At 53.6% G+C, this 55,184-nt stretch carries 62 protein-coding genes and 1 riboswitch (1 of these 63 running past the window's edge); of the genes, 29 read left to right on the top strand and 33 right to left on the bottom strand.

Annotated elements, in window-relative coordinates; all coding sequences use genetic code 11:
• Both Q3F21_RS13865 and sspK read right to left on the bottom strand, forming a co-directional pair.
• Positions 1–63, bottom strand: partial view of a DUF3905 domain-containing protein gene (locus Q3F21_RS13865; protein ID WP_340253698.1) — the 5' portion only. Its footprint begins 285 nt before the window's first position; the window shows 63 of its 348 coding nt (coding positions 1–63); its start codon is at positions 61–63; the stop codon falls past the left edge of the window.
• A 21-nt stretch (positions 64–84) separates the two neighbouring features.
• Positions 85–216, bottom strand: a complete 132-nt coding sequence (sspK, locus tag Q3F21_RS13860) for a small acid-soluble spore protein K (protein WP_003391014.1) — start codon at positions 214–216, stop codon at positions 85–87.
• A gap of 85 nt (positions 217–301) precedes the next feature.
• On the opposite strand from sspK, the gene Q3F21_RS13855 reads away from it, so the two are divergent.
• Genes Q3F21_RS13855 through Q3F21_RS13845 form a run of 3 tightly spaced genes read left to right on the top strand, consistent with a single transcriptional unit; the run spans position 302 to position 963 of the window.
• Positions 302–577, top strand: a complete 276-nt coding sequence (locus Q3F21_RS13855) for a DUF3886 domain-containing protein (RefSeq protein ID WP_340253694.1) — start codon at positions 302–304, stop codon at positions 575–577.
• Positions 577–723: a hypothetical protein gene (locus tag Q3F21_RS13850; protein WP_340253691.1), complete on the top strand. Its 147-nt coding sequence runs from the start codon at positions 577–579 to the stop codon at positions 721–723. The genes Q3F21_RS13855 and Q3F21_RS13850 overlap by 1 nt, the downstream gene beginning before the upstream one ends.
• Positions 724–777: 54 nt before the next feature.
• On the top strand, positions 778–963 hold the full coding sequence (locus tag Q3F21_RS13845) for a hypothetical protein (RefSeq protein WP_340253688.1): 186 nt from the start codon (positions 778–780) through the stop codon (positions 961–963).
• Between the two features lie 125 nt (positions 964–1,088).
• On the opposite strand, the gene Q3F21_RS13840 is transcribed toward Q3F21_RS13845, so the two are convergent.
• The 3 genes from Q3F21_RS13840 to Q3F21_RS13830 are packed head-to-tail and all read right to left on the bottom strand — an operon-like array spanning position 1,089 to position 4,285.
• On the bottom strand, positions 1,089–2,276 hold the full coding sequence (locus Q3F21_RS13840) for an ABC transporter permease (protein ID WP_340253685.1): 1,188 nt from the start codon (positions 2,274–2,276) through the stop codon (positions 1,089–1,091).
• Positions 2,273–2,992 (bottom strand): ABC transporter ATP-binding protein, encoded by a 720-nt coding sequence (locus Q3F21_RS13835; RefSeq protein ID WP_340253682.1) that lies wholly within the window; start codon positions 2,990–2,992, stop codon positions 2,273–2,275. Before Q3F21_RS13835 ends, Q3F21_RS13840 begins: the two co-directional genes overlap by 4 nt.
• Before the next feature lie 27 nt (positions 2,993–3,019).
• A complete protein-coding gene (locus Q3F21_RS13830) occupies positions 3,020–4,285 on the bottom strand; it encodes an efflux RND transporter periplasmic adaptor subunit (RefSeq protein WP_340253679.1) in 1,266 nt (421 codons plus the stop codon).
• A gap of 228 nt (positions 4,286–4,513) precedes the next feature.
• Here Q3F21_RS13830 and Q3F21_RS13825 point away from each other — a divergent pair, with 228 nt between their 5' ends.
• The 4 genes from Q3F21_RS13825 to Q3F21_RS13810 all read left to right on the top strand — a co-directional run bounded on the left by Q3F21_RS13825 (position 4,514) and on the right by Q3F21_RS13810 (position 8,737).
• Positions 4,514–5,875 (top strand): glucose-6-phosphate isomerase, encoded by a 1,362-nt coding sequence (locus Q3F21_RS13825; protein ID WP_340253676.1) that lies wholly within the window; start codon positions 4,514–4,516, stop codon positions 5,873–5,875.
• Positions 5,862–6,107 (top strand): excisionase family DNA-binding protein, encoded by a 246-nt coding sequence (locus Q3F21_RS13820; protein ID WP_340253673.1) that lies wholly within the window; start codon positions 5,862–5,864, stop codon positions 6,105–6,107. The genes Q3F21_RS13825 and Q3F21_RS13820 overlap by 14 nt, the downstream gene beginning before the upstream one ends.
• Positions 6,108–6,170: 63 nt before the next feature.
• A riboswitch (TPP riboswitch) is annotated at positions 6,171–6,283 on the top strand.
• 94 nt (positions 6,284–6,377) lie between these two features.
• A complete protein-coding gene (gene thiO / locus Q3F21_RS13815) occupies positions 6,378–7,496 on the top strand; it encodes a glycine oxidase ThiO (RefSeq protein ID WP_340253670.1) in 1,119 nt (372 codons plus the stop codon).
• Between the two features lie 116 nt (positions 7,497–7,612).
• On the top strand, positions 7,613–8,737 hold the full coding sequence (locus Q3F21_RS13810) for a hypothetical protein (RefSeq protein ID WP_340253667.1): 1,125 nt from the start codon (positions 7,613–7,615) through the stop codon (positions 8,735–8,737).
• A gap of 102 nt (positions 8,738–8,839) precedes the next feature.
• On the opposite strand, the gene Q3F21_RS13805 is transcribed toward Q3F21_RS13810, so the two are convergent.
• Together Q3F21_RS13805 and Q3F21_RS13800 are read right to left on the bottom strand one after the other, a co-directional pair.
• Positions 8,840–9,328 carry a hypothetical protein gene (locus tag Q3F21_RS13805; protein WP_340253664.1) on the bottom strand — a complete coding sequence of 163 codons (489 nt, stop codon included), beginning with the start codon at positions 9,326–9,328 and terminating at the stop codon, positions 8,840–8,842.
• Positions 9,329–9,348: 20 nt separating this feature from the next.
• Positions 9,349–9,744 carry a hypothetical protein gene (locus Q3F21_RS13800; RefSeq protein ID WP_340253661.1) on the bottom strand — a complete coding sequence of 132 codons (396 nt, stop codon included), beginning with the start codon at positions 9,742–9,744 and terminating at the stop codon, positions 9,349–9,351.
• Between the two features lie 203 nt (positions 9,745–9,947).
• Here Q3F21_RS13800 and Q3F21_RS13795 point away from each other — a divergent pair, with 203 nt between their 5' ends.
• The 5 genes from Q3F21_RS13795 to Q3F21_RS13775 all read left to right on the top strand — a co-directional run bounded on the left by Q3F21_RS13795 (position 9,948) and on the right by Q3F21_RS13775 (position 13,582).
• The gene (locus tag Q3F21_RS13795; protein ID WP_340253658.1) at positions 9,948–10,349 is read left to right on the top strand and encodes a YugN family protein; all 402 of its coding nucleotides are present in this window, start codon (positions 9,948–9,950) and stop codon (positions 10,347–10,349) included.
• Between the two features lie 177 nt (positions 10,350–10,526).
• Complete coding sequence (locus tag Q3F21_RS13790) at positions 10,527–10,976, top strand: NUDIX domain-containing protein (RefSeq protein WP_340253655.1); 450 nt, start codon at positions 10,527–10,529, stop codon at positions 10,974–10,976.
• 589 nt (positions 10,977–11,565) lie between these two features.
• Positions 11,566–12,366, top strand: a complete 801-nt coding sequence (locus Q3F21_RS13785; protein WP_340253652.1) for an NAD kinase — start codon at positions 11,566–11,568, stop codon at positions 12,364–12,366.
• A gap of 33 nt (positions 12,367–12,399) precedes the next feature.
• Entirely contained in the window at positions 12,400–13,116 is a 717-nt protein-coding gene (locus Q3F21_RS13780; protein WP_340253649.1) for an MOSC domain-containing protein, read from the top strand.
• Complete coding sequence (locus Q3F21_RS13775; protein ID WP_340253646.1) at positions 13,109–13,582, top strand: YbaK/EbsC family protein; 474 nt, start codon at positions 13,109–13,111, stop codon at positions 13,580–13,582. Before Q3F21_RS13780 ends, Q3F21_RS13775 begins: the two co-directional genes overlap by 8 nt.
• Positions 13,583–13,697: 115 nt before the next feature.
• Here the strand turns inward: Q3F21_RS13775 and Q3F21_RS13770 are convergent, their stop codons facing one another.
• Both Q3F21_RS13770 and Q3F21_RS13765 read right to left on the bottom strand, forming a co-directional pair.
• Positions 13,698–14,948, bottom strand: a complete 1,251-nt coding sequence (locus tag Q3F21_RS13770) for an MFS transporter (RefSeq protein ID WP_340253643.1) — start codon at positions 14,946–14,948, stop codon at positions 13,698–13,700.
• Between the two features lie 204 nt (positions 14,949–15,152).
• Positions 15,153–15,311, bottom strand: coding sequence for a hypothetical protein (locus Q3F21_RS13765; protein WP_340253640.1), 159 nt, complete (start codon positions 15,309–15,311; stop codon positions 15,153–15,155).
• 162 nt (positions 15,312–15,473) lie between these two features.
• Here Q3F21_RS13765 and Q3F21_RS13760 point away from each other — a divergent pair, with 162 nt between their 5' ends.
• Positions 15,474–15,836 (top strand): toprim domain-containing protein, encoded by a 363-nt coding sequence (locus tag Q3F21_RS13760; RefSeq protein WP_340253637.1) that lies wholly within the window; start codon positions 15,474–15,476, stop codon positions 15,834–15,836.
• A 55-nt stretch (positions 15,837–15,891) separates the two neighbouring features.
• Positions 15,892–16,098, top strand: a complete 207-nt coding sequence (locus Q3F21_RS13755; protein ID WP_340253634.1) for a hypothetical protein — start codon at positions 15,892–15,894, stop codon at positions 16,096–16,098.
• Positions 16,099–16,193: 95 nt separating this feature from the next.
• Here the strand turns inward: Q3F21_RS13755 and Q3F21_RS13750 are convergent, their stop codons facing one another.
• Positions 16,194–16,973 (bottom strand): undecaprenyl-diphosphate phosphatase, encoded by a 780-nt coding sequence (locus Q3F21_RS13750; protein WP_340253631.1) that lies wholly within the window; start codon positions 16,971–16,973, stop codon positions 16,194–16,196.
• 208 nt (positions 16,974–17,181) lie between these two features.
• Here Q3F21_RS13750 and Q3F21_RS13745 point away from each other — a divergent pair, with 208 nt between their 5' ends.
• Both Q3F21_RS13745 and Q3F21_RS13740 read left to right on the top strand, forming a co-directional pair.
• Positions 17,182–18,189, top strand: a complete 1,008-nt coding sequence (locus tag Q3F21_RS13745) for a CvfB family protein (protein ID WP_340253628.1) — start codon at positions 17,182–17,184, stop codon at positions 18,187–18,189.
• Between the two features lie 193 nt (positions 18,190–18,382).
• Entirely contained in the window at positions 18,383–19,519 is a 1,137-nt protein-coding gene (locus Q3F21_RS13740) for a monovalent cation:proton antiporter-2 (CPA2) family protein (protein WP_340253625.1), read from the top strand.
• A 91-nt stretch (positions 19,520–19,610) separates the two neighbouring features.
• Here Q3F21_RS13740 and Q3F21_RS13735 read toward each other — a convergent pair whose 3' ends face one another.
• From Q3F21_RS13735 to Q3F21_RS13725, 3 genes are read right to left on the bottom strand one after another with little or no spacing between them, the layout of a single operon-like run.
• Entirely contained in the window at positions 19,611–21,572 is a 1,962-nt protein-coding gene (locus tag Q3F21_RS13735) for a TRAP transporter fused permease subunit (RefSeq protein ID WP_340253622.1), read from the bottom strand.
• The gene (locus tag Q3F21_RS13730) at positions 21,553–22,083 is read right to left on the bottom strand and encodes a DUF1850 domain-containing protein (RefSeq protein WP_340253619.1); all 531 of its coding nucleotides are present in this window, start codon (positions 22,081–22,083) and stop codon (positions 21,553–21,555) included. The genes Q3F21_RS13735 and Q3F21_RS13730 overlap by 20 nt, the downstream gene beginning before the upstream one ends.
• A 7-nt stretch (positions 22,084–22,090) precedes the next feature.
• Positions 22,091–23,101, bottom strand: coding sequence for a TAXI family TRAP transporter solute-binding subunit (locus Q3F21_RS13725; RefSeq protein ID WP_340253616.1), 1,011 nt, complete (start codon positions 23,099–23,101; stop codon positions 22,091–22,093).
• A 195-nt stretch (positions 23,102–23,296) separates the two neighbouring features.
• Between Q3F21_RS13725 and Q3F21_RS13720 the strand changes: the two genes are divergently transcribed.
• The 3 genes from Q3F21_RS13720 to Q3F21_RS13710 all read left to right on the top strand — a co-directional run bounded on the left by Q3F21_RS13720 (position 23,297) and on the right by Q3F21_RS13710 (position 26,723).
• Entirely contained in the window at positions 23,297–24,580 is a 1,284-nt protein-coding gene (locus Q3F21_RS13720; protein ID WP_340253613.1) for an ATP-binding protein, read from the top strand.
• 4 nt (positions 24,581–24,584) lie between these two features.
• On the top strand, positions 24,585–25,505 hold the full coding sequence (locus Q3F21_RS13715; protein WP_340253610.1) for a response regulator: 921 nt from the start codon (positions 24,585–24,587) through the stop codon (positions 25,503–25,505).
• 162 nt (positions 25,506–25,667) lie between these two features.
• Positions 25,668–26,723, top strand: a complete 1,056-nt coding sequence (locus tag Q3F21_RS13710) for a tetraprenyl-beta-curcumene synthase family protein (RefSeq protein ID WP_340253607.1) — start codon at positions 25,668–25,670, stop codon at positions 26,721–26,723.
• Between the two features lie 10 nt (positions 26,724–26,733).
• Here the strand turns inward: Q3F21_RS13710 and Q3F21_RS13705 are convergent, their stop codons facing one another.
• The gene (locus Q3F21_RS13705; protein WP_340253604.1) at positions 26,734–26,907 is read right to left on the bottom strand and encodes a YlaF family protein; all 174 of its coding nucleotides are present in this window, start codon (positions 26,905–26,907) and stop codon (positions 26,734–26,736) included.
• A gap of 119 nt (positions 26,908–27,026) precedes the next feature.
• On the opposite strand from Q3F21_RS13705, the gene Q3F21_RS13700 reads away from it, so the two are divergent.
• Entirely contained in the window at positions 27,027–27,647 is a 621-nt protein-coding gene (locus Q3F21_RS13700; protein WP_340253601.1) for a PilZ domain-containing protein, read from the top strand.
• Positions 27,648–27,700: 53 nt separating this feature from the next.
• Here Q3F21_RS13700 and Q3F21_RS13695 read toward each other — a convergent pair whose 3' ends face one another.
• From Q3F21_RS13695 to Q3F21_RS13685, 3 genes are read right to left on the bottom strand one after another with little or no spacing between them, the layout of a single operon-like run.
• A complete protein-coding gene (locus Q3F21_RS13695) occupies positions 27,701–28,951 on the bottom strand; it encodes an MFS transporter (protein ID WP_340253598.1) in 1,251 nt (416 codons plus the stop codon).
• Between the two features lie 56 nt (positions 28,952–29,007).
• A complete protein-coding gene (locus Q3F21_RS13690; RefSeq protein ID WP_340253595.1) occupies positions 29,008–30,153 on the bottom strand; it encodes a winged helix-turn-helix domain-containing protein in 1,146 nt (381 codons plus the stop codon).
• Position 30,154: 1 nt separating this feature from the next.
• A complete protein-coding gene (locus Q3F21_RS13685) occupies positions 30,155–31,876 on the bottom strand; it encodes a sigma-54 interaction domain-containing protein (RefSeq protein ID WP_340253592.1) in 1,722 nt (573 codons plus the stop codon).
• A gap of 208 nt (positions 31,877–32,084) precedes the next feature.
• On the opposite strand from Q3F21_RS13685, the gene Q3F21_RS13680 reads away from it, so the two are divergent.
• Entirely contained in the window at positions 32,085–33,005 is a 921-nt protein-coding gene (locus Q3F21_RS13680; protein ID WP_340253589.1) for a proline dehydrogenase family protein, read from the top strand.
• Positions 33,006–33,076: 71 nt separating this feature from the next.
• On the opposite strand, the gene Q3F21_RS13675 is transcribed toward Q3F21_RS13680, so the two are convergent.
• Positions 33,077–33,655: a spore coat protein gene (locus Q3F21_RS13675; RefSeq protein ID WP_340253586.1), complete on the bottom strand. Its 579-nt coding sequence runs from the start codon at positions 33,653–33,655 to the stop codon at positions 33,077–33,079.
• A 108-nt stretch (positions 33,656–33,763) separates the two neighbouring features.
• On the opposite strand from Q3F21_RS13675, the gene Q3F21_RS13670 reads away from it, so the two are divergent.
• Together Q3F21_RS13670 and brnQ are read left to right on the top strand one after the other, a co-directional pair.
• On the top strand, positions 33,764–34,687 hold the full coding sequence (locus tag Q3F21_RS13670) for a DNA-3-methyladenine glycosylase 2 (RefSeq protein ID WP_340253583.1): 924 nt from the start codon (positions 33,764–33,766) through the stop codon (positions 34,685–34,687).
• A 207-nt stretch (positions 34,688–34,894) separates the two neighbouring features.
• Complete coding sequence (gene brnQ / locus Q3F21_RS13665; protein WP_340253580.1) at positions 34,895–36,253, top strand: branched-chain amino acid transport system II carrier protein; 1,359 nt, start codon at positions 34,895–34,897, stop codon at positions 36,251–36,253.
• Here the strand turns inward: brnQ and Q3F21_RS13660 are convergent.
• The 3 genes from Q3F21_RS13660 to Q3F21_RS13650 all read right to left on the bottom strand — a co-directional run bounded on the left by Q3F21_RS13660 (position 36,250) and on the right by Q3F21_RS13650 (position 38,331).
• Entirely contained in the window at positions 36,250–37,167 is a 918-nt protein-coding gene (locus tag Q3F21_RS13660; RefSeq protein ID WP_340253576.1) for a DMT family transporter, read from the bottom strand. The genes brnQ and Q3F21_RS13660 overlap by 4 nt on opposite strands.
• Before the next feature lie 181 nt (positions 37,168–37,348).
• Positions 37,349–37,879 carry a GNAT family N-acetyltransferase gene (locus tag Q3F21_RS13655; protein WP_340253573.1) on the bottom strand — a complete coding sequence of 177 codons (531 nt, stop codon included), beginning with the start codon at positions 37,877–37,879 and terminating at the stop codon, positions 37,349–37,351.
• Positions 37,876–38,331, bottom strand: a complete 456-nt coding sequence (locus Q3F21_RS13650; protein WP_340253570.1) for a DinB family protein — start codon at positions 38,329–38,331, stop codon at positions 37,876–37,878. The genes Q3F21_RS13655 and Q3F21_RS13650 overlap by 4 nt, the downstream gene beginning before the upstream one ends.
• Positions 38,332–38,503: 172 nt before the next feature.
• On the opposite strand from Q3F21_RS13650, the gene Q3F21_RS13645 reads away from it, so the two are divergent.
• Complete coding sequence (locus Q3F21_RS13645; RefSeq protein WP_340253567.1) at positions 38,504–38,926, top strand: YbgC/FadM family acyl-CoA thioesterase; 423 nt, start codon at positions 38,504–38,506, stop codon at positions 38,924–38,926.
• A gap of 20 nt (positions 38,927–38,946) precedes the next feature.
• Positions 38,947–39,816, top strand: a complete 870-nt coding sequence (locus Q3F21_RS13640; RefSeq protein ID WP_340253564.1) for an HAD-IA family hydrolase — start codon at positions 38,947–38,949, stop codon at positions 39,814–39,816.
• A gap of 30 nt (positions 39,817–39,846) precedes the next feature.
• Here Q3F21_RS13640 and Q3F21_RS13635 read toward each other — a convergent pair whose 3' ends face one another.
• The 9 genes from Q3F21_RS13635 to Q3F21_RS13595 form a co-directional block, all read right to left on the bottom strand.
• The gene (locus tag Q3F21_RS13635; protein ID WP_340253561.1) at positions 39,847–40,749 is read right to left on the bottom strand and encodes an ABC transporter ATP-binding protein; all 903 of its coding nucleotides are present in this window, start codon (positions 40,747–40,749) and stop codon (positions 39,847–39,849) included.
• Complete coding sequence (locus tag Q3F21_RS13630; protein WP_340253558.1) at positions 40,750–41,433, bottom strand: ABC transporter permease; 684 nt, start codon at positions 41,431–41,433, stop codon at positions 40,750–40,752.
• A 426-nt stretch (positions 41,434–41,859) separates the two neighbouring features.
• Positions 41,860–42,159 (bottom strand): hypothetical protein, encoded by a 300-nt coding sequence (locus Q3F21_RS13625; RefSeq protein ID WP_340253555.1) that lies wholly within the window; start codon positions 42,157–42,159, stop codon positions 41,860–41,862.
• A gap of 100 nt (positions 42,160–42,259) precedes the next feature.
• On the bottom strand, positions 42,260–42,352 hold the full coding sequence (locus tag Q3F21_RS13620) for a YjcZ family sporulation protein (RefSeq protein ID WP_340253552.1): 93 nt from the start codon (positions 42,350–42,352) through the stop codon (positions 42,260–42,262).
• Between the two features lie 211 nt (positions 42,353–42,563).
• Positions 42,564–43,019 (bottom strand): GNAT family N-acetyltransferase, encoded by a 456-nt coding sequence (locus Q3F21_RS13615; RefSeq protein WP_340253549.1) that lies wholly within the window; start codon positions 43,017–43,019, stop codon positions 42,564–42,566.
• A 226-nt stretch (positions 43,020–43,245) separates the two neighbouring features.
• Positions 43,246–44,130: a YitT family protein gene (locus Q3F21_RS13610; protein WP_340253546.1), complete on the bottom strand. Its 885-nt coding sequence runs from the start codon at positions 44,128–44,130 to the stop codon at positions 43,246–43,248.
• Between the two features lie 231 nt (positions 44,131–44,361).
• On the bottom strand, positions 44,362–44,628 hold the full coding sequence (locus tag Q3F21_RS13605; RefSeq protein ID WP_340253543.1) for a zinc ribbon domain-containing protein: 267 nt from the start codon (positions 44,626–44,628) through the stop codon (positions 44,362–44,364).
• A gap of 143 nt (positions 44,629–44,771) precedes the next feature.
• Positions 44,772–45,707 (bottom strand): helix-turn-helix transcriptional regulator, encoded by a 936-nt coding sequence (locus Q3F21_RS13600; RefSeq protein WP_340253540.1) that lies wholly within the window; start codon positions 45,705–45,707, stop codon positions 44,772–44,774.
• A gap of 96 nt (positions 45,708–45,803) precedes the next feature.
• On the bottom strand, positions 45,804–46,307 hold the full coding sequence (locus Q3F21_RS13595; protein WP_340253537.1) for a GNAT family N-acetyltransferase: 504 nt from the start codon (positions 46,305–46,307) through the stop codon (positions 45,804–45,806).
• 218 nt (positions 46,308–46,525) lie between these two features.
• On the opposite strand from Q3F21_RS13595, the gene Q3F21_RS13590 reads away from it, so the two are divergent.
• A complete protein-coding gene (locus Q3F21_RS13590) occupies positions 46,526–48,682 on the top strand; it encodes a hypothetical protein (protein ID WP_340253534.1) in 2,157 nt (718 codons plus the stop codon).
• 31 nt (positions 48,683–48,713) lie between these two features.
• On the opposite strand, the gene Q3F21_RS13585 is transcribed toward Q3F21_RS13590, so the two are convergent.
• Together Q3F21_RS13585 and Q3F21_RS13580 are read right to left on the bottom strand one after the other, a co-directional pair.
• Entirely contained in the window at positions 48,714–50,150 is a 1,437-nt protein-coding gene (locus Q3F21_RS13585) for a glycosyltransferase family 4 protein (protein WP_340253530.1), read from the bottom strand.
• A gap of 96 nt (positions 50,151–50,246) precedes the next feature.
• Positions 50,247–51,434 carry a glycosyltransferase family 61 protein gene (locus Q3F21_RS13580; protein WP_340253527.1) on the bottom strand — a complete coding sequence of 396 codons (1,188 nt, stop codon included), beginning with the start codon at positions 51,432–51,434 and terminating at the stop codon, positions 50,247–50,249.
• Between the two features lie 75 nt (positions 51,435–51,509).
• On the opposite strand from Q3F21_RS13580, the gene Q3F21_RS13575 reads away from it, so the two are divergent.
• The 3 genes from Q3F21_RS13575 to Q3F21_RS13565 all read left to right on the top strand — a co-directional run bounded on the left by Q3F21_RS13575 (position 51,510) and on the right by Q3F21_RS13565 (position 53,372).
• Complete coding sequence (locus tag Q3F21_RS13575; protein WP_340253524.1) at positions 51,510–52,028, top strand: class I SAM-dependent methyltransferase; 519 nt, start codon at positions 51,510–51,512, stop codon at positions 52,026–52,028.
• A 324-nt stretch (positions 52,029–52,352) separates the two neighbouring features.
• The gene (locus tag Q3F21_RS13570) at positions 52,353–52,775 is read left to right on the top strand and encodes a hypothetical protein (RefSeq protein ID WP_340253521.1); all 423 of its coding nucleotides are present in this window, start codon (positions 52,353–52,355) and stop codon (positions 52,773–52,775) included.
• A 42-nt stretch (positions 52,776–52,817) separates the two neighbouring features.
• Positions 52,818–53,372 carry a hypothetical protein gene (locus tag Q3F21_RS13565; RefSeq protein ID WP_340253518.1) on the top strand — a complete coding sequence of 185 codons (555 nt, stop codon included), beginning with the start codon at positions 52,818–52,820 and terminating at the stop codon, positions 53,370–53,372.
• 143 nt (positions 53,373–53,515) lie between these two features.
• On the opposite strand, the gene Q3F21_RS13560 is transcribed toward Q3F21_RS13565, so the two are convergent.
• Positions 53,516–54,679 (bottom strand): bis-aminopropyl spermidine synthase family protein, encoded by a 1,164-nt coding sequence (locus Q3F21_RS13560; protein WP_340253516.1) that lies wholly within the window; start codon positions 54,677–54,679, stop codon positions 53,516–53,518.
• Positions 54,680–55,184: the final 505 nt, after the last annotated feature.

Here is a 55,184-nt window from a genome sequence, read left to right as displayed (position 1 = left end):
TTGATGGGGAAGCGTGCCGTCGAGAGACACGTCTTTTACATCTTTGGAAGTATGTTCATCCATGCAGCTGCCCTCCTTGGGGAGTTACCGGTTTTCTTTTAGTCTTTCTTGTGGTTCACTATTGATGGAGCCATCAGAACGAACGGCCTCCGATTGGGCTTTGGGGCCGCGAATCTCGGCAGTTTTTCCGAAATCTTTGGCTTTGTTTCGTACCATTGTCTGCCCTCCTCTATTGTCACATGGGCTTAGTATGGCCCATCGGGGCAGATTCGATCATAGCATTGTGAAAGGAGCATGATTCATGGCAAAAAAACAGCGCAAACAAGAGCGGCAAACGCCGCATTTCGCCAAGGCGGAGGCCTCGGAAAAAAACGGTGTGAACTTGAAGGAAATGCTGAGCGATGACGCGCTTGGCAAATTGAAGCAGCTGGAGCGCCAAATGAAGGAAGACCTGGAAAAGGCGGAGCAGGCCGCCGCGGAACAGAAGCGGCGCGAGCAAGAGGAGCGGGAGCGAAACAAAAGCTTTGGCGAGCTTCTGGAAGAGTATGAGAAAAAAGGCGGGGGCAAGCACAGCTGATGGCGGAGGACAAAAGCAGGCGGGAAGGCAGGCCCGACACGTCGAAAAACGGCATGTTGAAGCGCCGCGAGCTCGATGTCAAGGACGAAGCCGTCAAGGAGCGAGGCAGAGCGATCCTCTCCCGGCTCGGCAAGAAGAAAACATAAACAGGGATTTTTGCGCCTCTTTTCCCATATAGCTAGTAGAAGGGGAAAGGGGGAATGACCGTGGGGACCATCCTGCTCTTTGTCAGTGTCATCTGTGTAACGGTGGGTACCTGGCGGTTGCTTCGCATCTACAAGGCGGGCAGACCCGGTGGAAAAGTGTTGTGGTGGGCGGTAGCCACCTTCGGCATTACGCTGTTCTTTGTCCTGAAGCTCGTGGCGGATACCCCTACCTTGTCATGAGATGCTTTGATGGCCGACGCAGTCTGGAATGCCGGTTAAGCGATAATACGGGGTTGGTGGAAGCAAAAAAGCAGCTGCTCAATCGTCAAGCGATTGAACAGCTGCTTTTCATGTTTTGCATCCGTTTACTCGTAGCGCAGGGCCTCGATCGGATCAAGCTTGGCCGCTTTGTTGGCGGGGTACAATCCGAAAAAGATCCCGATGGCGCTGGAAAAGCCGAACGCGATAAGGATGCTGTTCCAGGACAGCAGCGGAGGCAGCTTGGCGAAATAAGAGACGAGCGCTGCGGCTCCGAGCCCGAGCAGTACCCCGATCAGACCGCCGATCAAACAGACGATCATCGATTCGATCAAAAACTGCATCAGGATGTCCCGGCGACGGGCTCCCAGCGCCTTGCGAATGCCGATTTCCCGTGTCCGCTCTGTAACGGAGACGAGCATGATGTTCATCACGCCGACGCCGCCTACGACCAGGGAAATGCCGGCAATGACGCTGAAAATAATCGTCAGGGTACCGGTCAGCTGGTTGAACTGGTTGACCTGCTGCTGCATGCTGTGGGAGCGGTAGTGATTCTCCTTTTGATGCTTTCGGGACAAGTACTGGGTCGCCTGCTTCATCGCGGCATCCACCGACTCCTTGTCTTTTGCCTTCCCGATCAGCGTGCCTACGAAAGGCTCCTTTTGAAAGCTCTGGGCATAACGTATCGGGATATAGGCGCCATAGGTCTGGCTCACGTCAAAGCGGAACTTCTCTTCCTTGTACGTGCCGATCACAACAAGCGAGTTGTTTTCCATCCGGACTCGTTGGCCCAGCGGGTTCATCTGCCCGAATAGCTTCTTGGCCAGTTCATCCTCCAGCACGATGACAGCCCGCAGCTCCTTGTCGTCAGCTTCACTGAAGAAGCGCCCCTTGCTTATTTTTACCGTTGGCTGAATCTCCAGGTAGTGAGCGGTCGTCGAATAGACATTGACCCGCTCTTCTTTTTTTGGCCCCTTCACCAACGAGATGGATTGATTGTAAGGGACAAGCCGCTCGATGTAGGGGCTGATGCGGCTCAAGGTCTCCGCGTCTTCCACCGTCAGATCGTCATTGGAGTGCTCTTCCTTGCTCTCCCAATCGGTATAGATGTTAAAGCTGTTTTGCCCGAATTTCTCCATCTCGCTGGTGATGGCCTTTTGTCCGCCCTCGCCGAGAGTGTTGACGGCGATGACGGATGTGATTCCGATAATAATGCCCAGCATCGTCAGTCCGGAGCGCATTTTGTTGGCCCAGATGCCATCGATGGCGGTACGCAGTGCTTCCAAAAAATTCATGTTACGATCACCTCATCGGACGGGACGGCGGTCAGGCGCTCTTCCACGCGCTCGTCTTTCATAATGACACCGTCCTTGAAGGTGACGATGCGCTCTGCATGCTGGGCGATATCCAGCTCGTGCGTAACCAGAATGATTGTTACGCCCTGCGCATGCAGCTCCTGAAACATGGCCATGATCTCCGTGCCGGAGCGGCTGTCCAGATTTCCCGTAGGTTCGTCCGCCAGCAAAATGGCTGGCCGGTTTACCAGCGCCCGGGCAATGGCCACCCGCTGCTTTTGTCCGCCGGAAAGCTGTGTCGGCTTGTGGTTCATCCGCTCTCCCAGCCCGACGCGTTTCAGTGCTTCCGTCGCCCGCTTTCTTCGTTCGGAGCGGCTGATGCCCGCGTACATCATCGGCAGCTCGACGTTATGCAAGGAAGTGGAGCGGGGCAGCAGATTGAACGATTGAAAGACAAAGCCGATTTTCTGGTTTCGGACGAGAGCCAGCTGCTGGTCGTTCTGCTTGTTGACCTCGATGCCGTCCAGCACGTACGTTCCCGAATCCGGCCGGTCGAGACATCCGAGCATGTTCATGAAGGTTGATTTTCCGGAGCCGGACGGTCCCATGATGGCGACGAACTCCCCTTGCTCCACAGAGAGGTTCACCCCCCGCAAAATGGGCAGTTCCGAGTCGCCCGTCCTATATGTTTTCGTCAGGCCTTCCACGTAAAGCATGGGCCGACCTCCTTTTTTGCAAAGTAGTTACATTCCTGCCATGGGGGACGGGGTGACCGGTGTATTTTCCTGCATGGCATCCAAGGGGCTCAGAATGATTTGCTCATCGCCCTTCAAACCGGATTTGATCTGAGAGGACAGCTCGTTTTCCATACCGACCTCGACTTTCACTTTCTTGGCTGTGCCATTGTCGGCTATCCAGACAAATGTGCTGCCGTCCGCCTCCTGTTGAATCGCTTCGATCGGCACCTGCATGGCATTGTCGATTTTCTCCGTCAAAATGTTGATGTCCACATGAAAGCCGGGCTTGAGAGCCGACAAGTCGCCATCAGGCTGCAGAGTGACCTTGACGCGAGTCTTTTCGCCCTGACCGGAGCTGTTTTGCGTCGTTACGGCAATCGGGGAGATTCGAATCACTTTGGCATTCAGCTTCTGCTTCCCGAGGGAGCTCCCCTCGATGACCGCTGCTTGTCCCAGCTTAATCTTGCTTACGTCGGATTCATTGATGTCGGCCTGGATGAGCAGGTTGTTCAGGTTGGCCAGCGTAAAGATCTCCGTTCCTTTATTCACGTACTGGCCGTTGTCTGCCGCCAGGCTGATGACGGTGCCGTCTTCAGGCGCGACCAACACGCTTTGGGTCCGCTCCTTCTCCAATTGCGCCTTCTCCACCTGAAGCTTGTTGATTTGCGCTTGCTGGGAAACGAGTTCTTCTTTGCGCGGCCCCTTTTGCTTCAGCGCCAGCTGCTGCTTGGAGACGTTCAGCGTCGAGAGGGTAGAGTCGAGATGGCTTTTTGCCTTGTCCACCTCTTGCTGCGTGGTGGCGCCGGATGCGAACAGCTGCTGCAGCCGGTCGTATTCCTTTTGGGCGGCATCATACTCCCGCTGAGCTTGGGCGACCCGTTCTTTTTCCTGTGCCACTTCTTCCGGCGCATTTCCGGCTTGCGTCTTGGAAAGGTTGGCGCGCGCCAGTTCAATTTGGGCGTCCAGCTCGAGCAAGCGGCTCTCTACGTCTGAGGTGTCGATCTTCCCGACAACCTGCCCTTTCTTGACGGAATCCCCTTCTTTGAGGGAGAATTCGCGCAGCGTGCCGTTGACGTTGGCGTACAGCCTGTATTTATCCTCTACGATCACGCTGCCGGAAGTGAGAATCCGGCTCTCCAGCGCGGATGTGGCTACCGTCCCGATCTGGACGGGCATGCCCATCGCCTGACCGGGACTCAAAAGACTTACGCTAACGGTTCCGACAACCAATACGGTTGCGACGGACCCGATAATCCACCATCTCTTTTTCATGTCTTCTATTCTCCTTGCCAAATAATGTATACGTTCTTTCGAATCAGTTTTACGGGAGGGAAACAAAAAAGTAACAACTAGTCATTTTTGTTCACGGAATGTTCACATTTTCCTGGTAACAAAAGAAAGGGAGGTCACTGGAAAATGGGGCGCGCTCTATGCCGAACCCTTGCCCGGCGGGAGCGATAAGATGTAGGGAGCAGAGCAGGAATACAGGGGGAGGGAGCTATGAACCAGGCGCTTCGTTTTGACTACTCCCATGCGCGCAAGTTTCTCGGGCAGACAGACTTGGATCAGCTTGCTCCGGAAGTATTGCGCTCGCACATACAACTGCATCAGGGGACGGGTCCGGGGAGCGAGCTTCGCGGATGGCTGGATTTGCCGGTCGCGTACGACAAGAGTGAACGGGAACGCATCAGGCAGGCAGCCTCGCGAATTCAGGAGAGCTCGGATGTGCTTTTGGTCATCGGCATAGGCGGCTCATACCTCGGAGCGAAGGCGGCGCTGGAGATGCTGGGGCATCACTTCAGCAATCTTCTGCCCGCAGGCAAACGGCGGGTGCCTGAAATTTATTTTGCCGGAAACAATATCAGTCCGGTCTACCTCGCCCATCTCCTGGAGCTGCTGGAGGAAAAGGAAGTCTCCCTGAATGTCATCTCCAAATCGGGAACGACGGTGGAACCGGCTATCGCTTTTCGCTTGTTTCGCAGGTGGATGGAGAAAAAGTACGGGCGAAAAGAGGCGCGCAGCCGGATTTACGCGACGACGGACAAAGCGAATGGAGCGCTCCGACAGCTTGCCGAGAGTGAGGGCTACGAGACCTTTGTCATCCCTGACGACGTGGGGGGACGCTTCTCGGTTCTTACGCCTGTCGGTCTTCTGCCGATCGCTGTCGGCGGAACGAATATGGAAGAGCTGATGCAGGGAGCGGCGGCGGCGAGAGAGCGGTTCGCTTCGCCGGTGCTGGCCGACAATCCTTGCTATCAATATGCTGCTGTGCGGAATATCCTGTATCGAAAAGGCAAGCTGATCGAAGTGCTTGTCACCTACGAGCCCCGGTTCCGATTTTTCGCGGAATGGTGGAAGCAGCTCTTTGCCGAATCGGAGGGAAAGGACAACAAGGGGATTTTTCCTGTATCCGCCGAGTATTCGACAGATCTCCACTCCATCGGCCAATACCTGCAAAGCGGCATGCGTCACTTGTTTGAAACGGTCTTGACCGTGCAAAAAGCTGACACTGACGTGACCATCGGAGACGACCCGGCCAATCTGGACGGCTTGCAGTATCTCTCCGGAAAAGGGATGGATTTTGTCCGCAAACAGGTTTTGCAGGGGGCGATACTGGCTCATGCAGATGGGGGAGTGCCCAATCTCGTAGTGGAAATTCCGCGGCTGACAGCGTATCATTTTGGTGAGCTGATCTATTTTTTTGAAAAGGCCTGTGCGATCAGCGGCTATCTCTTGGGGGTCAACCCGTTTGACCAACCTGGTGTAGAGGCCTACAAAGCGAACATGTTTGCTTTGCTGGGGCGGCCGGGCTTTGAAAAAATGAAAGCAGAATTGGAAGCGAGGATTCGTGGAGACGACTAAAACCTACCTGGCTGTAGCCGAAACAGCCGCCTATCTGGAATTGCAGGAGACGTTCATTCTGGAAAAAATCCGCGAGGGGCGCATCCGTGCCGTTCACAATGGGGAAGAGTACTTGATCAACAAGGAACAGTTTCAGCATCATCTGGAACAAATGCGGAAGCTCAGAGAGCTCGAGGATGCCGAAAAGCACGAGACGATACCGGAGAGCTACGACGTGAAGGACGAAGATTAAGCGATCCGGCCTTGTCAGATTTACTAGCGGAGGACTATACTGAAGAGGACAACTGATAGATCGAAAAGTAACTGGGGGAGTCCATCAAGCTGGGCTGAGAGGACGGAAGCCATGACCGTCGACCCTTTGCACCTGATCCAGATCATGCTGGCGCAGGGAAGTGGTTACAGGCGGACATTGTTCGCCCGTTGATGCGTTGGATGCGTGTTGTGCCCACCTTTTCCTGCCGGAGAGGGTGGGCTTTTCCATTTGATAAGGAGAGGAAGCAGCATGACCGACTTTTTACTTGTAGGCGGAGGCATCATTGGACTTGGTCTCGCTTATGAACTGTCCCGCAGGGGAATGACCGTGACCGTGGTGGAGCAAGGGGAATGGGGAGGCCAGGCTTCATCGGCAGCAGCCGGAATGCTGGCGCCGCTGAAGGAATTTTCCCAGCCGGGGCCGATGCTTGAGCTGGGAATGAAGTCGCTCGAGCTATACCCGGACTGGGTGGAGCAGCTGGAGGCTATAACGGGCATCGATGTGCAAGCGTGCAAATCAGGACTGCTGACGGTCGCTCTCACGGAGGAGGAAGCGATCCCGTTGCAGGAAAAATACAAGCGGCAGAAGGCGTCCGGATATGCGGTGCAGTGGATGACAGGACAAGAGATGCGGAGGGTGGAGCCGCTCTTGACTGAGGAAGCGAAAGCGGGAATATACTCGCCGGAGGAAGGACACATCAACAACCGTATGCTGCTCAACGCCCTGGTGGCTGCCTGCCGGAGGCTGGGGGCTACGCTTGTGTCCGGCTCGGTGGTAACGAAAATGGCGATAGAGGGAAGCCAGGTCGTCGGTGTGGAAACGACCACGGGGCCGCTCAGAGCTGCACATACCGTGATCGCATCCGGCGCATGGGCCGGGATCATGGTCGATTGGCTCGGTTTTTCTGTGCCCGTCAGACCTGTCCGCGGGCAGGTGGCGTCTGTTTCATCCAGCGGTATCCCTTTGCGCACTGTCATCTTTGGAACGTCCGGCTACATCACGCCGAAGCTGGATGGCAAAATCGTCCTCGGCGCAACCGAGGATGACGCCGGCTTTCAACGGCATGTTACGTTAAGCGGTCTTTCGAGGGTACTGGACGGCGTCATGCCGTATGTGCCCGCGCTGCATTCGGCGGCCTTCCAGCAGGCGTGGGCAGGCTTGCGTCCGGCGACAGCGGACAGCATGCCGCTGCTTGGACCCGTACCGGGATGGCAGGGCGTTTCCATTGCCGGCGGCCACTTTCGGAACGGCATTTTGCTTTCGCCGGTCACCGCAAAAGTCATGGCCGATTATTTGGAGAGTGGACGAGAAGAACCGCTTCAACCCTTTTTGCCTTCCCGGTTTCTCGGTTCGACCATGAGCAAGTAGCACGCGGGGGAACGGCTTCATCCGAAAATAGGCTGGTCCCCTCTGGAAAATAGACACCTCCCCATAGGCTGGCGTATATGGTAATAAAGAGACACCAGAGGGGAGGAGTCAAGTAGATGGAGGAGTCAAAAAAGCAACTGTTTCATGTTGACACCGCGGCTGTCAACATGATAAAAGATATCCGCCATACGGTTCAACACGTTTGCCAGGAGCATGCCCGGCAAAAAGTACGGATCGAGGCGCTGGATGGTCAAGTATACGAAGGAGAGATCGTAGACTGGGACAACGATCACGTCTATCTGGAAGTCGAGGAAGAGATGGATGACGACGAGGCGGAGGATGCGGACTGGAATGGCTATGAGTGGGATGTGGAGGAAGTGTCCTACAGTTCCCCGTACAATCCGGCAGATCCGAACATGCGCCCGCCCCATACTGCGGTGAGCCCGTTCTCGACGGGAGGGCCCAACGCCCGCCCGTATCCGGGGGCAAGCCCTTATACAGCGGTCAGCCCATTTGCAACGGGGCCCAATATGCGTCCGTTCCCCGGTGCAGGTCCTTATACGGCAGTAAGTCCGTTCGAAACAGGGCCCCATGGTCGGCCGTATACCACAGCCGTCAGTCCGTACGCTGCCGGGCCCAACGCGCGTCCATTTCCCGGTCCAAGTCCTTATACGGCAGTAAGTCCGTTCGAAACAGGGCCCCATGGTCGGCCGTATACTACAGCCGTCAGTCCGTACGCTGCCGGGCCCAACGCCCGTCCGTATCCCGGCGTAAGTCCTTATACCGCTGTCAGCCCATATACAACGGGACCCGGAATGATGCCTTATCCCGAAGTTAGTCCATACACAGCTGTTTCTCCAGAAACCTTCACAAGACCGTTCCCATATGTACAGCCCCCTTCCTATTGCATACCGTGCGTTCCTCTGGTCAAACCCATCGATACGGAAAGACCGACACGTGTAAGTCCGGCGGAAACAGAGGAAAAACCGGCCCAGAAGGTCAGTCCCGCCGAAGAGGTCCGCCCATTCCCGCCGTATCCGCCGTACCCGTATCCGCCGTTTCCGCCATACCCTTACAGACCGATCTCGCCTGCTCCGCCACCGCCACCGCCGCCACCGCCATGCCCGCCGGACGTGAAACCTCTGGACTCATCGTGTGTGGGACCGATTCACCGCCGTCGCTGCAGGAAAAGAGTAATTCCACTCACGCTGTTTTCCCTGCTGTCTATCGTGCTGATCTAGTCGGCGTGCAGGCGCGAGCATGCGGGCGTGAGGATAATAGTGCAAAGAGCCTCGGGCAAAGCCGCCTCGAGGCTCTTTCCTCTGCTCAACACGCCATTGGCGCTACTCCTTTGCTAGACTTCGCTCCTTGTACGTCCACTTGCCTTTTTCTTGATCGAGCCTGATCTCGAACGATAAGGTTTCGCCCGTTTTTCTCGTAAAAGAGAAGGAGCCTTCTTGCAATTCCTCATCCAAGAGGATAATCGGGATTTGGTCTCCCACTTTGGCGTATTTTTGCATGATCTTATCCTGAATCTCTATAAATGACCCCGTAATTTCTTCCGGGTATTTGTTCTCCATTTTTTCGATGAGGGGCGTTCTTTCCGTAAAATCAACGTAAATCCAGGTTTTCCCCCCCTGATCAGTTACCATATTCAGACTTTCCAAATCCTTTGTTTTGGCATGAATGCCCAACGTTTTAAGCGTGGATTGGTGGTTTCCTTTTTCGATCATGTCACCATCTTCCGTTGCGCTTATTTGATTGCTGACGAATAAGGTGGTTCCCGCTAAAAGAAGGGCTAGTCCAAGCAAAGCAAACTTGTTTTTTTTCATATCGTAAAAACCTCCTGTTTTTATCTTGGATATTGATCTTCACTTACTTTTTTCTTTTCCTCGCCTAATTTGTTATAGATGTAATGAGATGATGTAATTTTGGCTTTTAACAGCCTTGTGGCAGACGCGTCATAATCAATACTTGCATAAGTTGGATCATTCGTGTAATCAGCTTTAACCATTATGCCATTTACATAAAAGTATGAATATACACGAACGTAGGATAGATCTCTTCCTCCTCCTTCAGTAAACGCCCATAAATAAGCTGATGTGTCAGTCACGTCCATTACGCGAGAGTTATGATTCGTAAAATAATAATCTTCTCCTGTACCCAAAGTTTCATTGGCGAGAACACCTGATGAAACCAAGGATAGCGATAAAGTTGCAGACATTGCTAATATTGACCATTTCTTCATGAAAATCCTCCTTAACACAATTTAAATCTTTTTCAATATTAATACAAATTTGATAAATAATCCAGTTGCAATTTGGTTATATTTACCATTTTCATTCCTGAACTGAGGCAACCAGAAAGAAAAAGCATAGAAACCGTGCCAATGACTACAACCCGGCCATTTGTCGCACACTAACGGCAATATGCTGGAAAGGCAGGGATTGGATGAAAACCATTCAAAGCAGTTTGCCGGGAACGCGAGGGACGTACGGTTTTTTTCGGGAAGCGTTGGAGCCGGCCGGGTTTACATTGGCGAACTGGGACTACAATGAAGGGTATTTGGACAAAAAGCTGGACGAAGCGGGCATGGTCTACCTGCGGATTCCCGTTCAGGTGCAGGAGGGCGAGCTGGACAGCGAGGACGCCAGGCTGGAGCTGGGGACGCCGTTTGTCCTGAAGCATGTGTACCGAGAGGGAGTTGAAGCGGACATCGGCTACTACTCTGCGGTTGCGTCTGCGGCCATGAATCAGTTTCAGGAACCGATAGACAAGGATGCCGCAGTCGAAGATCACTGGGTTCGAAAAGCGGAAATCATGATAAGGGAAATGGAGGGAAGATTTGCGTGAATCGCAGACATGCGGCGGGCCATCGATGAGAATGGCCCGTTTTCTCGTTCAGTGTGACAGTTTCACCTGGGAAATGGCGTTTTTTGTTGCTCTTGTCCGCATAGCAGGGAGGACCAAGGTAATGTAAAATGGTGTCAGACGAAAAGAGAGTCTTCAAGACAGGGAGTGTGGAGGGCCATGGCATGGTATCATTTGCTGGTTCGACGGTACTGGCGTCTCAGGAAGCCTTTGACACTGGGGGTACGCATCATCGTGACAGACGAGGACAAGGGTGTACTGCTGGTTCGCCACACCTATGTCAAAGGATGGTACTTGCCGGGAGGAGGAGTCGAGAGAGGCGAGTCGTTTGCCGACGCAGCCAGACGCGAGCTGTGGGAAGAGTGCGGGGCGGAAGCGGAATCGTTGTCGCTATGTCATTTGTATTACAGCGAAAGAGAAGGCAAAAGGGACTACATTGCTCTTTTTCACGCAGGGCAGTACCGTTTGCACGAACGCGACGGGAGCGATCCCGAGGTAGCGGAAATGCGCTTTTTTTCCTGGGATGAGCTTCCCGAGGAGCTTACGCCTGCGACAAGCCGGCGGCTGCGGGAATTTTGCCGGCGACAATTCACCACGGATCGATGGTAAAGCTGGAAAGAACATGCATCCCTTGTGTCAGCTGTGATATAGTGATAGCGAGTGTGAAGCAGCAACGAAAAAATAAAGGGGATCCTTCAAAGGGCCTTTCCTGAAAAAGGCTTTTTGTTTCTATTTGAGACTCCCGCGGCTAAAGCCGCAAGCTGACACCTTGGGTATCAGTGGGATTCTTGGGTGGTAGTCGGAAGTGCATTTCTGCTATCCGTAGTTCCCCCAAGTTCAGGGCTGTCTCATCAGCCCGTCCCACGGCAGAGCATATAGCTCCGTAGGCTGGCAGACTGTTACCATCTGCCACAGGTTTGCTCTTATAAATGTTTTAGCGTCTTGTTCTTGACGACTTCATACATTTTACGCTCAAGAAGATTCGCTTGAGCAACCCCAGATGTATGCTGTTTTCAAAAGAGCGATGATTGTTTTAACGTCTTTTGCTTGACGGCTCAAAGAGCATATCCTGATTATACCAAATCAGGTTTGCCCTGCCCATCCCATGAAGGGATGCTCGGGCAAAGCCGTCTTTCATCCCACGATGAAAACCGTGGGCTTTCAGTCGGCAATTACTGTAAAAGCGAGGTTGTGCACCATGAAAATAGCCACCGTACTGCGCAAAGACGATTACACGCGGGAGGTTTGCCGTCAGCTGCGGGAAAAATTGCTGCAGCCGGATTGTCCATTTCATATCGTTGAGGGACCCGATGAGCATCCGGATATGGTGCTGTCCATCGGGGGGGACGGAACGCTGTTGGAGGCTGTCCACCAATACGGCTTTGAACCGGCCTATGTCGGCATTCATACCGGGCATTTGGGTTTTTACGCGGATTGGCATCCGGACGAGCTGGACGCCTTCGTTCAGGTACTGACAGAGCGAACAGAGCCGGTCATCGTCGAATATCCGACCGTTCAATGCCAAATCCATACCAAACACGGTGTCACCTATGACAAATGGGCGCTGAACGAATTGGTGATCCGCAACGCTTCGCTCTCCACTTTGGTAGCCTGCGTTTACATAAACGGAGACGAGTTTGAGACGTTTCGCGGCGACGGCCTGATCGTCTCTTCTCCGTCAGGCAGCACAGCGTACAACAAAGCAGTCAACGGGGCGCTGGTGCACCCTTCCATCGAGGCGATTCAACTGTCCGAGATCGCATCGATCAACAATCAGGCGTACCGGACAGTGAACAGCTCGCTCGTCCTGCCCAATCATCACGAAGTGGAATTGATCGTCATGAATCCGGAAATCATGATTGGCCTGGACAGGGAGCAGGCGGTCTGGAGAGATGTTCGCTCCATTACCTGCCGCGTGGGAACAGAGAAAGTGAAATTTGCGAGGTACAAGAAGCTAACGTTCTGGAGTCGGGTAAGAAAGTCATTTATCACCGGATAGAGAATAAGAGCGGTTGTGGGGAGGAGTATGAGGATGGGAAGAATCGGGACAGTGACGAGCATTTTCCGTCATCCTGTAAAGGCGATGAAGGGAGAGCGGCTTCAGACCAGCCTGGTGGACAATTTCGGTCTGTACGGGGACAGGGGATACGCTTTTCTGGACGAATCCCGCAACGGCAAATACTTGAGTGCCGACATTGTTCCCGGATTGCTCGGTTACGCGGCGCGGCTGCTGGGTGAATCCGGTGAAGAGGCCTATCCCGAGGTGCGGATCCAGGCTCCGAACGGAAAGGAGTACGGCTGGGAGGAAGCGCTGTTCGCGGAGGTCGCCAATACAGCCAAACGCCCGGTCACGCCGCTGATGAGCACGCCGCAGGAAGGCGGAAAGAACTGGGAGGATCATATCCTGCTGGTGACGGATGCCTCCCTCAGAGAAATTGCCAGCCTGATCGGATGGGAAAGCATCGATCCGAGGCGGTTCCGGGCAAATCTGGTGGTCGCCTTGGACGAAGACCGCCCGTTCGCCGAGGACGAATGGATCGGCAAGCAATTGCGGATCAACGATGTCGTCCTGCAGGTAAACAAGCACTGTGAGCGCTGCAACTACGTCAACATCGATCCGGATTCGCTGCAGATGCACCCGGCTGTATTGAAAACGTGCGTCAAACGGCACGACAATCATTTCGGCGTGTATGCGTCTGTGGTTCGACCGGGACAAGTGACTGAAGGGGACGGTGTGTTTTATGTCTAATCCGCTGGAACGCGTTCAACGTTTTGTGAAACAATACGATCCGGCTATCGAGCCGCTGATTTTTGAGGAGAAGCTGAACACATCGGAGGAAGCGGCCCAGGCACTCGGGGTGGAGGTGGGCCAGATTGCCAAATCCATCCTGTTTCGCTCCGGCGGCCGCTACGGACTGTTTGTGGCGGCAGGCGATGTGCGGATTCATCCCAAACGGGTAAAACAGTGTTTGGAGGGCGGCCAGCCCAAGATGGCTTCGCCCGATGAAGTAGTGGAGGTAACCGGTTTTCAGGTGGGGGCCGTTTGTCCGTTTGCGCTGCAAAGTGAAGTGCCGGTGTTCGTGGATTCCTCCCTGGAGCGGTTTCCGGTCGTATATACGGCGGCCGGGATCGCGGAGTCGCTGCTGCCCGTCTCCTTTCAAGCGCTTGTCGAGATGACGGGAGCACGTGTGGTTGACGTACAGTCCGCTGAATAACAAGCTTTTTTATTTCCTTCGAAAAGAAGAGGGGCCCGTTCTCGTTTTGCCTGTGGCAACGAGAGCGGGACTCTTTTTTTAACGCAATGCCTCATACACCAGACCAGTCTTCGGCTTATGCCGAGAAAGACTGGTCCTTTTGCCGCCTGCCCTTCCGTTCAAGCGCCAACCCGACGGCGCACATGATCGCCAGAAACAGTCCGCTTGTGAAAAACAGTTGTTTGACGGGCCATGTCCCCAGCCATAGGGCGCCCATGCTGCTGGACAACATGGAAAACGCGGTGAACATCAGCATGTTCAGCGCGTAGATTTTGCCGGTGTTGGCATCCGCCGCCTTTGTCTGGATCGCGGTAACGGTGGGGATTCCGATGAGAGGTCCGCCAATTCCGGCGATCGCGGCGGCCAAAAAAGCGAGCCAATGGAGGGTCAACCCCTGGGTCAGCAGAAGAAATCCCCCGGCCTGCACGAGCCAACCGACGATGATGACGAGCAGGTGGCGCTGATACTGGAGGCGTGCCATATAGAGGCTGCCGAGAAGATTCCCGATCCCGTAAAAGCCGATCAGGACGGCGAGCATGCTGCCGTTGCCCTGCCCCATCTCGCTTGCGAGAAAAGGAAAGCCCACATTCCAGCACACCTGCCAGACGAGGAACCCCATATTGCTGAACAACAGGATAGCGAACAACGCGCGATTGGTTTGCAGCTCTTTCAGGCCATAGCCAATGTCCTTTATATACTGTCCCGCAGACAAACGGCTCGCCGCCGGTTCCCGGATGCTTCGCGGTATTTTTCCCAAGGCGTAGAGAAAGCAAGCAGACAGCAGATAGGAAAATGCGTTGATAAAAAACAGGCTGGACAAAGGGACCCAAGCCGCTACGACCCCGATCGTCATCGGCGCCGCAATGCGCACGGTCCGGAAGGTGGTATCCAATATGGCGTTCGAGCGGCTCAGCTGCACGAGAGGAACGATCGCCTTCAGGGCGACTGTACGAGCGGGATGAAACAAGCTGGAAAACACGCCGAGCAAAAATTGGGCAGCCAGAAAAAAGGCGAACTGCTTCACACCCAACGCGGTCATGATCCCTACCAGAACAGCCACACTGATTCTGGCCAGGTCGGCCCCGACCATCAGCGAGCGAGGGTTGTACCTGTCAGCAAGTACGCCTCCGATTAAATAGAACAGCAAGCCGGCAACCATTTCGGGGATCGCCAGCAAGCTCAGCGCCGTTCCGGATTTTGTGGCTTGCAAGAGGTACCACAGCAAGGCAAAGCTGTAGCACTGGTCGCCGATGTTGGCCGTCAGCTGAGCCAGCCACAACAGCAGAAACGACCGGTTTTTCCACAATGCTGACGATTCCACGCTCATCTCTCCGTCCTGTGAATATTCAGAAAAAACATTTTGACCAGATCAGAATAGCAGGCGGACCGGACGATGTAAAGCCGTTCCTGAACAGGCGCATCTGTTTGTAGCAAAGAGGAAAGAAAAGGAGCCGCGCTGAATCATGCGGGCTCCCTTCTTTTTGAATAAGTGCCTGAGCAGCGTATTTACATGCTCAAGCTGTTTGGCTGCCTACAGTTGGCGGTTGTTGTTGCGCTCCGTCCGGTTATGCTCTCCGGAATGGCCCTGATTGTCTTCGGTATGTGTGTCATCAGCTACTGTGCTGCTCGTCAAGCCGGTAACCGCCAGCCCTTTTTGATTCAAGTTTTTCGCGCTTTTCCACTTGGACATGATCGTGCTCCTTCCCGTATTCGCCTTACTGTTACATTGTCCATCCCGGCACCCCCGTTACTCAGCCACTTTTTGCCGCAGAACCGCTTCCGGCGTGCGAAGTAAGGTATACTATATCTATGAAATGACTTGCGAAATGAACCGGGAAGGGAGGCAGCCGGGATGGATCACGAGCGGGCTATCATCGTCGAGGGGAAAACGGACAGGGAGAGACTGCAAAAAGTTTTGGCCGAGACTGTTCTGATTGTTTGCACATATGGTTCCTACAGCGCGGAAAAGGCTGCCCAGCTGGAGGAACAGCTAGCGGATGAGGAAGAGATCTACATTTTTACCGACGAGGATGACAGCGGCAAAAAGCTGCGTGCACAGCTGCAGGAGGATTTTCCTCATGCCGTTCACCTGCATACCCAGACTCTGTATGCCCAGGTAGCGCATACCCCGCTTGAATTGCTGGCCGACATCCTTGAGCGGGCGGGCTTTTTGGTGACCCCGAAAAACCAGGAAAGTCATCGGCACCGGGGATAACTTCAGACCGGAACGGCAATAACAACAAGAGATGCTCTTGTTGGAGGTGTCGTTTTTGCACAGCCTGGCGTCCTTTATAAACAGAATGAATGTATTCGCCTGGTTGGTAGGCATTTTTGCCGCGCACGCGCTGCTGTATCTGTTTTTGGGAACGGCAACCTGGCTCGCGACCTCGCTGTTGGCCACGGCGTTTTACGGAATCGTCCTGCTTGTAGCCAAACTGGTCGCGAGCCGCTATGACGACCGGGAGGAAAGCAAGTGAAGGAGTCGGCTGAAGGCCGGCTTTTTTCATGCCGCTGCGGCGCTCGCTGCCAGGCGGATCAGACCGCTTGATGCCCCTCGCCGGGTCTGTGTCGATTATTGGCCCATGAATTGCATCGCAAGAATGACAGCTCCCAGGAACCAGACGTAAACGGCAAAGCCTTTCATCGAGCCGTTGCTGATAATTTTCAGCATCCAGCGTATCGCGACATAACCGGCGATCGCGGCAAATCCCGTGCCGACAATCATCGGAATGAAATCGATCGATTCCGCAGGAGCTTTTATCAGCTTAACCGTTTGCAAGCCCGAGGCCCCCAGTATAGCCGGCAGCGACAGAAGGAATGAAAAGCGGGCCGCATCCGCTCGCTCGATCCCACGCATCAGCGAGCCGGCGATGGTCAGCCCGGAGCGGGAAATGGCAGGCAAAATGGCAGCACCCTGCAGGGTTCCGATAAGGAGGGCGTCGGTGTAGCCAATTTGCTCAAAGGTTCGATTTCCCCTGCGCATCAATTCGACAGCCCAAAGAATCGCTCCCGTGGCCAGGAACTCCCAACCAATCGTCAAGCCCGTCCGTGATATTTCTTCAAAAAAGTCTTCAAACAAAAGACCGATTGCCGCCGTAGGAATCGTGCCGACGACCAGCAAACGGGCGAGCTTGCCGGTCGGATTGAGCAAAACGTGCCGAACCTCGGACCAGAAGACGATGACAACCGCGATCAGGGTACCAAAGTGAAGCATGGTATCAAACAGCAGTCCGGCTTCCCGCATATCAAACAGCATCCGGAATAAAACGAGGTGACCCGTGCTGGAAATCGGCAGAAACTCGGTTAAGCCCTGAACGATTCCGAGAAAAATATGCTCAAGCAAAACTAACATCTCTGTTCGCTCCCATCCTTATGCATACTGTGGCGTTACAGGGAAAGGGACAAATTGTACTGCCCTTGTACCCATATGTATGTAGGAAAAGGGGAGACTTGCCTTTTTTTGCGCGTTCACTCCTTGTCGGCTGTAAAAAGTTGTGGCATTTACCAAGGCAAAATGGGTATAGTTAGGGTGCACATGCACGGAAGCGAGGATAAACGGAATGAATCAACGAAACCAAAGGAATCAAGGAAATCGGCCAGGACAACGAAGCCAGCGAAATAAACGGCCGCTGCGTGATTTGAGCGGCAGGCTGATCAGCTCTGCCGCAAAGAAGAAGGCCTATACGCCACCCGCCGGATTGCAGGCAGGAATGCTCTTGACCATGACGGTGGAGAGGGAGATTGAGCCGGGGTATTTTCTGCGGGCCGGAGAAGATGAGGTGTTCCTGCACCGCCGAGAAGCGGAAGGAAGGCTCTCCATAGGCGATACAGCAGAGGTTTTTCTGTATCATGACCACGAGAATCGGCTGGCAGCAACCATGGACATGCCGTATGTAGGATTGAACGAATTCGGCTGGCTGGAAGTAGTGGATATCATGCCGCGAATGGGCGTATTTTTGGACAACGGCATCGAAAAGCATTTGCTTTTGTTCACAGATGACCTGCCCAAGCTGAAGGCGGAGTGGCCGCGGATCGGCGACAGGCTGCTGGTTACGTTGAAGCGGGACAAGCTGGGCCGTCTTTTGGCCAAGCCGGTGACAGAGGAAGAGATCAGCAAAATTTCTGTTCCAGCAACGAGCGAGATGCACAACAAATGGGTAGAGGGAACCGTTTACAAGGTGATTCAACAAGGCGCGTTTTTGTTCACGGATGAAGAACACGTCATGTTCATTCACAGGGACGAAATGACAGAATCTCTCCGCTTGGGCCAGTCGGTCCGCAGCCGGGTCAGCTATGTTCGCGAAGACGGACGGCTTAACGGGTCGATGCGCGTTCGCAAAGAAGCCCGGTACGGAGAAGATGCCGACAAGCTGCTCCGGTATTTGACGGATCGGGACGGGGCCATGCCGTACACAGACGATACCCCTGCCGACGTCATCAAGGAGAAATTTGGCATGAGCAAATCCGCCTTCAAGCGGGCGCTTGGGAAATTGATGAAAGAGCGAAGAGTGGAGCAGGCAAACGGATGGACCAAAATGTTGAACGACAGCTCACAGCCCCAGTCTTGATGCAAATGAACGCAAAACGGGTCTCCCGAGGGAGGGCCCGTTTTTTCGTTGGGCGCATCTCTCCCGAGCCTTGCTGCCTATGCCTATGCCTATACCTATGCCTATACCTATGCCAATCACCGCGAATCGGCGCGTCTTGACATAATATTGCCTCCTGATTCAAAAGCTAGGCGTGGAGGAGGGACAGCAAGCGATGATTATATTCGAACTGGCAATCATTTTACTTGCATCCAAAATAGCTGGCGATCTCGCCGCCAGGATCGGACAGCCGTCTGTCCTCGGGAAGCTTTTGATCGGGATTATCCTCGGCCCTGCTGTTTTGGGAGTCATTACAAGCACGGACATCATCAGTGAGCTCAGCGAGGTCGGCGTCATTTTGCTCATGTTCCTCGCCGGTCTCGAGACGGATATCGACGAGTTTAAACGGACCGGAAAAGCATCCGCCTATGTGGGCATCGTCGGCATCCTCGTGCCCCTTTCGATAGGGTATGCCACCGGGCTTCTCATGAAGATGTCTACGTTCGAAGCGATCTTTCTCGGGCTGCTGCTCTCGGCGACAAGCGTCAGTATTTCCGTGCAAGCTCTGAAAGAAATGGATCGCCTGAAGTCTAAGGAAGGCATGACCATTCTGGGGGCTGCCGTCATCGATGACGTTCTGGTCATCATCGTACTCGCCTTTCTCATGAGCGCGGCGGGCGGCGAGGTCGACTTAGGTCTCCTGATTGCCAAAAAGGTCGGTTTTTTTGCGGTCGCCGTTTTACTGGGGTGGATCGCTGTTCCCTGGCTGTTGAAAAGATTTGCCCCTCTCCGCGTGACGGAATCGGTCATTTCTGCAGGCTTGATCATCTGTTTTCTGTATGCCGTACTGGCAGAGTACGCCGGTGTCGCGGCTATTATTGGAGCGTATATCGCGGGGGTGGCGATCAGTTTGACTGACTACAAGCACGAAGTGTTCGAAAAGGTGGAAACGATTGGCTACTCCGTGTTTGTTCCTGTTTTTTTTACTTCGATCGGGATCGCTGTCGAATTTCACGGCCTTGGCCGCTACGTCTGGATCATTGTGCTGCTCAGCGCAGCAGCGATATTGACAAAGCTGCTCGGCTCGGCTGTCGGCGCCTTTTTTGCCGGATTTGGCTGGAGAAGCTCTTTTGGGATCGGCTCGGCGATGGTCTCGCGGGGCGAGGTGGCATTGATCATTGCGTCGATCGGGCTGGAAAGCGGGCTGTTGGCACAGCAGCTGTTCCCTGTCATCGTCATTGTCGTGTTGGTGACAACAGTAGTGACCCCGCCGATGATGAAAGCGTTTTTCAAGACCGGAGGGGGAGAATGACCATGTCGTTTTTGATTCGGAAAGAAAAACAGGTCCCTCTGCGGAAGAGGAACCCGTTTTTATCGGATTGGTTTTATTTGGGTAAGACCACTTAAGCAGATGCCGTCGCTTGCGTGTTTTTGCGGCCTTTGTAATAGGAAAACGCGAATACCGCTGCCAGAATCCCGAGACCGGCAATGTCCGTGGCCAGTCCAGGGATAACGGCGAGGATTCCGCCGGTAGCTGCCAACAGTCTCTCCAGCGGATTCAGCTTGGACATCCAGAAACCGATAATTCCGGCTCCGACACCAATCATCCCCAGTACAGAAGTAACCATTACCCAAAGCGATTCCATAAAGGTGGTATCAATCAACAGCAGCTGCGGCGAGACGACAAAGATATACGGAGCCATGAAGGCGGCAATCGCCAGCTTTGTCGATTGGACCCCGGTCTGCATCGGCTTTGACTTGGCCAAGCCGGCGGCGGCGAAGGCCGCTAAGGCGACAGGCGGTGTAATGTCCGCAACGATACCGAAGTAGAACGTAAACATGTGCGCGGCGAGATCGGGAACGCCCATTTGAATCAGGGCAGGCGCCGCGATCGTCGACGTAATGATGTAGTTGGCTGTCGTTGGCGTACCCATACCGAGAATCAGCGAAGCGATCATCGTAAAGAACAGGGTCAGGAACAGAATGCCGCCTGCCATATCAATCAGACCGTTTGCCAGCTTGAGACCGATACCGGTCAGGGTGACTGTACCGACGATGATTCCCGCACAGGCTGTAGCGGCGACTACTCCCAACGCCGTCCGTGCGCCGGAAGCAAAGGCTTCCAGGATATCCGATATCGACATCCGCGTTTCTTTGCGGAAAGCGCCTACAACAACGGTAGAAGCAATCCCGATAATCGCGGACATCTCGGGCGAGACACCGCTCATCAGGGTGAAGATGATCACAAAAATCGGCAAGAGCAGGTAAACGCGTTTCAAGACTTCCTTTTTATCCGGCAGTTCTTCTTTTTTCAGCCCGCGCAAGCCGAGCCGTTTCGCTTCCAGGTGGGTCATGATCCAGACTCCGGTGAAGTAGAGAATGGCGGGAAGCGCAGCCGCTTTGGCAATCTCAAAGTAAGGCTTGTTCAAAAACTCGGACATCAGGAAGGCGGCAGCTCCCATGATCGGAGGCATGATCTGTCCGCCGGTAGACGAAGCGGCTTCAACGGCGCCGGCAAATTCGCTGCGGTAGCCGAGTCGTTTCATCATGGGGATCGTGAACGATCCGGAGGTGACTACGTTGGCGACAGAGCTTCCGCTGATGGTTCCCTGCAGAGCGCTGGAGAAGACAGCCACTTTGGCGGGTCCCCCAATGCGGCGGCCGGCTACGACGAGTGCCAGGTCGTTGAAGTACTGGCCTACGCCAGTTTTCTCAAGAAAAGCTCCAAACAGGATGAACAGGAAAATGAAGGTAGAAGATACGCCGAGCGGTGTACCCAGAATACCTTCCAGCGTGAAGAACGAGTGGCCGATGATCCGGTCGACATCGTTTCCGCGGTGCTCCAGGAATCCTGGCATATATGGGCCAAAGTACGTGTACAGCAAAAACAGAGAAGCGATGAGCGCGATAGGCAATCCCACAACGCGGCGAGCCGCTTCCAGTACGAGTACGATCGCAATGCCGCCAATGATCAGATCAAGCGTGGTAAAGTTGCCTGTCCGAACGACCAGACCTTCGTAGTCATAGACCCAGTAGAGGGGAAGGACAAAGGCGGCGACCGCCAGCAATATCCCGAAAATGCCAATTTTGTTGTTGTTTCTCTTTGTGCTGAGCGGATACATCAAAAAGATCAGACCCAGACCGAAAGCCAAGTGAATCGGGCGATGGATTTGCGGCGGCAGCGCATAAAAGATGGTACTGACCAGCTGGTAAACCGTAAACAAAACCAACAGACAAAAGGTAACCCATTTCATCGGGCCGATGTATTGCCGTACGGCCGATTCCTTGTCATACTGAGCAATTAGCTGGTCCATCTCTTGCTGACTCATATTTTGTGTGCTCAATCTAGTACCCTCCAATCTCATTCAAAATGGATCGCTTCTCCACCTGAATGGTAACGGCCGCTCCCGGCCTGTCGACACTTGCGAGCGGTATTTCCCTTCCAGCGAAAAGCAGTGTATGATTAGCCCTCACCTGACCGATGAACAGGTGCAAGGCAGGGAAGGCGCGATTCATATTGACAACGCGAAATCGGCCGTCTTGGCTGATCAGCTTCTCTCCGGGAGAAAGTTCGCTTTCCATGCCAATGCCGTAATCCTGAAAAGACATTTCGGATAAAAGGATGTGCCCGTCGCGGATGAGGTAGGTCTCTACCACGGGCGTAAGGTGAATGGAATGAGTCCAGCGTATGGAAAATGTGCCATTTTCTTCGATGCGGCCGCTCCAAATCGGCCGATTTGTCTCCGTGTCGCGGATGACCAGAGATGGGAAGAAGGGGATGACAACCAGTGTAACAACAGCGATGAGAAGCAGTAAGGAGAAAAGGCGGAACGACGTCCGCCCTCTCCCGGTTCCTACTTGTTTTTGCAGAAACATAGGGTCATTACTTTACGCCTTTTTCGTCGAAGAACTTCTTCGCGCCAGGGTGCACAGGCAAGCTCACGCCGGCAAGTCCTTCTTCAATGGTGATTTCTTTTGCCTTGGCATGGCCAAGCTTGTCAGTGTTTTCGAAGATCGCTTTGGTCGCTTTATAGACCAGATCTTCGCTCAGGTCAGCACGAATAACGAGCATTGCTTTGACAGAAACGGTGTTGATCTCTTCCGGAACCGTTTGATAAGTATTGCCCGGAATCGTTGTTTTTACATAGAACGGGTATTTTGCGATCAGCGCATCGATCTTGTCAGCGTCAATTGGAATGATTTTTACGCCTTTGGTCGCAGCCAATTCGGTAATTGCAGCGGTTGGGGTTCCAGCAGTTTGGAATGCCGCATCGAGTTTGCCGTCTTGGATTGCTTTCGCAGAATCGGCAAAGGAGAGGCGCTGCAATTGCAGGTCGTCAAACTTGAGGTTGTAGGCTTCCAAAATTTGCTGTGCGTTCATTTCGGTACCGCTTCCAGGCGCCCCTACGGATACGCGCTTGCCTTTCAGGTCAGCTACACTGGCAATGTTGCTGTCGCTGGAAACAACGATTTGGATCGTCTCGTTATAAAGAGAGCCCATAGCTTGAAAAGCATCCATTTTGCCATCTTGTTGGAACATGTTTTCGCCTTTGCTGGCGTAATCGGCGATGTCGCTTTGCGTGAAAGCGATATCAGCTTTTTTATCGCGAATGAGGCGGATGTTTTCAGCCGAAGCTCCCGTCGCTTGGGCCGTAGCGGTTACGTCGGCGTTTTTGCCGATCAAGTCAGCCATACCGCCGCCCAGAGGATAGTAGGTTCCGCCGGTACCGCCGGTTGCGATGATCAGCTGGGAAGGATCGTTGCTGCCGCCGCCGCTGCCGCCGGTGCTTCCGCCATTGCCGCCTTGGGCGCTGTTTCCGCCGCTGCCACAGGCTGTGACCAAAGACATGGTCAGAAGCAGGGTCAGAGAAAGAAGGAGACTGCGTTTTTTCATGAAAATTCCCCCTTGTTTAAATTATCTGTTCACTACCTATAGTACCTTTTTTTCGCGATAATACAATATTTATGCGAAGACAAAGGAACTACCATCGAGCAGTGTAAGCGCATACCTATAAAAAACTACAAAAACCTATACAAAAATATAGTAAAATAAATGTCGAAACCATTCGACAATAGAAAGCGGACGACTATGAGAGAAAGCGTATACATCTTGCTGCTGATGCTGATCGCGGTTCCTGTAGCCGGGGAACTGAAATTTCACCCGTTTCAGGATGACTTTCGGATCAGCTTTGGAACGACGGCATTTTTCTTCTTTTTATTGTGGCTGAGGAAAATCCCCTCCTATGTGAGTGGACCGCTTACGGGATTTATGGTCGTGGTCTTTCGCGTAGGACTTGACTGGATTGCCGATGAGCCGTTTGACCTGCTCGCATCGTTCCAGATGCATCTCCCTGCTTTTTTCTTTTACATTACGTTTTCAGTCATTTTTTCGCTGTTTCGCGTCAATTCGCTGCATCATATTCCTCTGCTGGTCGGCGTGCTGGCCACCATTGCCGAGATAGCCGCCAATCTGGCGGAGCTGGCTTTCCGCTCTCCCAATTGGAATGCCGTTTTTCAGTGGGAAGTCATCAGTCCTGTTGCCGTAATCGCTCTCATCCGCAGTTTTTTCGTACTGAGCTTCTTCAACATGATTCAGCTTCGGCAGGCCAAGTGGATGGAGGAACAACAGCGCGTCCGAAACGAGCACATGCTCATGCTCGTTTCCAGTCTGTACGAGGAATCCATTCATCTGAAAAAGACGCTTCAGGACGTGGAGGAGATCACCAGAGACTGCTACGATCTCTATCGGAAGCTAAAAGAGACGGAACCGGGCGAGAAGGGATACGGCTATGCCAGGCAGGCCCTGCGGATTGCCGGACAGGTGCATGAAGTGAAAAAGGACAACCAGCGGATATATGCGGGGCTCTCCAAGCTCATCTCGGACGAAAACGACCGGGATTACATGCCCCTGGGCGAATTGCTGAAAGTGATTGTGCGGGCAAATGAAAAGTACGCCAGACTGCTTGGAAAGGATATCAGACTGACGTATCGGGTAGATGTTCCTTACCTCGCCTGTCATATATTTACAACCTTGTCCCTTTTAAACAATCTGACTGCCAATGCAGTGGAAGCGATTCGCGAGCGCGGTGCGATCGCCATCACGGTGACGCTGGAAGCCGGCCAATATCTTCTCTTTACGGTAAAGGATGACGGCCCCGGCATTTCTCCAAAGGATCGGGAGCTTCTCTTCGTCCCCGGTTTTACCACCAAATACGACGTGTCGGGAAATCCGTCTACAGGAATCGGTCTGAGCTATGTAAAGGAGGTCGCGGACAACCTGCAGGGACAGGTTGATCTGTCGGAAGGCGCGGGCGGATACACAACGGTCTTTACGATCCGTTTGCCGGTTGCAAATCTGGTCCAGAAAGGTTGATAGCATGCGTTACTTCATCACGGATGACGACCAGGCGGTGCGTTCGATGCTGGCTCACATCATCGAAGATGCCGACCTGGGAATGATAGTGGGAGAAGCGGAAGACGGCTCACAAATCGACGGCGATTATTTGCGCTTGAAGCAGGTCGACATTCTCTTGATCGACCTTCTGATGCCAAACCGCGACGGGATTGAAACGATACGGCAGCTGATCGGTTTTGAAGGAAGGATCGTCATGATCTCCCAGATCGAGTCGAAGGAGATGATCGCTGAGGCGTATTCCTTGGGAATCGAATACTACATCACGAAGCCGATCAACCGCCTGGAGGTTCTGAGCGTCCTGCAGAAAGTACAGGAACGGATCCTGCTGCAGCGCTCGATCGAAGGGATTCAGCGCTCGCTCAGCGTGTTGCAGGGGGGAGCGGCAAGAGAGCCCCGGGAACAGCCGTTTACGGAAAAGACGATTCAGACGCCTGGCAAGTTTTTGCTCACCGAGCTGGGCATGATCGGGGAGAGCGGAAGCAAGGACTTGCTGGAAATGCTTGATTATCTCCATCGTCAAGAAGGTATGCAAACAGGCGCTTACAAATTCCCTGCGTTAAAAGATATCTTTTTCGCTGTCGCGCAAAAAAAGCTGGGAGATCAGGCGAGTACTTATGAGCTGCAAAAGGAAGTCAAAGCGGCGGAACAGAGGGTGCGGCGAGCCATTTATCAGGCGCTTTCGCATCTGGCGTCCCTTGGCCTGACCGACTACGCGAATCCCAAATTCGAGACCTACGCCTCCACCTTTTTCGATTTTACCGAGGTGCGAAAGCGGATGAGGGAGCTGGAGAATCAGATCGAGTCCGGCCCGTCCTCGACGAAAATCAACACCAAAAAGTTTATACTGGTGCTTTATCTGGAAGCAAAGCGCTTGTTGGGTTGAAAATAGAAGAATGAGTGCAACCGCAAGCTGTTCGACGTTTTTGATCGCGCCTGTATTTATGGTAAGATAGCACTATTAATAGAAAGAGAGCCTGCATATGCCGGTCGGGCCCCGCGGGCATGTGACACGGCCGAATCGCGTTGTCGGTTAGGAGGGAATTGCGTGAGGGAGCTACGACATCCGTGGCAATTGCTCTATCGGATGTATCGCCATGTGCAGCCGGTTTTGGAGCGGGAGTTTGGCGCCTGGTATGGACGGGCCCAAAAAATCAATGATCCGGAATTGCGCAAACAGGCGATGGCCAGTATGGAAAGCAAGAAGTTTCACTGTCAGGGAGGCTGCGTATACGCGGCGCAGGTGATTCCTCATATCGAAGTCATCGTTCCGCTGATCGTAGCCTATCAAACAATCAGCGACTATCTGGACAACCTGTGCGACCGGAGTACGTCGCTGGACCCCGCGGACTTTCGGCAGCTGCACGTATCCATGCAGGATGCGCTGACGCCGGGAGCGCCGCTTCAGGATTATTATCAGTTTCGCAGCGAAAAGGACGACAGCGGTTTCCTCGCCGGGCTGGTTTTGGCTTGTCAGCGGTATGCGGCCCAACTGCCCGGCTACGAAAAAATCAAGCCGCATGTGCTGAGACTGTCTCGTCTATACAGCGATTTGCAAGTGTACAAGCACATTGCCCACGATCAGCGGGAAGCCCGGCTGCTCGCATGGTGGGATGAGCACAAGCAAGACAACCGGGAACTGTACTGGCAAGAATTCGCCGCCGTAACGGGATCGACGATCAACATCTTTGCCCTGTTTTGCATGGCGACGGATGAAGATGTCACGGATGAGCGAATTGCTGCCCTGAACGGAGCGTATTTTCCCTGGATCAGCGGACTGCATATTTTGCTTGACTATTTGATTGATATGGAAGAAGATCGGCTCGGCGGAGATTTGAATTTCGTCAGCTACTACACTTCCGAGCGGGAAGCTACCGAGCGGCTGCAGCATTTTATCAAGCAAGCAAAGGCAAGCGTAGACCGCTTGCCTAATCCGGATTTTCACCGTATGATCGTGGACGGACTGGTCGCCTTTTACCTGGTCGATCGCAAGGTAAACCGAAACCAGCCGCGTATATACACCATTGCCAGAGAACTCTTGAAGCAGGCCAGGGGACTGCCGTCTGTGCTGTTCTACGTGAACAGTCTGCTCGTCAGACGGTAGGGTTTGGGCTTTAGCGCAAGTGCTTTCGCTTGTATGAGAAACCAAACCCCATCAGGGCGCAGGCGCCGAGGATTCCTCCGATGACACCCAGCGGGCTGCGCTCACCGATAGCGACACCAACCCCGATGAAACAGGCTGCTACGCCAAGAGCCAGCATTAAGGTAACCCATTGATATCGATTCATCGGTTGTAACCTCCTATCTGTCAATGTTCCCATTATACCTTATTTTCCTTGCAAAATGACCGAATTCCGCAAGTATGGAAGAAAGCAGCAAATCTTTACGTGAAGTGGTGGAGACTCGGATGAACAGCTTCTTACAAATAAAAAAAGGAAAACAATTGTACGAAGGCAGTGTCATCTATGAAGAAGGTGATTTGATCGAAGCCGTCTTCCCTGAGACCACAGAGGTAGTGGTGGGCGATCAGCTGCCTTGTTTAGTCACCGAGAATTACGAGACTGTCAGCAATTTTGAGGCGGTCGTGGTGGCAAAAGAAAAAAATCGGCTGTTTCTTTTCCATTCCCCGACCGCGAGCGAATATCGTGAGCAAAGACGACGTTATCCGCGATTTGATGTCGATCTGAGCGGGTGGATCAGGTATAAAGCAGAGCCTGAACAGCACAGATTTCCCCTCCATACACAGCGAGTGGCATTAATCAACCTGAGTCTGGGGGGACTTGCCCTGCGTGTCGACAAGCCGATCCCGCGCGAACAAACCATCACCTTTTCAACAGAGCTTTACGGCCGCCACCGGGAAGACGGCGTGGTCCTGGCCGAACTGCAGGTGATTCACGATAGAATGGAAGGAGGCTTTTACTTTTACGGTTGCAAAATCATCAATATTCAAGCCCGTTACTTCCATGCGCTTCGCAAGTATATTCTGCAGAGACAATTGGAGGAGCGCCGCCATTTCTTGCCTGAATAAAAGCAGACGTCTGAATTGGCCCCCGGTGGACCGTTTTTTGATCGAAGCTTTTTTCAACCCCAACCTTGCAGGCTTTCGCTCTTTGCGGGACTTCTTTTCCAGATGATCTTCTGAAGAAGGATACCGGCCGCACCGATGCCTCCGATGAGCATGCCCGTCCACTGAAAGCTCAGGCTTACCCCCCATGTTTGAATGACTGCCCCGCCGAGCAGAGGAGCGACGATGAAAATAAAGCTGCTGAGTGAATCGAGAATGCCGGTGACACGGCCGATCGCTTCCTTGGGCGTCTCCTTTTGCCGAAGGTAGTTGGAGCCTACGGAGGTCAGGCCGGTTCCGATCCCGCCGAAAAAAGCGGCGAGCAGCAGCCAAAAGACTCCGCTTCCCGGTTGATACAAGCCCGCCCACGTCACCATGAGGCCGATCAAAAGTACACCCCCTCCAAGCACCCAGCCGTACGAAGCGATTTCCTTCAGGCGGGAAAGACCCATCACCGCAAGCAAGGCACCCACTCCAATCGCACTGATCATATACCCCAAAAGCTCTGGCTGATCCGGCGCCTTTTCGCGAAGGATCACGACAAACTGGGCGTCGACGAGCTGGATCGCCGTGAGCGAGAGAAGAAGAAAGAGCGTGCTGAAAAAAAGCGTACGGTTGCCGAGGAGAACGCTCCAGCCCTCCAGCCAGGCCGCGAGCCAATCCGTGTTTCTCGGCTTCCCGGAGGCGATGCCCGGCTCGGGTACGGACTCGCGTATGCCCCCGATCGAGAGCAGGCAGGCGGCTGAGCCTAAAAAGCTGAGCGCATTGATCAGGAGACAGACAGCCGGCGAGACAAAAGCGGCCGCGATTCCGCCCAAAAGAGGACCGATCAGCTTTCCCGACTGGAATACAGTCCCGTTCAAGGATGCTGCCTGGAGCAGCTGGTCTTCCGGAACGACGTGTCGGGTAAGCGCCTGATGCGCGGGAGCATAGAAAATTTCAGCCGTCGATCGAATCAGCACGATCCCAAGCAGCCACCACGGATTCGGCGCAAAGATCAACAGAAGAGTCAAACCAGCGCGAATAAAATCGGTGATGATCATTACGTTCAGCTTGCCGAAGCGATCTGCTGCAATCCCGGCGAATTGGCTCAAGAGAACGCTGGGCAGCGCATATGCCAGGGGCAGCAAGGCAAGTGTCATCGGTTCCGCTTTCCAGACGTAGCCGAGCAGCATGGACAGGGCGATGAAGTCAAACCAATCGCCCAGCGTGGAAAGTCCGTAAGCGGCAAACATTTTGGCGAATACGCGATGTTTCAAGAGCATCATAAAGAATTCCCCCTTTTCCTTGATCGTTAGAATAAGGGGGAATTGTCAGAGCAATATCAGAGATGACGGGCAAATACGTCGAGCAGTTGACGTTTCAGAGCAGGGAATTGGTACTCCGCGCATACCCGTTCCCACTCTTTTTGGTACTTCTGCTGCCAGGCGCTGTCGAGAGGAAAGGTTTGAAAGAAGCGGTCAATTTTACGTATGGCGAAGAGGTAGTGAGGAACAAAGCGGGTCTGCTGAAGAATCTCCACGCCTTTATCCATGGAGAGCCGTCCCGCCTCACGCTGTCCCTGGAGATACTGCCACATGGCTTCGAAAACGACAAGCATTCCTTGCTCCCGCTGCATCGGTTTTTCGGCCAGCCATGCCTTCGCTTCCTTCATGGCTATTTCGGCTTCGGCCACATCCTGCCGATCCAGCAGGTAGCAGACACGCTGGAACAGATAGGTCAACGTATAGCTGGGTGACTGAATTCCGGCGACGATCTCCGCAACCTTTTGAAGCTGGCCTTCAGCCTGCTGCCATCGCTTCGCTTCGACGAGGAGGGAGATCATGTTGATCTCAAGCTCCGCTTCCCACAAGCCCGGCAATCGCTCCTTGCCGTCCAGTATTCGCTTGAAGAGGTCGAGTATCTTTACAGGTTCGTCTTCTGTAATGAAGTAAAGATGGGCCAGATAGAACAGCTTCTCGGAAAAGGGGAGGTCTGGCGTGGTCAGAAACCAGCGGAAATCCCCTGTGACAAACCGCAAATAAACGGCGTAAAACGGGTCCAGTTCAATGCCAAGCACGTCCTTGTTGGCGGACAGTGTTTGCATCGCGGCTCCCATCCCCAGACCGTGATACATTTCCAGCATGTGCCTGACATGTTCTCTGAGTTCAGGATTGTTCTCAAGCAGATTTTGTCTCTTCGGCTCTTTCCAGGTGAGCTTGTAGCCTATTCCGCGCACCGTTTCTATAGCCAGCAGATGCTTCCACCTCCGCAATTTTTTCCGCAGGCGGTAAACGTGGTCATCCACCGTCCGATCTGTCGGCGCCTCGTCTCGTCCCCAAACCAGATCGAGCAGATCCGTTCGGCGAAAGACCTGATTTCGCCGGGTATAGAGAAAGCGCAGAAGGGCGTATTCCTTTGGCAAAAGGGCAATCCTCTCGCTGTTCCAGCACACCTCGTAAGCGTCGTCGAAAAAATGGAGCGTTTCCACTTCAGAATCCCTCGTCAATTCCGTATTTTTTCATTTTGTTGTATAGCGTTCCCCGGGAAAATCCCAAGAGGGCGGCTGCCGCCTTTTTGTTCCCGTACGTCCGTTCCAATGCCGCGAGAATGCGCTCCTTCTCGCTTCCGCGGTGATTGAAGTCGGTACTTGACGGAGCATATAGGGAAGCGATGGGATGGCTTTCTGCCGAAGAGAGCCTCTGATGCGGCACCACAGGCTGTTCCGGCTGCTGGACCCTGATCGAGGAGGGAAGCTGATCATAGAGGATCAAGCCGCCTTCCTGGAGGATGGACAGCCGCTCGATCACGTTGCGCAGCTGCCGGATATTCCCCGGCCAGCTGTAATCGTACAGCGCTTGCATCACCTCGGGGGATACCCGCGGTACGGGGTGTTCGTGGGCGATCGCGTACTCATGCAGGAAAATCTGCACCAGCTCGGGAATATCCTCCCGCCGTTCGCGCAGAGAAGGAATTTCCAGCGTGAAGACATTTAACCGGTAGTATAAATCTTCGCGGAACAAGCCATCCGCGACCATTTTTTCCAGCTGCCGGTTGGTGGCGGCGACGATCCGGGTATTGACGGTGATCGGCTCGGTGCCGCCTACCCGGTAAAATTGGCGCTCTTGCAGCGCGCGCAGCAGCTTTACCTGAAGCTCCAGCGGCAGTTCGCCGATCTCGTCGAGAAAGAGCGTCCCTCCGTGGGCCAGCTCCAGCTTCCCAGGCTTCCCTTTCTTTTCCGCGCCCGTAAACGCGCCGCCCTGATAGCCGAACAGCTCGCTCTCGAAAAGCGCCGCGGGGATGGCGCCGCAGTTGATGGCGATAAACGGCTTGTCTCTTCTGCGGCTGGCCTGGTGAATCGCCTGGGCGAACAGCTCTTTCCCTACGCCGCTTTCGCCGTTGATCAGGACGGTGGCATCTGTCTGAGCCACTTTGCGGGCAGCTTGAATCGCAGTCTGGATGGAAGCGGAATGTCCTTTGATCGAAAAAAACGGATCGTCGGCGGGATGAAAGCGGCTCATCTCCTGCTGCAGGTTGTGCAGATGTGCGGTCGTGTGCGCCAGCTCTTCGTTCAGGCGGACCAATTCGGTAATGTCCTGCTCGATCGAAATGGCGCCGATGATCTCATCGTCCCGCCGGATTGGAGCGGCATTGATCAGCACGTGGCGATCCGGTCGCGGGACGTGGTAGACGCGATGGACGGACTCGCCCTGCTGCAGGGCATCCAGCAGACGGATCGATTCGCTGGCAAAATGCGCATCCAGACGGGTGCCGACGACCTGGCTACGGTCGATTTCATATATTTTTTCCGCGGCGGGGTTCCAATACTGGACAATATTGCCGGTATCCACGATCGTGATCGCCTCACTCATCGTATCGAGCAAGGTCTTGAGCAGGATGGCCTGATTTCCGGCGATCGAGACGAAAGCCGCCAGCAGGCGCTTCGCTTCGACAAGGCCGATCGCATCACCCTCGGCATTGACTGTGATGATATCGGGGGCCAGCCTGATATGCCCTGGCTCGGCCAGCAGCCTTGTTCCGGCCTCAGATACGGTCGTGGTTTCCGGCAGGACCAGTACAGTCGATTCCTGGCCACATGTCCGCAGCAGACCTACACCTGGCGCAGTCCCTGTGCGTATTATACTGACGAGAGCAGGATCGACGGGCTCCGCCAGGCTGGATAGAGGAGCATCCAATGAAAACAACGGTTTCAAATCGTCACTTCCAATCGATAGAAAGAGATAGGAAAACGTATCTTGTTTAAGCAAAAGTGTACAATAATAAACACATTCTGTACATATGTGTAAAATTGGTGGACAACAGAGAAAGAAATTGTCGTTTTTCTTTCGAATTTATGATGTTGGCACAGTTTATGCTAATAAAATGACGCAGATGTATTGCTGAGGAGGAGACAGATTTACGATGGAACAACTTATGAAGGACTTTTTCCTGTTCCTTTCCAAGAACAAAGCGTTAAATGCTGCGGCGAAAAAGTGGGGCTTGCGCTTCGGGGCGAACCGTTTTGTTTCGGGTGAAACGATTGACGAGGCGATCAAGAAGGTTCGTGAATTGAATCAGAAGGGGCTTGTCTGCACGCTCGACCATTTGGGCGAGTTCGTATTCAGCACGGAAGAGGCAAACGAGTCGGCTGACTACTGCATCAAAACATTGGAAGCGATTCACAAGTCCGGCGTCGATTGCAACCTGTCCCTGAAAATGACGAGTCTCGGCCTGGATATCAGCCGGGATCTGTGCATGACCAACATGCGCCGCATTCTCGATTACGCCAAGAATCACGGAAACATTTTTGTCCGGATTGACATGGAGGACTACGCTCATAAAAACATCACCCTGGAAATCCTGCACGAGCTTCTGCAAGATTACGACAACGTCGGAACCGTTATTCAGGCGTATCTGTACGATTCCGCCGGAGACATCGAGGGGCTGAAAGAGAAGAAGGTCAATCTGCGTCTCGTAAAAGGGGCGTACAAGGAGTCGCCTGAGGTGGCGTTCCCGAACAAAGCTGACGTGGATGAGAACTACAAGAAAATCATCAAGCAGCACCTGCTGAACGGCTGCTATGCCGCTGTAGCCACTCATGATGATGCGATCATCGATTACCTGAAAAAGCTGGAAAAGGAATACAATATTCCGCGTACGCAGTTCGAGTTCCAGATGCTGTACGGCATCCGTGTGCAATCGCAGATCGATCTGGCGCGAGAAGGCTACAAAATGCGCGTATACGTGCCATACGGAAGCGACTGGTACGGCTATTTCATGCGCCGTCTGGCCGAGCGCCCGGCAAACGTCGCCTTTGTCTTGAAAGGGATGTTTACGAAGTAAGACAGCAGCCGTGAGCTGTCGCAAAAACGCACCCGCTCCCCAAAAGGGAATGAAGGGTGCGTTTTTGCCGTTTACTGATGTTGTTGATAGGCCTCCATCGGTTGATGGTAAGGAACCTGCTGGTACACGAGCCCGAGCGTGGAGATGGCCTGCGGAGATGCCATGGTAACAGCGTACCAGCCTTTTTTGACCATGTACTGCCATACTTCAAACGATTGGTGGGAACACATCCGGAATGCATCCTCGAGGAAGATGCGCAGCTGCGGCGTGGTTGTCTCAAAGGCTGACCAGGCGTATTCGCGCCCAGCCCTCTTCAGCGTCAACAGATACGAGGTGGCGATCGCGCGGTCATCCAGTTGGGCGAGCTTCACCTGGGGCTGAATCGGTTGGTATTGATGGCCGGGAGCGGGCGTGAAGGCTTGTCCGGCGATCGCCGGGACATTCAATTGATCGCGCGAGCCCATCTGCTGTGTGACAAATTCTACCTTCATGTTGTAGTCTTGTACATGAGCCGAGTAATGGCGCTGAATCATTGAGCGAAGTTCCGGGTCCTGAGCCTGGTTGATGAACAGAGCCATGCTCTGGATCGAGTTGGTGCAGCTCATCAGCAGTTCGTTCAGTTCAGCCGTTTCATGCGAGCCGAGACGCATGCAAAATCTCTCCTTTTTGGCAGTAATCGGGCAAATGCCTGTCATAGTATGCCCATTTGCTTTTGTTTCATTTTTCCACCGTATCCGATTAGAGAGGTGTATGTAACCGTGAGCAGCAAAACCATTGAGCTAAAGGCCCCTTATTCCTTTGAGCGGCTTTTAAGGCGGCTTGAGACGCATCCTGACCCGCAGATGAAGATACAGGCGGAGCAAAAATCGCTGCAACGGGTGTTTCGTGTAAACAATCGTCCCGTTCTGACGAGTATCCGTTTTGCCGGCGAGGTGGACCAGCCGTACCTTTCCTGGGAGACAAACGCGGCTTTGGGTGCCGCCGAGGCGGAAAGGCTGGAGAAAAACATCCGGCATATGTTCAGTGCAGATGTCGATCTGGCCCCCCTTTATGCCCTCATGCACGCGAATGACAAGCTGGCCCCGCTTGCAGAACGGTTTCGCGGGCTCCGCTTTTTACTGGATGACGATCTGTTTTCATCCATGGTCAGGACGATTATCGGACAGCAGATCAACCTCGCGTTTGCGGCGACTCTTACCGAACGGCTGTTGGAGTTTGCCGGAGAAAGCGTTCGGGATGCGGATGGACATGTATTCTATGCTTTTCCTGCAATCGACCGGGTTGCCGCCATGGAGCCGGAGGCACTGCGTCCATTGCAGTTCAGCCAGAGAAAAGCGGAGTACATCATCGATCTGGCTCGGGCGGTCGCAGACGGCCGCGTAGATTTGGAGGGGCTGTGGAGGCTGAGCGATGAGGAAATCATGGCTGCGCTCACTCCGCTCCGCGGATTCGGCAAATGGACGGTCGAGTGCATGATGATGTTCGGGATGGGGCGGCCCGATCTGCTCCCTGTAGCGGATATCGGTTTGAAAAACGGGATGCAGCTTGTTTATCAAATGGATGAAAGACCGAGTGAGAGCGAAATGAAAAGGATCGGGGAAAGCTGGGCGCCCTGGCGCAGCTACGTCTCTCTGTACGTCTGGGAGGCAGTCGGGGCGATGAAGCGAAAAGAAGCCTGGTGACCGATTGCAGGGCTGGGGAAGGAAACCAAACAAAGTCGGCGGCTTGCTTTTAGGCAAGCCTTTGTGTTATTTTGAAAGCGTTTGTTTATGTGCTGGAAAAAAATATATTTGAAAAAGAGCTGAATACGTACTATAATCTGAGTTTAGTTACATTATAAAAAACTTTCGCAAAATTTAAAAACAAGAAAGGCAACTGGAGAGGAATTTATGAAAGAATTATCCAAAAAAGAAATCATATCGATAGGACTCATGTTGTTTGCCTTGTTCTTTGGAGCGGGGAATATGATTTTTCCACCGGCATTGGGGCAATCCGCCGGGACAAATGTCTGGATTGCCATGCTCGGGTTTATCATAACCGGTGTGGGCCTTCCGCTCATGGGCGTGGTGGCGGTCGGTCTTGGCGGGGGGAGCTTGTCGGCACTGGCTAGCCGCGTTCATCCGGTGTTTGGCGTACTGTTTACGGTTGTCGTCTACTTGGCGATCGGGCCGTTCCTGGCGCTTCCCCGAACCGGAACGGTTACGTTCGAGATGGGCGTACTGCCGTTTTTGCCTGAGTCGGTCAAAGGCAGCTGGGTACCGCTGTTCATCTGTACGGTCGTCTTCTTTGCCATTACCTACTGGCTTTCTTTGCACCCGTCGAAATTGGTGGATCGCATCGGCAAAATATTGACGCCTGCACTTCTGCTGATTATTGCGGTGATGTTTTTCCGGGGGGTCACTCATCCGATCGGCGATGTGGGAGCGCCTACGCAAGCTTACCAGTCGACACCGTTTTTCAAAGGCTTTTTGGAAGGGTATCTGACACTTGATGCTCTGGCAGCCATGGTGTTCGGGATCGTCGTCACGGCAGCGATCAAGGGACTCGGCATTACCGACCGCAAGAAAATGTCTCTGTCTACGATCAAGGCCGGTATCATTGCCGCAACGGGCCTCGCCCTGGTTTATCTGGCGCTCGGTTACCTCGGCGCGACCAGCAAAACGCTCGGAGCTTCGGACAACGGCGGACAAATCCTGACCGCTGTGGTTCAACACCTGTTCGGCTCGTTGGGGTCCTTGCTGTTAGGTTTGGCTGTTACGCTGGCCTGCCTTACGACCTCGGTAGGCTTGGTGACTGCCTGCAGCCGATTTTTCTCGGATCGCTTTTCGATCGTATCCTACAAGACAATGGTGGCGATCCTGTGCGTGTTCAGTACAGCCGTTGCCAATATGGGCTTGACCCAGCTCATCGCCTTTTCCGTACCGATGCTCGTCGCGATCTACCCGCTGGCGATCGTGCTGATGCTGCTGTCCTTTTTGCATCCGGTGTTCAGAGGATATTCTTCCGTCTACATTGGAGCGATTGTCGCCACGGCCGCTATCAGCTTGACGGATGGCCTGAAGCAGCTGGGGGTTCCGATGGACAGTGTGGTCTCGCTGTATAAGCACCTGCCGCTTTACGCGGAGGGGATCGGCTGGCTGCTGCCGGCAATAGCCGGAGGATTAGTGGGATGCCTTTGGGGATGCCTATTTCCGCGAAGTGTCCGTCAGACGGCTGTTTATCAGGAAAATACAAGCGGCACACCCTAATCGGGTGTGCCTTCTTTTTGCTTCGCAGCAGATTGTTGGAGGTTGGACAGTGCCACGCCCAAAAAGATAAAGAGTGCGCCGGCAAAAAATCCGATGCCGAGATGTTCACCCAAAAGCAGCCAGCCCAGGGCGGCTCCGACGATCGGCTGTACGAAGAAAAATCCCGCGCCGCTGCCTGCCTCGAGCAGCTCGAAGCCTTTGTTCCACAGGTAAAAGGCGCCTGCTGTAGAGATGATTCCGATATACAGAACACCGGCCCAAATTTTCCAGCTGAAATCCCAGGATACAGCTGTGACGGACAACTCCCAGACCATAACGGGGCTGGTAAAAATAAGGCCGAACAGAGCGACATACGTGGTTAGCGCCAAAGAGGAGTAGCGAAGAGTCGCCTTTTTGCTCATGACGGTATAGAGGCCCCAGCTCACCGCGGCGACCAGGAGAATCAGGTTGCCGAGCAGCGACGATTGGGCATCGGCCTTGTCCGGTATGCCGATGACGATGAGGACGCCGATGGTGGCCAGCAGGATGCCCGCAAGCTGCAGCTTGTGGATGCGCTCCTTGAGCAGCCAGACGGCAAAGAGGGCGATAAAGGCCGGGGATGCGGCGGTTATCAGCGCACCCATGTGAGCCGTCGACAGCTTCGTGCCTAAAAACTGCGCGCCGATCGAGATCGTCACCCCGACGAACGCAATGGCCATGATCATCGGAAAATCCTGTCTGGCGATGAACTCGCGCCGTGCCACTACAAAAGCCCCCAAAACGATAGAAGCAATGGCAAAACGGATAATCAAGAGCGTAAACGGCGGAATTTCCTCCAGGACAACCTTGCTGACCACGTATACGCCGCCCCAGATGGCCGCCGCCAAAGTCAGGCAAAGCGCCCCAAACAACTGCTGTTTCCACATTGTATTCATATCAACTTGCCCCTCCAGGAGAAATGGTTACGACTTTCTTTTCCGCAGCCGGGGGGACGATTTGCATGCGTTCCCTCTCCGGCTAGGCGAGGAGAACGACGGGTACATCACACTCAAAACGCGAACGTGCGCTCATGGTTTCACCTCCTTTCCAGGCGACAGATCTGATAGAAATAGTGGGTCAATTCCCGATATGCTTGGCCAGGAGCAGGACAGGCTGGGTCAGGCCTCCGACAGGAGCCGTGACCTGCCGGTACTGTTCGTAGCCGAGCTTTCCCCAAAAACGGAGAGTCTGCTCGTCCCGGGCGATCACGCCAAGATGAAGCTGCGAACATCCCTGCTTCGCGCAGTAGTGCTCCAGAAGCTGGCAAGCCTCGCGACCGAAGCCTAGTCCCTCGCAATCCCGATGAATGAGAAACAGGCCAATCCACCCTTTTCCCGGGGAGGGATGCGCCGTGGAAAAGTGAACCGCCCCGATAATCCCGGGCTTGTTCGGCATGGCGTGAACGGTCTGTATCGCTATCCAGTGGCCGTAGGGGACATCCAGCATCGCGTTGTACTCCTGCTTAAGCTCAGCCAGGCTGTAAGCGTCGGTTCCGTTTCGCCACAGATTGTGGGAGGGGTGACTGTTGTACACCTCCAGGACGGCTGGCAGGTCATCCGGGACCATCTCCCGAAGCAGGATGCGGTCACCTTGAAGCGAGATACTCACCGATGGCCTCCGTATTTGCGGATCAGACCGATCTGTCCTGCATGGTAGCCTGCATGATAGATCAAGCGGCCCAATGCCTGGCGAGGGGAGAGTGTTCCGATCGGCGCTTCCACCGGGACGTCCCAGGCTTCTAAAGGCAGTTGGCGCAGCGATTCCAGCAGGTAGGCATACGACTCTTCGTGGAAGGCTTGCAAGGCGGAAAGGTCGGCAAATTGTCCCTCGTCTTTTACAGGTCCAATCGTATGCAGGGTTACTGTCTCCGGCAGCGGGCGGCCAAAAAACATCTGGCAAAAGCGATACTCCACCTCTGCGATGTGCCGGATGAGAAATCCGACAGAGTTGGACCCATCGGCCAGCTTCCAGCCAAGCTCGTTCCCAGAGAGGTTGGCGAGAGCATCCTGATAGCGGGAGCGGGCTGTCTGAAGAGCGGGAAGCAGCATTTGTTCAAACATCGGCATCTTCCTTTCCGTCCGTTCTAGCATGCGTTTGTGTACATTCTATTATAGTGAAGGGCGGAACAAAATACAGCCGTATGCTTCCGAATATTGCGAAATAAACAACCGAATGAATATTCACTCAGTTTCGGTATTCCGGTATACTGGAGAAAAGAAGGGAGCGATGAGCATGCAGCAGCACTTGTTTGATCTGGTTGTCCGTTCTACCGACATTGATTTTATCGGCCATGTTAACAACGCGAAGTACCTGGAATACATGGAGTGGGCTCGCTTTGACTGGATTTGCCAAAGAGGCTTTACCCTGGACGAGCTGCAGCGCAGGGGGTTGATGCCGGTGGTGGTGAACATCAATATCAATTACCGCAGGGAGCTGCGGATGCTTGAGCAGGTGCAGGTGCGCACGCGGGTGCTCAAAATCGGCGAAAAGAGCTATGTCATTCGGCATGAGCTGTACAAAGAGCAAGGGGAGCTTGCAGCCGATGCCGATGTAACGATGGTGATGATCGACGCCCATACACGCCGCTCGGTTCCGCTGCCGGAGGACTTGCTGAGCGAATTGGAAAAGGCTGCCGAGGGGGAACAGGGGAGGTAAGCGAGGCAAGGGAGGCGAAAGTGAGAAAGCGGCCCGACCGGCTACGGGGCCGTTTTTTCATCGGCTCTTCTCTGTTGTGGCAGCTTCTAAAGCGGGGAAAAAGCAAGTCGCAATCCGTGGCGGCCGAAATGGTAAAATGGAAGGAGCAAACGCAGGAAGCGGGAGGGAGTGTTTCCATGGTTGAAAAAGCATACAAGCTGATCCTGTTTGACCTCGACGATACGCTGTTCGACTATTCACAGAGCTGGGAATCGGGGATGCGCCTGACCATCCGCCGCCATGCCTTGACTGCAGGTCTGGATGAGGACGAGTTTTTCAACAGATTGAAAACATACAGTGATGAACTGTGGCCGGATTTCACGGAGAACCGGATTTCACTTCGGGAGTATCGCCATAAACGCATGGAGATGGCCGCTGCTGACTTTGGGCGTTTGGCTAAGCCGGAGGAGATGGATGATTTTCAGAATATGTTTATGTCGTCTTGCTTCGAGGTGATCGCCCCAGTTCCCGACGTGGAGCAATGCCTCAGCAAGCTTGCCGACCGCCGCCAGCTCGGCATCGTCACCAACGGCCCGGAAGATATGGCCTATACCAAGCTGTCCCGGCTCGGCCTGTCCCGGCTCTTTCCGAAAGAACATGTCGTCATCTCCGAAGTGGTCGGCTACCACAAACCTGATCGGCGGATCTTTTCAGCGGCATTGCAGCTTTTCGACGCGGCACCCGAGGAGACGCTGTTTGTCGGAGACAGCTGGGAAGCAGACGTTGCCGGTTCGATAGAAGCAGGCATGGACGCTGTATGGATCAATCCGCGAAAGCTCCGGCCAGCTTCCGGCCACGTGCCGCTCGCTGTCGTGGAACGGTTGGTACAGCTGACGGACATTCTCGCCTGAAAACGCAAAAAAGGGGGCAGTGCCCCCTTGCTACTCCTCCAAAAAGATCCGCTCGAGCGAAGGCTCCTCACCGTAGACGTGGTAAATATCGACCCCCGCATGGACAAAGGCGCGAATCAGCGCAGCCACTTTTCGCTCGTCATCCACCTGCAGAGAGAGATCCCCCTCCCGCCATTCGAGATTTTTACCCAGTCCTTTCACAAACGACACCAATTCATGCGGCTTGTCCGCGAACGCAGCATGGCGCACAGAGACAGTACACCAGCTGCGATGCTTGGCCTGCAGTTCGGAAAGACTGCCCGCTGCCGTAATCGTCCCGGCCTTCATGATCGCGATGCGGGTGCAGATTTTTTCGACCTCATGCAGATTGTGCGAGGTCATGAAGATCGTCCGCCCTTCTTTTCGCAAACGCAGCAGCAGCTGCTGGATTTGAAGAGAGGACTCGACATCCACCCCGGAGGTAGGCTCGTCAAGAAACAGCAGCTCCGGGTCACCGACGAGTGCTTGCGCAATGCCGAGCTTCTTCTTCATACCGAAGGAAAACGACTTCGCCCTCTTCCCGGCATGCTCGGCCAATCCCACTTCCTCCAGGATGCGGTCGCATTCGTTCTTCGTGACACGGATTCCTTTTACGCGGCTCAGGTACAACAGATGATCCCTGGCCGTCAGCGAATCATAAAACGTGGAGTAATCCGGAAGCACACCGATTCGACGTTTCCATTCATCTGTGCTTCCCTCGCCATCAAACAGGTGAATGCTCCCCGAAGTAGGGCGGATAATGCCTGTCAACATGTTGATAAAGGTTGATTTTCCGGCTCCGTTTTTCCCGAGAAAGCCGAATATCTCACTTCGCTGTACGGTAAGCGACACGGAATTGACGATCGTTCGTTCCCCGAATCGCTTCGTCAGCTGGACAGTTTCTACGAGCGGCATTTAAAAATCCCTCCTTCGGAACAGCCATACAGACGCTGCGAGAAAGAGCAGCGCATAGAGCCAGATTACACCGATATACGCTTCTCCCTTTTCCAAATACACGTAGGGCAGCAAATAGCCGATCCACTTGGCGGCAGGCTGGCTGGAGGCCAGCGTCCAAATACCGAGAATAGGGAGGGATAATCCGAGGATGATCCCCCCGAACATGGTGTAGCTGGGACGTGCGATTAGCGCAGAAAGCAAAAGGCACAACGAAACGGTGTACGCCAGCATAGTGATGCACTGTACGAAGGTTTTCGCATCAAACGTACGGACAGAGGCAAAGACTACCCCAAAGGTGACTAGCATGCAGCTCAGCCAGAAAAGCAGCACGCCGAAATACTTGCCGAGGACAATGCGAATACGAGAAGTCCGGGTGACTAAAAAACGGATGGTCCGACTGGACACCTCCCGATTGATCATGTCATGCGATAAGCCAAAGACAAACAGAGGACCAAATATCATGACCAAAGCAAAAACGCCAAGCGCATGGCCCTTTGTCAGCTCTTGTTGCGAGATAAAGGCGGCTGCCTCGTTGACCAGATCAGAGATCCAGTACGACACACCGGCAATAAAAGCGATGGTGATCAGGGATTTGACGCTTCGAAACAGTCGGGTAAATTCGTGAATGCAAATAGCCCACATGGCTTCCTCTCTCCTTTCACAATCATTGTAAGAGGAGAACCTTATCAGCACCGAATGACTGCCTTACCATTTCCTTAACTCCAGATGTCAACAGTCACAGCCTGTCCAACAGCGGAAGACGCCCACAGCCATGCGGAGGAAAAGCCATAGGATCACGGCGGAGAGATTCGCGTGGAAAGCGAGGAAGGGACGGGGACGGCAGTTTTACCCAGGGGGAGCAGTGTAGCAAAGCAGGGGTAGACTTTTGGGGGGAGCAGAAAAACAGCGGAACAAGTTATAAAAAGAGGCTTGCAACGGCCGTAGTACGTAGACGTAAAGGAGGCAGATCTCGATGAGACCTGCGCGCCGCAAAAGGAAGCTATGGTGAGCAGCCATTGCCTTGATCCGCTTTCAATAAGCCGGGTATGGATGCTCTGAATTTTGGCCCTAATCATCATTTTTAGAGGAATGGTTTAGCAAGCTCCCTTGGAATGTTCTCATGACCTCCGATGCGATTTGCATGCCATTGAGAATTGCTCCAAAATCAATATTGATGTTGGGAAGCTTGAACAAGGAGCGTCGGCGAGGCCTGTTTTTCTTTTTCTCTTTGGACCACTCTTGATAATACTGATCATAAAGCGCGGAATTTTTTTGCAGCCGTCTTCTGGAGACGTTTTTTTCCTTGAGCCATGCTAAAAATTCTGCTGAAAACGGGTCGCTTTTTGGGGGGGTTGTTCGTTTAGCCAAATCTCTTCCTCACCTCGATTCGCACATAAAAAATGCAAAGGGAGAAAGCTTATGTTGAGTCTCCCTTTGCGCCAATTGCTCCGTCGTCAGAATTGCGGCATCAATCGCAGTCGCAGCCTACGATGACCAGCAGAATAAAGAGAACCAAGATCAGAGCGAAGTCGTCAAATCCGTTTCCGTTGAAGATCCCCATTTGTCTCCCCCCTTCCTTCTAGGAACACTATATGTTCACAAACTTTATTTGCCTGCGCACCTGCCTGAAAAAAGGGGATAAACATCGCGGAATTTTGGTCTTCGCAATGTTCATTTGCGGACATAAAAAAGACACGGGCCCTTTTGGTGCCTCGTGTCCAACGCTTTAAGGATAGGGAAGGTTTGCTTGCGGCAAGCAAGCTGAAAACAGATCAGGACGCCACCTGCATTTTCATCAATGGAAGTTGGCGGCCCGGAATCACGGTCGATGGGATACCACCGATCCGAATGGCCCCCATTTTTGCATAAAAGCCTTCAGCGTACGGATCGCTGTGGATGAGAAAATGGTCGATTTTGAGCTCCCGCGCGGTATCGAGCAGGTGGTTCCAAAGCGATTTCCCGACCTGCCTGCCGATGGCAGCGGGGTCAACGAATAAATCCTCTAGCAATGCCTCCTTTTCACCAATCGACAAACGGTAAAAGCCGAGAATCTTTCCCGCTTCTTCGGCCAGATAGACGTGGCAGGTTTGAAGGAATTCAGGATGGATCATAAGCTCCTGGCGGCATGCCTCCATAAATTCGGCGTCGTAGCCCCAATACGCTTTGGAGCGAAAAGCCAGATCACTGAGTGCAGGTGTTTCTTCCACACGGGGAGAACGAATGATCATGGTGGAACCTCCTTTACGATCGATAGATAGAGTATACAATGTTTTCCATATCTCAGGGGACCCGTTGTGGACACTAAGGCTGTCACCGGAAGCCCTTGCGAGGGGGAGTCGTGTCATAGCGAGGCTGCCGCGCTTCTATCGATGGCTCACAAGCGCTGATACATATACGAAAAAACGCGGAAGCAGCTTTGAGCTGTACCCGCGTTTTCCCATCCGCAGCATGCATCTAGTGAATGTCACGTTTTTTAAACTGTCCGCCCCGTACATCGTGGATATTGCCGACTGCGAGAAATGCAGTGGGATCGACTTCCTCGACGATCAGCTTGAGCTTGGCTTCTTCCAGACGGGTAATCACGCAGAACACGACATTTTTGTCATCCCCGGAATATCCGCCTTCTCCCTTCAAATAGGTGACGCTGCGGCCCAGACGGGCGACGATGGCGTCTCCGATCTCTTTGTGATTGTCGCTGATGATCCAGACGGATTTCGACCCTTGGAAGCCTTCAATCGTCAAGTCGATCATTTTGAATGCGATGTAATAAGCGATCAGGGAGTACATGGCTCGATCCGGGCCAAATACAAGTGCTGCGCTGCCCAGGATGAACAGGTTAAAAAACATCACAATTTCACCGACAGAGAACGGAGTCTTTTTGTTGATCAAAATGGCTACAATTTCTGTCCCGTCCAGTGAACCTCCGTACCGAATGACCAGTCCCACACCGATACCCAAAATAATGCCGCCAAAGACAGTGGCAAGCAGGGAATCCTCGGTGACACCTTGCACATCATGCAGGAGCGAGCTCACAATCGACATGGTGCTAACTCCGAGCAGCGTCGAAATGGCGAAGGTTTTCCCGATCTGTTTGTAGCCAATGACAAGAAATGGCAGGTTCAACAGAAACAGAAACATCCCCAGCGGCAGCCCTGTCAAATGAGCGGTAATAATGGAGATCCCGACTATTCCGCCATCAATAATATGATTGGGAACCAAAAAAATTTCCAGACCGACTGAGAATAAGGCAGACCCGATCAGAATAAACAGTGCCCGTTTGATGAGTTTGGCAACAGACAGTTTTTGATGATGCGATGACTTCGCTTGCACACCTTCCAAAGGCAACCCCTCCCGGATGTCCAGATTTTCTCTTCGCTTTATTATACCATTTATTGTAGGGAACATTTTAGCTGAGTGTGTAATTCGGAATATTCAAACTGTTAAAAGGCAGTATATCCCCCTGTCGAAAGGAGGGATATACTGCCTGGAAACTTGGGTAACAACAGGTTCGCAGAGAGCATCAGACAGGCAAAGAACCGGACTCAGAGGCGAATCGCTCAGGAAACCGGCCTACTGGCTGACTGTTTTCCACCTGGCAAGCTCGGGGAGGTGCTTTTGCAGCAGCTCGCGAGCCGCACTTTCTTCCATGCCTTCTTCCTTCATAAATGGAACGCAAATCTCGATCATCTGCTCCATCGTGAGATCGGGCTGCTTGAAGGCTCCTTCCTCGTAACAGTAGAGACAATACTCGCTGCTTTTGGAGCCGTCTTTTTCGGTTCCGAGGATTTCGGTATTCTCCAAAGGCATGCTGCAGCTTTGACAAAAGGTTTTCGTCATGATGAACGACCTCCATTCATTTTGATCTGTCTTTATAATAACGAAGCAAACCTGACAACTGCCTGTCATGTTCTTTCGCGTTTTTTGCCACCGCTCTTTTGCGTCACGGCTGCAGGGCTGTCAGCAGCGGCGGGAGACGAGCCTCACGTATAGATGCTGCCGATTTCCTCGGCCAGCCGCTTGATTTCTTCGCGAAAGAAAAGCGGCTCCACTACTTCTACCCTCGGACCGAAGCTGAGCACGAATCCGTACAGCCAGTCGTTCAGCGGATAGCTTTCAGCGACAACACAATACTCTTGCTCGTCGATGCGGATATGGTCGACGCCAAACATTTCTTCCACCACTGAACGGATTTGGGGAACGAACCGCAAGACGAGCTGGATGGATTGTTCCGGTTTTCCCCATTCTTTTTCCCAAGGGAGCTCCTCCAGATTGATCTGCCTGCGGCGAAAGGTGTCCGCCAGGATAAGCGGGTCTTTCAAACGGGACAGCCTGAACAGACGAAATTCTCCCTTGTTTGTGCAGTAACCGTAGAGGTACCATTGCCGTCCTTTTAATACGAGGGTATGCGGCTCCACGATTCTGTCGGATATGGTCCCGGAGACGTTGTGATAGGTAAAGGAGAGCAGGCTAGATGTCTGGATCGCCTGTTTGATTCGCGTGAGCTTTGCTTTTTGGGGAGCATCGCCTCCCCAGGGACTGAAATCGATATAGATTTGCTCCGACATAATCTTGAACGCTTCGGACTGTGTGCTCTCCACCATTCCCTGAATCTTCCCGAGCACCACTTCCGCCCGGGCATCCCGGTAAGAGGAGGCGACGCTTTTCAGAGCCATCGTGATCGAGGCAAGCTCCTCCTGGGTCAAAATATGCTGGTTGAGCCGGTAGTTCTCCATGATCCCAATGCCGCCGTTTGCTCCCTGATAGCTGACGACGGGGATGCCCGCCTGGTTGATCGCTTCGATATCCCGGTAGATGGTCCGGACGGAAACTTCAAACATGTCGGCGAGCTCCTTGGCAGGCACGCGCCTTTTCTGGATGAGAATCATCGTGATCGCGAGAAGTCTGTCCAGCTTCATCTTCGAGCTCCTCCTTCAGACAGATACAGATAGGGGCCCGCTGCCTGCTGCGCCGCTGGGTCTTGTAGCCCGAGCGGTTCGTCCGTGGCAATGGTATTATGAATCTTCCTCCTGCGGCAGCGAAACGAAGGTTTGATATACGTTTCCGTCGGCTTCTTTCTCCTGATAATCGCCGGCGGTATACTCGCTGATCGTTTTCCTCCAGAACTGCTGGGCGGGCAGATTGGCAGCCAGCCAAAAGACCTCCCAGTTGCCGGGAAACATGCGAAAAATCTGATGGGCGATGGTTTTGCCAAGCCCGGATCGGCGGAACTTGCGCATGATGAAAAACTCCGCGATGGAATAATAACAGGCAGTACGGGAATGCTCGTCCGTGATTTTCCTAACGAGAACAAACCCGGCCCACTTGCCATCCGCCTGGATGAGAAACGGAAAGCGATCCTGATCCGTCCAATATTCGTCAAGGTAAGGATATCCGTACTGTCCCTGTTCGTCCACGTCCAGGTCCATACATTCACTAAAGTCGTGATTGTACAGCTCAAGCAAGTTGCGAATAACCGTTTTTTCTTCCAGAGCGGCCTTTTTTAGCGCGATGTTCACAAAATACCCCCGTGACAATTTAGTCGTTCTTTTGCTATTATAATGACATTTTCGTCGGATCTGCAAGAAACTTCCAGAAATAAATGTGAATTTCGGCGGAAAGGGGAAAGTGGACGGCCGCCGAGTCATAAGCATACCATGGCTTCGCGATCCGTCTTCCAATCTGCAAACGACGGAAGGGCGGGGCGAGTTCATTAAAAAGGAGAAAGAGTGAGACAATGATTCGCAAATCGATAACAGTATGGCTGGCATGTATGCTCCTGTTTACGGCCAGTACATTCCAGGCGCATTCCAGTGCAGGGCCAGCTTCTTTTCAAAATCCGTATTACAAAGCGGCGTGGGACGAGAAGGGCCAGCTCAGGCTCACGGACGCGTCCGGAAAGGAGATTCTCCGCTCGGTCCAGTACCTGGCCGAGTACGGTGACATTTACAATCTGCTCGTTCCGCAGCTTCCTGCCGGGACCAGCAAAATCAAACTGGACGCACCGCCGTCCATTCCGGTCGGGAGCATGATCGAAATCCGGTCGGAATCGTTTTCAGGCAGGCTGAATGCGCCGCTCGTTCATCAGGCCAAGGTGACAAGCGTACAGGGAAATGAGCTTGCTTTTTCACCGCCTTTGTCCAAATCGATGGATACGAATATGTTTATCCGGCGGGAGAATACGACTGTCCGTCAATACCAGAAGGTATCGGTGCTGACGGAGCAAAAGCCCGACGGCCTGCTGGTCAAGGTGGTCGGCGATACGCCGGCTGCCCAGGTAGAGACGAATTACCTGCTGCACAAGAGCAGTCCGGTTATCGATGTGGAAGTGAAGACTACATACAAGCGGGCGATCAAGGTTTTCCGGGAGGCGCTGGCGCTCAGCTTCGCGCCAAAGGTATCAGAGGTCTACCGGAAAAACAGGAAGGTAGATACGCAGTCGTTTCAAAAGCAGTATTGGCTGGATCGGGAAGGCGTACGGTTCGGGCAAGGCAAGCAGTCGGCTTTTCTGTACCATGCGCCGCACGTGTCATCGCTTGAGCTGAACACAGTCCAAAATCAGTTGGTCGTCAATCTGGATCATATGGGGGATCACCGATACGTGGAGGAGACGGCAGGCAAGCAGGTCGGCAAGGTTCGGCATGCCTCTGAGTACAAACCGCAGGAACAGAGGATCAATACCTTTTCTCTGGTCGTCGGTTTTCAACCGACGCTGATGCCGCGGCTGATGAATCAGCCCTACGGCTACCTGGCGGCGCATGTTTGGACGGAGCACGCGGATGAGCAGACGCTGGCAAGCAACAGGGCGGTTTACTACGGGTCGGAAACGATCACAAGTCCGGACAAAGCGGTGGGCGGTTTTGTCAAATACAATATACCTGTGACCAAAAGCGTCTTTTATTCCAACCCGTATTACCGTCCGCAGCAGCCGATGAACGTTGCGCTCACCGAAAACCAGGAATTCTCCCATTTCCTGAAGGATTTGCATAAGCGGGGAATAGAGATCGGTCTGCATACCGTTTATCCGTACGATTTTCACCTGTATCGGGATGTGGCCGATAACGTTCTGGCGTTTATGAAAAAAGAGTTTCAAAGCGCGACGTGGATTGATCACGGATATGTAAAATACAGCTTTGCCTTTCAAGGCTTGAACATCAAAACGCCGTATTACGTGGCCGATCTGTGGAAAAAATACGACACCCGGTACTTCTGGCACTACAGCTCGGAAGACGTGACCAATGTCCTTCAAGCGTTTGATCTGTTGCAAACCAAAAATGGAGACAGCAAAAGAACACCGCTGTACTGGTCCCATCCCACTGTGACAGGACCGTTTTACTCATGGGCGGCAGCGACCGTTCCCGAAGACACGATGAATCAGTACAATGAAGAAAATTTGTTTCAATTGATCCGGGATCGAGGTGTTTTCATCAGCCATACGTACCTCTCCAGGATGCTGAAAGGGAAAACAGCCGGGAAATTTTTGAAGCAGGATCAGAAGGGAGAGCTGGTCATTCAGCCAAACTTTGATAAGCTGCTGAAAAAGATGGCGTATCTCCGCGATCAAAAAAAGCTCTATCTGACCACTGTGCGGGGCTTGATGAATTACTGGCTTGCTCTGGAGCAGGTGCGGATCGAGTATGATCCAAACGGCGCGATACGGGTGTACAATGACGGCCCGGCGAAAATTTCCGGACTTTCGATGGCGGTGAGAAGCGCGGAGGTTTACGTAAACGGGAAAAAGCCCCCGCAAAAGAAAGATCAAGGAGACCTGATCTTCTGGTTCGACCTGGAGCCGCACGCCCACGCTGTGATCGCGTCAAGTGCCGCCGCAAGCATGCCAAAACCGGCCGCCGCGGCACCGACGCCCAAAACAGCGCCCCCTGCAAGCAAGTAAGGGGCAAAGCGACTCCGACACAGTCGCAAGTTTATTCGTCAAACTGGTTGGTTTCAGTCAACACGCGCAGAAAGACAAAATCAGGCATCAGATAGGAAGCCGGGAGAAGGTGCGCAAACGCATTCCATTCGCTTGCGTCCCAGTCATGATGGGGGCGGAAAGCGAAGAGCCGCGCTGCCCCATCCCGGCTTTGTTGCTGCTCTTCCGATGGCGCGGCGAAGCGGTGTTTGCTTTTTGTCAGGTCGTACAGCTGCTCTACTTGCCCGGCCCAGCGGGAGGACGGCCATTCTTTTGTTCCGAACATTTTGGAGCTCTGTTGCAGGTGAAATGCCAGCTCCGGGGAATCCAGGAGGCGATGAAGCCTTTCCGAGAGCTCCAGACTGTTGCCGGCTTCAAACAGCAGCCCGGTGTCGCCGTGCCGGATCACCTCCCGGATCGCATTGCTGTCGCAAGCCACGACCGCTTTTCCGGAGACCTGCGCTTCCATGAGTGGAAGGGGGAATTCGGCGGCAGGCGCAGGCCAGACGACAATGTCTGTTTTCGCCAAGAGAGAAGGCCAGTCTGTCCGCTCTCCCAAAAACAAGACATGTTGGGTCAGGCCGTGCTGCTTGCAGTACGCCTCAAGCTCTCCTCTCAGGGGGCCGTCTCCGATCATCCAGCACAAAAAATCATCTCGCTGCTCCCTAAGCCTTGTCAGAGCATCCAGCAACACAGGCTGTCCGCTGGTGGAATCCAGCCCGCAGGGACAGGAAATGACCTTTGCGTTCCCCTTTTTTTCAACGGGTGGGTACGGTTCATACCGGAGCCACTGCAAAAAAGGAGCAAAGTCCATTCCGCGGTGGATGACGGCTGCATGCCCGTCCGGTACGCGAAATTCGTCCTGCCATGTCTTTTTCAGCCATGTGCTGGAAACGATGGCCTGATTGCAGGAAACGGCCGCGGCGTACTCCTCGCAAGCGACATACCTCGCTTTCAAACTGTCGGGAGAAGCGATTTCCGCCGCAACCCCCGGATCGTGCCGGAGCAGTCCGCCGCACTGATACACAAGCGGAACATGAGCGGGCTTTACCCGCCACATAGCCCTTGCCGCCAGCGCATCATGAGCGTGGATCAGATCGTACTGTTTCAGATTGAAGAGGGACAAAATCAGCTCAAAGGTATACCGCTCGATCTCCCGCCAGCGGATCCACGGGTGCACATGGGGCAGGTATTTTTGATAGTAACGAAAGATTTCGTCGTACACCCGCTCCTTTATCAGCGTTTTCGGGACGGATTGGCCTTGCATATCCAGCGTCCAGGGTCCCGACTTTGTTTGGGAGAGCAAATAGACGTGCTGCATGTCGGGATAGTGGGCCAGGACATCCACTTGATGTCCGCGCCGCACCAGCTCTTTTTGCAGCAATGAAAAGGGCGATGGGAGCTTGCCAGCCTGCGGAACCTGACCGTAGGTGGCAAAGAGGATTTTCATCCGTATCACCTGCTTTCTTTCAACTTTTTAAAAAAATCTGCTCTTCTATGAAAACTTCCTCTCGATGCTTGTTTACGGACCGACTCGATTGTTCTGTCACACAACCCCCAGCAGCTTCAAAAGCTTTTGCAGGGAATCCGGCGGGATCGTCAAATCTTCCTTTCCCCGTAATTCATGCACAGACTCCGGAGAGCGTCTGCCGCTGCCGATCAGGTAGGCGTAGCGCAGCTGCGCGTGATTGCAGAGCGCCCAGTAGATCGGATTCACGTACCCGGGCGAAAACAGCTCGATCACGAGGGCGCCCGGTTTGCAAAAGACGATGTTGGTCAGATTGGCGCCATGTGGGGAAACAATGACATCGGCGGAGGCGAACAGACGTATTTGCTCGGAGACGCTGTATGCGCTTGGAGTAATGGTGACAAAGCCATGCGGCTCAAGCAGACTGACGATCTGCTGCTCGTTGGTTACGCGGCGATGAAATGCGTCCGCCCGGCTGACGTATAGCCGGCTGTGACTGGAAGAACCTTGGGTAGATGGGCTCGAAGACTCGCTTGCGCCCTTTCCAGACGGCGTCTGCCCGATGGAGCGGCCAAGCAGCTCCTTGCGAAGGTAATCGACGGCCCATTTGGGATAATGCGAGGTATGGCCGATCAGTGAAGGGACGACAGCCCGTTTTACCTGACAATGGCTGTCCGCTTGCGGCTGGAATCTCTTCTCCGCAGGAATGCCCAGCATGTGCAGCGTCTCATCCTGGAAGGGCAGGATCGGGATGGACATATAGGTAAAGACGTACCGGTCGATTGACAGGCCGCTTTTGCGTATCAAATCAAGCCGGGGCAGCACGTCCAACATCCAGTGAAAATAGCTGTCGCCAGCGGTGTAGGCAAGGATCGCCCAAGTCTCATCATAAACCTGCGGCGCGGGCAGGGACGATTGGCGAAACACGGAATGCTGCTCCGGAGGCTCTGCCGAATGCTCGACAGAAACGTCCCAGACCAGCTTGTTCTCTGGCGTAATCAGCGCTCCCTTTGTCCCCCAGATCCGCCCGTCGGGGATGACTCCGACAAAAGGGCTGGGGTGGCTGGTGAACGGTTTTTCCCTGAATTCCCAGGCAGCGGGCTCATCCAGGCCGACAGGCAGAGAGAAGTCGCTTTCATGATCTGCGTAATATTCCTGAAACAGCCCGTCCATCGAACGCCCTCTCGCCAAATGATAGGCGACCCATTCTCCCGTTGTTCGGTAAAATCCGACCGGAGCGGGAAAGCCATCAGTGATTCGGCTCATGAAAAACCAGCCCTCCTTTCGCAAAAGAACCCTCTTATAAAGTACGTTCAACCTTTCGCAGCTGCATACGCAGTCATGGAGCCGGCAAAAAAGCGTCTCCTGACCATACGGCTGCTGTCATTCCTTTGCCGGAGAAGGGAGCTGGCGCCCGCTGTGGAATTTTCCACGATTGAGGAATGGACCTTTCCCGGCGGGCGTTTTGATCTGGCGCTCTCCAGGCTGGTGATTCACTACATCGAGGATCTCGACTCGCTGTTTCGCTGCGTCTACCAAGCCTTGAGGCCGGGCGGGAGGATTCTCTTCTCCGTCGAACACCCTGTCATTACGTCTACGCTGCAGACTGCGGGGACACGGACAAGCTGGCTGGTCGATCATTACTTTGTCAACGGACCGAGACAGCAGCAATGGATGGGAGGGACAGTCTGCAAGTACCATCGGACGATCGAAGACTACTTCCTCGCTCTGCAGAAGGCGGGCTTTGCCGTGGAGCAGCTCCGGGAATCACGGCCGCTCCGGGAAAGCTTTCTCCATCAGGAGACGTATGAGCGGCGGTTGAGAATCCCGCTGTTTTTACTGCTTTGCGCGAAAAAATAAGCAGAATCAGTTTCGCATTGCATTTGGAGGGTACCTCTCTTAGGGAAGATCCTCAGCTCCCGGAAAAACCGGCTCTGTATGATAGAAAGAGCCGGTTTTCGATTTTTCTCGGACACTTTTTACATTTCATTGACAAATGCAGCAGGCAACTTAGTGTATGAATAAAGGATAGGAAAGAAAAAGAGCGAGAAAAGCGAAAGACCGGAGAAAACAAGATGGAAGATAAACAGAGGAGGAGCCCATGGTGTATTCGATCCTGATCGCAGAAGCTACGCTGATGCGCTCGGCAATACGTTTGCAGACAATCCTGCTCCGGAGCGGGAAATGCTCGCAAAAGCAGTACAAAATTACGGAAGGTACTACACGGATAACAAAAGCTGCCTCGCGCTGACGAGCGAGCAGGGGGAAAAGCTGTTTGGCAGCATCTCTCCCGAGGATGAAAGCATCACGCGGCTGGATCCGCCGAAGGACGGGAGGCGGAGCTACGTGATGCGGAGCAGTGGCCCTCGGACCGTGCTGGTTGTCTCCGGCTGGCTGGAGCTGGGCGAGAAGCTTTTCCGGCTGGATTATGCCCATGACATCACAGATTTGATCAGCGACCAAAAATCGCTGGCCACCCAGATTGCGTTGTGGCTGTCTGCAGGGATGCTCTTGTCCGCGCTCGGCCTGTACGTTCTGATCAAACGGGCGCTTCGTCCGCTGGCTCAGCTCAGCACGCAGGCGAAAGCAATCGCCCAAGGCAGCTAGAGGAGGTTCGATCAAACAAAAAACGAACACATGGAGGTACTTATGAAGATCGCTCACAAACAAAAGCGGAAGGCCGGATTGTGGCCGACAGTAACCGTTATGGGGGCTCTGGTCGCCGGGTCCTGCTTCTCTCTGGTAGCTTTTGCCGAGTCATCGATTGACAGTAAAAAGGATGTGGTGATAACCGAAGCGCAGCCTCCTAAAGAAATGGCCGCGAAAGCAGAGGGAAAGCAGCCGGCATCGCAGAGCCAGCCGAGCTTGCCAGAAGATACGGAAATGGTCTTCCCCGTGAATATGGACAGAAAACAGGCCGATCCTTTTATCAAGGCCGCACAAGAGGCGTTTAAGACGAAGAATATCACCCTGCCGAAAAGCGGGTACTGGATTAGCAGCAAGTATATGGACAACAAGACAAAAGATGTGCAAATCGACTGGTATCCCGACAGCTTCGACGGACTCGGTCCGATGAATTTCATCGACGACAAGGTGTATTTTGTTTACTTTACGAATGTCGATCTGGAAAAGGGGACGGGCAGCATACAGCAAGTTAGCGTGATCGAGAAAGGCGGATTCGCGGGAGCGACCGAACAGAAATAGGGGTTTTCCGAAAAAAGTACCCGGCTGTGCGATGGGAATCAGGACCGTCGCAGTGCAGCCGGGTTTTTGTTTCATGATCGAGCGCTTATCGGGCCGTATATCCTCCGTCGAGGATTTTGAGCAGCCTGATGACCAAGCCTCTGTCAAACGGATTTTTTGTTCACAAGATCAAACGAATCATGCTGGCAGCGCGGGCAGCCTCTCATCTTCAGCATTTCAATCGTGGGAAAGCGCTGCTGAAACCCGACCTGGACGCTTCCGTTGCATTCCCGGCAACGGTATGTCCGCATCGTCCTTTTGACTTCGCCGGTATACAGCGCGTCTTCGAAGCTTCCTTTTATGCTGGGAATGGTCTGCTCGGTCGTTTTCAGGATGATCATCTGGCCTCTGTTGCCGATCATCTCGGCCCCCTCGTATTCGTTGAAATGGGGAATGATCTCGCTTACCATCAGCCCCATCCGGAGAAACTCGCGCTGCATATCCAGCATGAATGCAGGCGATTTATGGGCAAAGGACAGGAAGATCGGCAGCCCTGTTTGCTTCTTCAGCAGGCTGACTCCCCGTGAAACGAAAAGGCTCATCCCCGGCAGCGTATAGGGCGGGTCGGTAAAGAAGCAGTCAAATGTGCCGAGCTGCTTCTGGGAAAGCGGATAGCGGAGATCCGCTCGGCAGCCCTTGATCGGCAAGCCTTCGCGTTCAGCGATGTCTGCAATGTACGCAAGGAACCGTTCATCGATGTCGACGACGGTGATGCTTGCCTTGTGCTGGGCTGCATTCGGGAACAAACGCTTGAGCAGCAGTCCAAGGGAGACGCTGACCAGGTCGTCATCGCCGACGCACAGGATTCGGCCTCCGATGAGCGCGTGATGTCTCAGGCACAGAATCGCCCGGTGCAAGCTTGTTTCAGGCGTGCATTTCGACTGATCGATCTCTACATTTACTTGTGGACGAGCCGGGAAACATTCGTTGAGCGTAAGCAGGATGTCGGAGAGCTCAGCTTTCCAATCGCAGTCCTCCAGCAGCTTGCGGTACAAGTCCATGTCCAAACCGTCGAAGCCCCACTTTTTCTGAACGTACGTCGCCCCGTCTTCTGTGCAGCAAACTCCGCGATCCTGGCGAAGAGCGCCCAATTTGATCAGTTCCTTTTTGATTGCGGCCGTTACGGGAACAGGCAAGAGGAGTTTGCGCGCCAGTTCTTTCGTGGAGATGCCGGGATTGACAAAGATCTCCAGCAGGAGCTGCTCGATCGCCTGTACACCTTCTTGCAGGGTTATGCGTTTGCTTGCCAGTTCGATATAATTTTTCAATGGGATCACTCTTTTCATCGTTATTTTTTCAAAAGAAAAAGGCAGAAAATGAACACAGCGTCCATCTTCTGCCTGATTGAGCATGCGTTGACGATACACGGATTCCAGGGTGCAGCAAATAAGCGCCCCGCCTGGACATATGTGTAAACAAACAAAACCGTGCGTAAGAGCACGGTCGTCTGCAGTCAACAAACAAAGATTTTGAATGGGATGGCCGGTTCTTAACTAATTGGGTATCCCCTAATTTTTCCAGCACAAATAAGCCACGAAAATGCGGATTTTTTTGCGAGGAAAAAACGGGAACACACCTATCAAATTTGATTAGTTAAGAACTAACGCGGACATCAAGACATCCCCTTATTTTCAGTAAAGTTATTTATAGTATAGCTGGAAACCGGTGGAAGTGCAAGCGGGAATCTCCCAGTCGCATCTACAAGCAGCCGCAAGGAGAGTCTATCTTCGCTTGCACCCGATCTCTTTACAGTAAATGCCGGCTGAAAGCCCA

Origin of the sequence: Brevibacillus borstelensis, from assembly GCF_037834415.1 — a bacterium.
Taxonomy (GTDB): Bacteria; Bacillota; Bacilli; order Brevibacillales; family Brevibacillaceae; genus Brevibacillus; species Brevibacillus borstelensis_A.
Note: the sequence above shows the minus strand (reverse complement) of the source record. Positions and strands in the feature narration are given on the sequence as shown.

Coding starts and splice junctions, on each gene's coding strand:
- sspK (WP_003391014.1), bottom strand. CDS start 216: ATGGTACGAAACAAAGCCAAAGATTTCGGAAAAACTGCCGAGATTCGC.
- Q3F21_RS13855 (WP_340253694.1), top strand. CDS start 302: ATGGCAAAAAAACAGCGCAAACAAGAGCGGCAAACGCCGCATTTCGCC.
- Q3F21_RS13850 (WP_340253691.1), top strand. CDS start 577: ATGGCGGAGGACAAAAGCAGGCGGGAAGGCAGGCCCGACACGTCGAAA.
- Q3F21_RS13845 (WP_340253688.1), top strand. CDS start 778: ATGACCGTGGGGACCATCCTGCTCTTTGTCAGTGTCATCTGTGTAACG.
- Q3F21_RS13840 (WP_340253685.1), bottom strand. CDS start 2,276: ATGAATTTTTTGGAAGCACTGCGTACCGCCATCGATGGCATCTGGGCC.
- Q3F21_RS13835 (WP_340253682.1), bottom strand. CDS start 2,992: ATGCTTTACGTGGAAGGCCTGACGAAAACATATAGGACGGGCGACTCG.
- Q3F21_RS13830 (WP_340253679.1), bottom strand. CDS start 4,285: ATGAAAAAGAGATGGTGGATTATCGGGTCCGTCGCAACCGTATTGGTT.
- Q3F21_RS13825 (WP_340253676.1), top strand. CDS start 4,514: ATGAACCAGGCGCTTCGTTTTGACTACTCCCATGCGCGCAAGTTTCTC.
- thiO (WP_340253670.1), top strand. CDS start 6,378: ATGACCGACTTTTTACTTGTAGGCGGAGGCATCATTGGACTTGGTCTC.
- Q3F21_RS13810 (WP_340253667.1), top strand. CDS start 7,613: ATGGAGGAGTCAAAAAAGCAACTGTTTCATGTTGACACCGCGGCTGTC.
- Q3F21_RS13805 (WP_340253664.1), bottom strand. CDS start 9,328: ATGAAAAAAAACAAGTTTGCTTTGCTTGGACTAGCCCTTCTTTTAGCG.
- Q3F21_RS13800 (WP_340253661.1), bottom strand. CDS start 9,744: ATGAAGAAATGGTCAATATTAGCAATGTCTGCAACTTTATCGCTATCC.
- Q3F21_RS13795 (WP_340253658.1), top strand. CDS start 9,948: ATGAAAACCATTCAAAGCAGTTTGCCGGGAACGCGAGGGACGTACGGT.
- Q3F21_RS13790 (WP_340253655.1), top strand. CDS start 10,527: ATGGCATGGTATCATTTGCTGGTTCGACGGTACTGGCGTCTCAGGAAG.
- Q3F21_RS13785 (WP_340253652.1), top strand. CDS start 11,566: ATGAAAATAGCCACCGTACTGCGCAAAGACGATTACACGCGGGAGGTT.
- Q3F21_RS13780 (WP_340253649.1), top strand. CDS start 12,400: ATGGGAAGAATCGGGACAGTGACGAGCATTTTCCGTCATCCTGTAAAG.
- Q3F21_RS13775 (WP_340253646.1), top strand. CDS start 13,109: ATGTCTAATCCGCTGGAACGCGTTCAACGTTTTGTGAAACAATACGAT.
- Q3F21_RS13770 (WP_340253643.1), bottom strand. CDS start 14,948: ATGAGCGTGGAATCGTCAGCATTGTGGAAAAACCGGTCGTTTCTGCTG.
- Q3F21_RS13765 (WP_340253640.1), bottom strand. CDS start 15,311: ATGTCCAAGTGGAAAAGCGCGAAAAACTTGAATCAAAAAGGGCTGGCG.
- Q3F21_RS13760 (WP_340253637.1), top strand. CDS start 15,474: ATGGATCACGAGCGGGCTATCATCGTCGAGGGGAAAACGGACAGGGAG.
- Q3F21_RS13750 (WP_340253631.1), bottom strand. CDS start 16,973: ATGTTAGTTTTGCTTGAGCATATTTTTCTCGGAATCGTTCAGGGCTTA.
- Q3F21_RS13745 (WP_340253628.1), top strand. CDS start 17,182: ATGAATCAACGAAACCAAAGGAATCAAGGAAATCGGCCAGGACAACGA.
- Q3F21_RS13740 (WP_340253625.1), top strand. CDS start 18,383: ATGATTATATTCGAACTGGCAATCATTTTACTTGCATCCAAAATAGCT.
- Q3F21_RS13735 (WP_340253622.1), bottom strand. CDS start 21,572: ATGAGATTGGAGGGTACTAGATTGAGCACACAAAATATGAGTCAGCAA.
- Q3F21_RS13730 (WP_340253619.1), bottom strand. CDS start 22,083: ATGTTTCTGCAAAAACAAGTAGGAACCGGGAGAGGGCGGACGTCGTTC.
- Q3F21_RS13725 (WP_340253616.1), bottom strand. CDS start 23,101: ATGAAAAAACGCAGTCTCCTTCTTTCTCTGACCCTGCTTCTGACCATG.
- Q3F21_RS13720 (WP_340253613.1), top strand. CDS start 23,297: ATGAGAGAAAGCGTATACATCTTGCTGCTGATGCTGATCGCGGTTCCT.
- Q3F21_RS13715 (WP_340253610.1), top strand. CDS start 24,585: ATGCGTTACTTCATCACGGATGACGACCAGGCGGTGCGTTCGATGCTG.
- Q3F21_RS13705 (WP_340253604.1), bottom strand. CDS start 26,907: ATGAATCGATATCAATGGGTTACCTTAATGCTGGCTCTTGGCGTAGCA.
- Q3F21_RS13700 (WP_340253601.1), top strand. CDS start 27,027: ATGAACAGCTTCTTACAAATAAAAAAAGGAAAACAATTGTACGAAGGC.
- Q3F21_RS13695 (WP_340253598.1), bottom strand. CDS start 28,951: ATGATGCTCTTGAAACATCGCGTATTCGCCAAAATGTTTGCCGCTTAC.
- Q3F21_RS13680 (WP_340253589.1), top strand. CDS start 32,085: ATGGAACAACTTATGAAGGACTTTTTCCTGTTCCTTTCCAAGAACAAA.
- Q3F21_RS13675 (WP_340253586.1), bottom strand. CDS start 33,655: ATGCGTCTCGGCTCGCATGAAACGGCTGAACTGAACGAACTGCTGATG.
- brnQ (WP_340253580.1), top strand. CDS start 34,895: ATGAAAGAATTATCCAAAAAAGAAATCATATCGATAGGACTCATGTTG.
- Q3F21_RS13660 (WP_340253576.1), bottom strand. CDS start 37,167: ATGAATACAATGTGGAAACAGCAGTTGTTTGGGGCGCTTTGCCTGACT.
- Q3F21_RS13650 (WP_340253570.1), bottom strand. CDS start 38,331: ATGTTTGAACAAATGCTGCTTCCCGCTCTTCAGACAGCCCGCTCCCGC.
- Q3F21_RS13645 (WP_340253567.1), top strand. CDS start 38,504: ATGCAGCAGCACTTGTTTGATCTGGTTGTCCGTTCTACCGACATTGAT.
- Q3F21_RS13635 (WP_340253561.1), bottom strand. CDS start 40,749: ATGCCGCTCGTAGAAACTGTCCAGCTGACGAAGCGATTCGGGGAACGA.
- Q3F21_RS13630 (WP_340253558.1), bottom strand. CDS start 41,433: ATGTGGGCTATTTGCATTCACGAATTTACCCGACTGTTTCGAAGCGTC.
- Q3F21_RS13620 (WP_340253552.1), bottom strand. CDS start 42,352: ATGGGGATCTTCAACGGAAACGGATTTGACGACTTCGCTCTGATCTTG.
- Q3F21_RS13615 (WP_340253549.1), bottom strand. CDS start 43,019: ATGATCATTCGTTCTCCCCGTGTGGAAGAAACACCTGCACTCAGTGAT.
- Q3F21_RS13605 (WP_340253543.1), bottom strand. CDS start 44,628: ATGACGAAAACCTTTTGTCAAAGCTGCAGCATGCCTTTGGAGAATACC.
- Q3F21_RS13600 (WP_340253540.1), bottom strand. CDS start 45,707: ATGAAGCTGGACAGACTTCTCGCGATCACGATGATTCTCATCCAGAAA.
- Q3F21_RS13590 (WP_340253534.1), top strand. CDS start 46,526: ATGATTCGCAAATCGATAACAGTATGGCTGGCATGTATGCTCCTGTTT.
- Q3F21_RS13585 (WP_340253530.1), bottom strand. CDS start 50,150: ATGAAAATCCTCTTTGCCACCTACGGTCAGGTTCCGCAGGCTGGCAAG.
- Q3F21_RS13580 (WP_340253527.1), bottom strand. CDS start 51,434: ATGAGCCGAATCACTGATGGCTTTCCCGCTCCGGTCGGATTTTACCGA.
- Q3F21_RS13575 (WP_340253524.1), top strand. CDS start 51,510: ATGGAGCCGGCAAAAAAGCGTCTCCTGACCATACGGCTGCTGTCATTC.
- Q3F21_RS13570 (WP_340253521.1), top strand. CDS start 52,353: ATGCTCGCAAAAGCAGTACAAAATTACGGAAGGTACTACACGGATAAC.
- Q3F21_RS13565 (WP_340253518.1), top strand. CDS start 52,818: ATGAAGATCGCTCACAAACAAAAGCGGAAGGCCGGATTGTGGCCGACA.